This is a genomic window from Pseudomonas sp. S60 (genome assembly GCF_016647865.1).
GTDB classification, from domain to species: Bacteria; Pseudomonadota; Gammaproteobacteria; order Pseudomonadales; family Pseudomonadaceae; genus Aquipseudomonas; species Aquipseudomonas parafulva.
The window spans coordinates 1-57,414 of sequence record NZ_JACVVH010000020.1 but is presented as its reverse complement, the minus strand read 5'-3'; the positions used below and the strand labels follow the sequence as shown (position 1 = coordinate 57,414).

At 63.2% G+C, this 57,414-nt stretch carries 49 protein-coding genes, 3 tRNA genes and 2 pseudogenes (1 of these 54 only partly in view); 23 read left to right on the top strand and 31 right to left on the bottom strand.

The annotated features are described in order from the left end of the window. Positions 1–854, bottom strand: the 5' portion of a protein-coding gene (locus IAE33_RS12240) for an AI-2E family transporter (protein ID WP_201163689.1). Its footprint begins 217 nt before the window's first position; the window shows 854 of its 1,071 coding nt (coding positions 1–854); the start codon lies at positions 852–854; its stop codon lies beyond the left edge, outside the window. 19 nt (positions 855–873) lie between these two features. After that, positions 874–1,113: a sulfurtransferase TusA family protein gene (locus IAE33_RS12235; protein ID WP_028634637.1), complete on the bottom strand. Its 240-nt coding sequence runs from the start codon at positions 1,111–1,113 to the stop codon at positions 874–876. Positions 1,114–1,233: 120 nt separating this feature from the next. On the opposite strand from IAE33_RS12235, the gene IAE33_RS12230 reads away from it, so the two are divergent. Next, positions 1,234–2,670: a M48 family metalloprotease gene (locus tag IAE33_RS12230; RefSeq protein ID WP_028634636.1), complete on the top strand. Its 1,437-nt coding sequence runs from the start codon at positions 1,234–1,236 to the stop codon at positions 2,668–2,670. 138 nt (positions 2,671–2,808) lie between these two features. On the opposite strand, the gene nadA is transcribed toward IAE33_RS12230, so the two are convergent. Together nadA and IAE33_RS12220 are read right to left on the bottom strand one after the other, a co-directional pair. Then, a complete protein-coding gene (gene nadA, locus IAE33_RS12225) occupies positions 2,809–3,867 on the bottom strand; it encodes a quinolinate synthase NadA (RefSeq protein ID WP_028634635.1) in 1,059 nt (352 codons plus the stop codon). A 238-nt stretch (positions 3,868–4,105) separates the two neighbouring features. Continuing rightward, complete coding sequence (locus IAE33_RS12220) at positions 4,106–5,614, bottom strand: YdgA family protein (protein WP_201163688.1); 1,509 nt, start codon at positions 5,612–5,614, stop codon at positions 4,106–4,108. Between the two features lie 440 nt (positions 5,615–6,054). Here IAE33_RS12220 and IAE33_RS12215 point away from each other — a divergent pair, with 440 nt between their 5' ends. The 4 genes and pseudogenes from IAE33_RS12215 (at position 6,055) to IAE33_RS12205 (ending at position 10,617) form a co-directional block, all read left to right on the top strand. Then, complete coding sequence (locus IAE33_RS12215; protein WP_201163687.1) at positions 6,055–7,407, top strand: APC family permease; 1,353 nt, start codon at positions 6,055–6,057, stop codon at positions 7,405–7,407. Positions 7,408–7,472: 65 nt separating this feature from the next. After that, a pseudogene (locus IAE33_RS24940) lies at positions 7,473–8,681 on the top strand (PDC sensor domain-containing protein); the annotation flags it as partial. A gap of 102 nt (positions 8,682–8,783) precedes the next feature. Further along, positions 8,784–9,539, top strand: coding sequence for a methyl-accepting chemotaxis protein (locus tag IAE33_RS24935; RefSeq protein WP_442967370.1), 756 nt, complete (start codon positions 8,784–8,786; stop codon positions 9,537–9,539). 118 nt (positions 9,540–9,657) lie between these two features. Beyond that, entirely contained in the window at positions 9,658–10,617 is a 960-nt protein-coding gene (locus IAE33_RS12205) for a cation diffusion facilitator family transporter (protein WP_201163685.1), read from the top strand. Positions 10,618–10,625: 8 nt separating this feature from the next. On the opposite strand, the gene IAE33_RS12200 is transcribed toward IAE33_RS12205, so the two are convergent. The 4 genes from IAE33_RS12200 to pobA all read right to left on the bottom strand — a co-directional run bounded on the left by IAE33_RS12200 (position 10,626) and on the right by pobA (position 15,129). Further along, positions 10,626–11,411, bottom strand: coding sequence for an EAL domain-containing protein (locus IAE33_RS12200; RefSeq protein ID WP_201163684.1), 786 nt, complete (start codon positions 11,409–11,411; stop codon positions 10,626–10,628). A 201-nt stretch (positions 11,412–11,612) separates the two neighbouring features. Then, a complete protein-coding gene (locus tag IAE33_RS12195) occupies positions 11,613–12,386 on the bottom strand; it encodes a coniferyl-alcohol dehydrogenase (RefSeq protein ID WP_201163683.1) in 774 nt (257 codons plus the stop codon). A gap of 18 nt (positions 12,387–12,404) precedes the next feature. Next, positions 12,405–13,880: an aldehyde dehydrogenase family protein gene (locus tag IAE33_RS12190; RefSeq protein ID WP_028634628.1), complete on the bottom strand. Its 1,476-nt coding sequence runs from the start codon at positions 13,878–13,880 to the stop codon at positions 12,405–12,407. A gap of 64 nt (positions 13,881–13,944) precedes the next feature. Beyond that, positions 13,945–15,129: a 4-hydroxybenzoate 3-monooxygenase gene (gene pobA / locus IAE33_RS12185; RefSeq protein ID WP_201163682.1), complete on the bottom strand. Its 1,185-nt coding sequence runs from the start codon at positions 15,127–15,129 to the stop codon at positions 13,945–13,947. 133 nt (positions 15,130–15,262) lie between these two features. On the opposite strand from pobA, the gene IAE33_RS12180 reads away from it, so the two are divergent. From IAE33_RS12180 to IAE33_RS12165, 4 genes are all read left to right on the top strand, one after another. Further along, positions 15,263–16,144, top strand: a complete 882-nt coding sequence (locus IAE33_RS12180) for a helix-turn-helix domain-containing protein (protein ID WP_201163681.1) — start codon at positions 15,263–15,265, stop codon at positions 16,142–16,144. Positions 16,145–16,310: 166 nt separating this feature from the next. Continuing rightward, positions 16,311–17,006, top strand: a complete 696-nt coding sequence (locus tag IAE33_RS12175) for a 3-oxoacid CoA-transferase subunit A (protein WP_028634622.1) — start codon at positions 16,311–16,313, stop codon at positions 17,004–17,006. 8 nt (positions 17,007–17,014) lie between these two features. Then, entirely contained in the window at positions 17,015–17,656 is a 642-nt protein-coding gene (locus tag IAE33_RS12170) for a 3-oxoacid CoA-transferase subunit B (protein ID WP_201163680.1), read from the top strand. Between the two features lie 331 nt (positions 17,657–17,987). Next, positions 17,988–18,458 carry an RcnB family protein gene (locus tag IAE33_RS12165; protein ID WP_201163679.1) on the top strand — a complete coding sequence of 157 codons (471 nt, stop codon included), beginning with the start codon at positions 17,988–17,990 and terminating at the stop codon, positions 18,456–18,458. On the opposite strand, the gene nirD is transcribed toward IAE33_RS12165, so the two are convergent. Together nirD and nirB are read right to left on the bottom strand one after the other, a co-directional pair. Further along, on the bottom strand, positions 18,408–18,836 hold the full coding sequence (gene nirD, locus IAE33_RS12160; protein ID WP_201163678.1) for a nitrite reductase small subunit NirD: 429 nt from the start codon (positions 18,834–18,836) through the stop codon (positions 18,408–18,410). The genes IAE33_RS12165 and nirD overlap by 51 nt on opposite strands. Next, positions 18,836–21,388, bottom strand: coding sequence for a nitrite reductase large subunit NirB (gene nirB / locus IAE33_RS12155; RefSeq protein WP_201163677.1), 2,553 nt, complete (start codon positions 21,386–21,388; stop codon positions 18,836–18,838). The genes nirD and nirB overlap by 1 nt, the downstream gene beginning before the upstream one ends. A 579-nt stretch (positions 21,389–21,967) precedes the next feature. Here nirB and IAE33_RS12150 point away from each other — a divergent pair. The 5 genes from IAE33_RS12150 to IAE33_RS12130 all read left to right on the top strand — a co-directional run bounded on the left by IAE33_RS12150 (position 21,968) and on the right by IAE33_RS12130 (position 31,136). Next, positions 21,968–26,047, top strand: coding sequence for a bifunctional nitrate reductase/sulfite reductase flavoprotein subunit alpha (locus IAE33_RS12150; RefSeq protein ID WP_201163726.1), 4,080 nt, complete (start codon positions 21,968–21,970; stop codon positions 26,045–26,047). A gap of 61 nt (positions 26,048–26,108) precedes the next feature. Next, entirely contained in the window at positions 26,109–27,314 is a 1,206-nt protein-coding gene (locus IAE33_RS12145) for a CmpA/NrtA family ABC transporter substrate-binding protein (protein ID WP_201163676.1), read from the top strand. 12 nt (positions 27,315–27,326) lie between these two features. After that, positions 27,327–27,902 (top strand): ANTAR domain-containing response regulator, encoded by a 576-nt coding sequence (locus IAE33_RS12140; protein ID WP_201163675.1) that lies wholly within the window; start codon positions 27,327–27,329, stop codon positions 27,900–27,902. A 345-nt stretch (positions 27,903–28,247) separates the two neighbouring features. Further along, the gene (locus IAE33_RS12135) at positions 28,248–29,459 is read left to right on the top strand and encodes a nitrate/nitrite transporter (protein WP_201163674.1); all 1,212 of its coding nucleotides are present in this window, start codon (positions 28,248–28,250) and stop codon (positions 29,457–29,459) included. Positions 29,460–29,468: 9 nt separating this feature from the next. Beyond that, positions 29,469–31,136, top strand: a complete 1,668-nt coding sequence (locus tag IAE33_RS12130) for a bifunctional protein-serine/threonine kinase/phosphatase (protein WP_201163673.1) — start codon at positions 29,469–29,471, stop codon at positions 31,134–31,136. 151 nt (positions 31,137–31,287) lie between these two features. On the opposite strand, the gene IAE33_RS12125 is transcribed toward IAE33_RS12130, so the two are convergent. From IAE33_RS12125 to IAE33_RS12040, 18 genes are all read right to left on the bottom strand, one after another. After that, positions 31,288–31,363, bottom strand: a tRNA-Lys gene (locus IAE33_RS12125). A 60-nt stretch (positions 31,364–31,423) separates the two neighbouring features. Continuing rightward, positions 31,424–32,098 carry a 7-cyano-7-deazaguanine synthase QueC gene (queC, locus tag IAE33_RS12120; RefSeq protein ID WP_201163672.1) on the bottom strand — a complete coding sequence of 225 codons (675 nt, stop codon included), beginning with the start codon at positions 32,096–32,098 and terminating at the stop codon, positions 31,424–31,426. A gap of 17 nt (positions 32,099–32,115) precedes the next feature. Further along, complete coding sequence (queE, locus tag IAE33_RS12115) at positions 32,116–32,763, bottom strand: 7-carboxy-7-deazaguanine synthase QueE (protein ID WP_028634607.1); 648 nt, start codon at positions 32,761–32,763, stop codon at positions 32,116–32,118. Positions 32,764–32,936: 173 nt separating this feature from the next. Further along, positions 32,937–33,743: a tol-pal system protein YbgF gene (gene ybgF / locus IAE33_RS12110; RefSeq protein WP_201163671.1), complete on the bottom strand. Its 807-nt coding sequence runs from the start codon at positions 33,741–33,743 to the stop codon at positions 32,937–32,939. Positions 33,744–33,749: 6 nt separating this feature from the next. Further along, positions 33,750–34,253 (bottom strand): peptidoglycan-associated lipoprotein Pal, encoded by a 504-nt coding sequence (gene pal, locus IAE33_RS12105; protein WP_023536326.1) that lies wholly within the window; start codon positions 34,251–34,253, stop codon positions 33,750–33,752. A gap of 54 nt (positions 34,254–34,307) precedes the next feature. After that, on the bottom strand, positions 34,308–35,579 hold the full coding sequence (tolB, locus tag IAE33_RS12100; RefSeq protein WP_033728126.1) for a Tol-Pal system beta propeller repeat protein TolB: 1,272 nt from the start codon (positions 35,577–35,579) through the stop codon (positions 34,308–34,310). Positions 35,580–35,605: 26 nt separating this feature from the next. Then, positions 35,606–36,706 (bottom strand): cell envelope integrity protein TolA, encoded by a 1,101-nt coding sequence (gene tolA, locus IAE33_RS12095; RefSeq protein WP_201163670.1) that lies wholly within the window; start codon positions 36,704–36,706, stop codon positions 35,606–35,608. Continuing rightward, on the bottom strand, positions 36,706–37,158 hold the full coding sequence (tolR, locus tag IAE33_RS12090; protein ID WP_003254760.1) for a protein TolR: 453 nt from the start codon (positions 37,156–37,158) through the stop codon (positions 36,706–36,708). Before tolR ends, tolA begins: the two co-directional genes overlap by 1 nt. A 14-nt stretch (positions 37,159–37,172) precedes the next feature. Then, positions 37,173–37,868 carry a protein TolQ gene (gene tolQ, locus IAE33_RS12085; RefSeq protein WP_027914217.1) on the bottom strand — a complete coding sequence of 232 codons (696 nt, stop codon included), beginning with the start codon at positions 37,866–37,868 and terminating at the stop codon, positions 37,173–37,175. Positions 37,869–37,870: 2 nt separating this feature from the next. Then, positions 37,871–38,323: a tol-pal system-associated acyl-CoA thioesterase gene (gene ybgC, locus IAE33_RS12080; protein ID WP_028634603.1), complete on the bottom strand. Its 453-nt coding sequence runs from the start codon at positions 38,321–38,323 to the stop codon at positions 37,871–37,873. A gap of 125 nt (positions 38,324–38,448) precedes the next feature. Next, the gene (gene ruvB / locus IAE33_RS12075) at positions 38,449–39,495 is read right to left on the bottom strand and encodes a Holliday junction branch migration DNA helicase RuvB (RefSeq protein WP_201163669.1); all 1,047 of its coding nucleotides are present in this window, start codon (positions 39,493–39,495) and stop codon (positions 38,449–38,451) included. After that, positions 39,492–40,109 carry a Holliday junction branch migration protein RuvA gene (ruvA, locus tag IAE33_RS12070; RefSeq protein ID WP_028634601.1) on the bottom strand — a complete coding sequence of 206 codons (618 nt, stop codon included), beginning with the start codon at positions 40,107–40,109 and terminating at the stop codon, positions 39,492–39,494. Before ruvA ends, ruvB begins: the two co-directional genes overlap by 4 nt. Positions 40,110–40,218: 109 nt before the next feature. Further along, entirely contained in the window at positions 40,219–40,743 is a 525-nt protein-coding gene (gene ruvC, locus IAE33_RS12065; RefSeq protein ID WP_028634600.1) for a crossover junction endodeoxyribonuclease RuvC, read from the bottom strand. Positions 40,744–40,896: 153 nt separating this feature from the next. Then, positions 40,897–41,643: a YebC/PmpR family DNA-binding transcriptional regulator gene (locus IAE33_RS12060; protein ID WP_028634599.1), complete on the bottom strand. Its 747-nt coding sequence runs from the start codon at positions 41,641–41,643 to the stop codon at positions 40,897–40,899. A gap of 108 nt (positions 41,644–41,751) precedes the next feature. Then, positions 41,752–43,527 (bottom strand): aspartate--tRNA ligase, encoded by a 1,776-nt coding sequence (gene aspS, locus IAE33_RS12055; protein WP_201163668.1) that lies wholly within the window; start codon positions 43,525–43,527, stop codon positions 41,752–41,754. Positions 43,528–43,620: 93 nt separating this feature from the next. Beyond that, positions 43,621–43,842 (bottom strand): FmdB family zinc ribbon protein, encoded by a 222-nt coding sequence (locus IAE33_RS12050; protein ID WP_003254776.1) that lies wholly within the window; start codon positions 43,840–43,842, stop codon positions 43,621–43,623. 92 nt (positions 43,843–43,934) lie between these two features. Beyond that, on the bottom strand, positions 43,935–44,264 hold the full coding sequence (locus IAE33_RS12045; protein ID WP_201163667.1) for a ribbon-helix-helix domain-containing protein: 330 nt from the start codon (positions 44,262–44,264) through the stop codon (positions 43,935–43,937). A 139-nt stretch (positions 44,265–44,403) separates the two neighbouring features. Beyond that, entirely contained in the window at positions 44,404–44,877 is a 474-nt protein-coding gene (locus tag IAE33_RS12040; protein ID WP_060482094.1) for a Dps family protein, read from the bottom strand. Between the two features lie 277 nt (positions 44,878–45,154). Between IAE33_RS12040 and IAE33_RS24800 the strand changes: the two genes are divergently transcribed. Continuing rightward, a complete protein-coding gene (locus tag IAE33_RS24800; protein WP_201163666.1) occupies positions 45,155–45,748 on the top strand; it encodes a cold-shock protein in 594 nt (197 codons plus the stop codon). 52 nt (positions 45,749–45,800) lie between these two features. On the opposite strand, the gene IAE33_RS12030 is transcribed toward IAE33_RS24800, so the two are convergent. Together IAE33_RS12030 and IAE33_RS12025 are read right to left on the bottom strand one after the other, a co-directional pair. After that, positions 45,801–46,007, bottom strand: coding sequence for a SlyX family protein (locus IAE33_RS12030; RefSeq protein WP_201163665.1), 207 nt, complete (start codon positions 46,005–46,007; stop codon positions 45,801–45,803). Continuing rightward, complete coding sequence (locus IAE33_RS12025; protein ID WP_201163664.1) at positions 45,997–46,428, bottom strand: HIT domain-containing protein; 432 nt, start codon at positions 46,426–46,428, stop codon at positions 45,997–45,999. The genes IAE33_RS12030 and IAE33_RS12025 overlap by 11 nt, the downstream gene beginning before the upstream one ends. A gap of 597 nt (positions 46,429–47,025) precedes the next feature. Between IAE33_RS12025 and IAE33_RS12020 the strand changes: the two genes are divergently transcribed. The 3 genes from IAE33_RS12020 to IAE33_RS12010 all read left to right on the top strand — a co-directional run bounded on the left by IAE33_RS12020 (position 47,026) and on the right by IAE33_RS12010 (position 51,140). Next, complete coding sequence (locus IAE33_RS12020) at positions 47,026–48,297, top strand: OprD family porin (RefSeq protein ID WP_028634592.1); 1,272 nt, start codon at positions 47,026–47,028, stop codon at positions 48,295–48,297. A 153-nt stretch (positions 48,298–48,450) separates the two neighbouring features. Then, positions 48,451–50,166, top strand: coding sequence for a proline--tRNA ligase (locus IAE33_RS12015; protein ID WP_201163663.1), 1,716 nt, complete (start codon positions 48,451–48,453; stop codon positions 50,164–50,166). Positions 50,167–50,186: 20 nt separating this feature from the next. After that, positions 50,187–51,140: a hypothetical protein gene (locus IAE33_RS12010; protein ID WP_201163662.1), complete on the top strand. Its 954-nt coding sequence runs from the start codon at positions 50,187–50,189 to the stop codon at positions 51,138–51,140. A gap of 64 nt (positions 51,141–51,204) precedes the next feature. On the opposite strand, the gene dinB is transcribed toward IAE33_RS12010, so the two are convergent. Further along, on the bottom strand, positions 51,205–52,263 hold the full coding sequence (gene dinB / locus IAE33_RS12005) for a DNA polymerase IV (protein ID WP_201163725.1): 1,059 nt from the start codon (positions 52,261–52,263) through the stop codon (positions 51,205–51,207). A 220-nt stretch (positions 52,264–52,483) separates the two neighbouring features. Between dinB and IAE33_RS12000 the strand changes: the two genes are divergently transcribed. The 5 genes and pseudogenes from IAE33_RS12000 to IAE33_RS11980 all read left to right on the top strand — a co-directional run. After that, positions 52,484–52,560, top strand: a tRNA-Met gene (locus IAE33_RS12000). A gap of 133 nt (positions 52,561–52,693) precedes the next feature. Beyond that, a tRNA-Met gene (locus IAE33_RS11995) sits at positions 52,694–52,770 on the top strand. A 256-nt stretch (positions 52,771–53,026) separates the two neighbouring features. Beyond that, positions 53,027–55,669: a bifunctional lysylphosphatidylglycerol flippase/synthetase MprF gene (gene mprF, locus IAE33_RS11990; RefSeq protein WP_028634588.1), complete on the top strand. Its 2,643-nt coding sequence runs from the start codon at positions 53,027–53,029 to the stop codon at positions 55,667–55,669. Continuing rightward, positions 55,669–56,961, top strand: a complete 1,293-nt coding sequence (locus tag IAE33_RS11985; RefSeq protein WP_201163661.1) for a virulence factor family protein — start codon at positions 55,669–55,671, stop codon at positions 56,959–56,961. Before mprF ends, IAE33_RS11985 begins: the two co-directional genes overlap by 1 nt. 205 nt (positions 56,962–57,166) lie before the next feature. Continuing rightward, positions 57,167–57,337: pseudogene (locus IAE33_RS11980) on the top strand (putrescine ABC transporter permease PotI); the annotation flags it as partial. Positions 57,338–57,414: the final 77 nt, after the last annotated feature.

Here is a 57,414-nt window from a genome sequence, read left to right as displayed (position 1 = left end):
TATACGGTCATCAGGTAAATGAACTGGTCGCCCCAGCCCCACTGGAACAGCGCGATCAGCGTCACCGGCACGGTCACCACCACCGCCCCCACGTAGGGCACCACCACCGACAGCCCCACCAACAGCGCCAGCAGCGCCGCATAGTTCAGGCCCAGGCTGATGAAGGCGATGTAGGTGGCAATGCCGCAGATCAGAATCTCGATGCCCTTGCCTCGGATGTAGTTGGCAATCTGCCGGTTCATCTCGCTGCCCACCCGGTTCAACAGGGTGCGCTGGCGCGGCAGGTAGCCACTGACCCAGCGGCCAATCAGTTCGCGATCCTTGAGGAAGAAGAACACCAGAATGGGCACCAGCACCAGGTAAATCATGGCGTTGACCAGCAGCGGCAGGCTGGACAGCGAGAAGGTGAGCGCCCACTGGCCAAACTTGCCGATTTCGCCACGCACCGACTCGATGGCGTGCAGCACCTGCTCGTCCGATACCAAGTGCGGGTAGCGCTCTGGTAAAAGCAGCAACAACGACTGCCATTTGCCCAGCATGCCGGGCAGTTCGTTGAACAGGGTAATCAGCTGGTGCCACAGCAGGGGCACCAGCACCAGCATGACCACCGCCAACGCCCCCATGAACAGGGCGAACACCAGCATCACCGCCAGCCGGGTGGGCACACGCAGGCGCTCCAGGGCATTGACCAGGCCTTGCATCAGAAACGCCAGCACCATACCCGCCAGCACCGGCGCCAGCATGCCACCCAGGGTGAGCACTGCCGTGAAGGCCAGAAACAGCAACACCGCCAGCACCACCGCCTCTTCGTCCGAGAAGTAGCGCTGTACCCAGTCGCGAAACACTTTGAACATTGACGATCCTTGGGAAGACTCAGGCCTTGCGCAGCCAGTAGGTATAAGTACCGGCCTCGGCCGTTTCGTGCAGCAGGGTATGACCGGCCAACCGGGCGAAAGTGCGGAAGTCGCGCTGGGAGCCTGCATCGGTGGCGATCACCTTGAGTACCGCGCCCCCAGGCAGGCGGTTGAGTTCCATCTTGGCCTTGAGCAGCGGCAACGGGCAGTTCAACCCGCTGGCGTCCAGCTCGGCATCACAGGTCAGGGGGGTACTCATGCAGGGTTCTCCTAGGGCAACGCCGGGCTGCTGGCTGATCGGCCGGTAAGGATAGCGCCACTGGTCGCCAACGTGTGAGCCCGCTACAGTAGCTATCTTTGACCAACGCGAGCCTCGTGCATGAATTTACTGCGCCCTACCCTGCTGACGCTGGCGTGCCTGCTGGCCCTTCCTGGCCACGCGGACGACCTGCCCTCGCTGGGTGATGCCAGTTCGGCGATCGTCTCGCCGCAGCAGGAGCACCAGCTGGGCCGCGCCTGGCTCAGCCTGCTGCGCGGGCAGGTGAACCAGTTGAACGACCCGCAGCTCAAGGACTACGTGGAGACCAGCGTGTACCGCCTGGCTGAAACCAGCCAACTGCAGGACCGGCGCCTGGAATTCATCCTCATCGACAGCCGCGAGCTGAACGCCTTCGCAGCCCCAGGTGGCATTGTCGGTGTCAACGGTGGGCTGTTCCTCAATGCGCAAACCGAAGGCGAGTATGCCTCGGTGCTGGCGCACGAGCTGGCGCACTTGTCGCAACGCCACTTTGCCCGGGGCGTGGAAGCCCAACAACGCATGCAGCTGCCGATGATGGCTGCGCTGCTGGCCGGTATCGTGCTGGCGGCCGGCGGTGCCGGGGATGCGGGTATCGGCATGATCGCCGGCACCCAGGCGGCAGCCATTCAGGAACAGCGCCGGTTTTCGCGGCAGAACGAGCAGGAGGCCGACCGCATCGGTATCCAGAACCTGGAGAAGGCCGGTTACGACCCGCGCAACATGCCGACCATGTTCGAACGCCTGGCGCGGCAGTATCGCTACGATGCCAAGCCGCCGGAGTTCTTGCTCACTCACCCGGTGACCGAATCGCGTATCGCCGACACCCGCAACCGTGCCGAACAGGCGCCCAAAGGCGGAGTGGAAGACAGCCTGCGTTACCAGTTGATCCGCGCCAGGGTAGCGCTGACCTACGAGGGCACGCCGGGCCTGGCAGCCAAGCGCTTCCGCGCCCAGCTCGATGATGACCCGAAACTGGATGCCGCCCGCTATGGCCTTGCCCTGGCGCAAATCAAGGGCGGCCAGCTGAACGAAGCGCGGGAGCTGCTGAAGCCTTTGCTGGCCAAGGCCCCCAACGACATCACCTACAACCTGGCGCAGATCGACCTGGACATCACCAACAACCGCCTGAGCGATGCGCAACAGCGGGCCGAGCGCATGCAGGGCTTGTACCCGGGCAACTACCCACTCAAGCAGGTGCGGGCCGACTTGCTGGTGAAGCAGAACAAACCTGTCGAAGCCGAGAAGGTGCTCGACGACCTGATCAAAAGCCGCCCGGACGACCCGGACATCTGGTACGACATGGCCGAGGTGCGCGGCTTGTCGGGCAACACCATCGGCTTGCACCGCGCGCGCGCCGAGTACTTCACGCTGGTGGGGGATTTCGACCAGGCGATCCAGCAGCTTGATTACGCCAAGCGCCGCGCGGGCGGGAATTTCCCGCTGGCATCGCAGATCGACCAGCGTCAGCGGGAGATCATGGAGCAGCAGCGCATGGTAAGGGAGATGATGGGCCGCTAAGGCCCCTTCGCGGGTAAACCCGCTCCCACAGGGCTTGCGCCTGCATGGCCCCCACAGGTATCGCACTGCACACCCTCTGGGGACCCATACCGCCTGTGGGAGCGGGTTTACCCGCGAAGAAGACGACGCGCTCTGGCGTCAGGCATTGCCGGAGAGTTTCAGGCGCGCTGCCTGGGTGAAGTCCAGCATGCGGTTCAGAGGTTTGATCGCCTTGGGCACCAGGGCCGGGTCAACGAAGATTTCCCCGGTCTTGTTGCGCAGGCAATCAAGCACGCGCTCCAAGGTGTTCATGGCCATCCACGGGCAGTGGGCACAGCTGCGGCACGCAGCGCCGTTGCCGGCGGTGGGCGCCTCCACGAACACTTTGTCCGGGCACAACTGCTGCATCTTGTAGAAGATGCCACGGTCGGTGGCCACGATGAAGGTCTTGTTGGGCAGGGTTTGAGCCGCCTTGATCAACTGGCTGGTGGAGCCCACTGCATCGGCCAGTTCGATGACCGACTCCGGTGACTCGGGGTGTACCAGAATCGCCGCGTCCGGGTACAGCGCTTTCATGTCTGCCAGCTGACGCGACTTGAACTCTTCGTGCACGATGCAGGCGCCATCCCACAGCAACATGTCGGCGCCGGTCTGCTTCTGGATGTAGCGGCCCAAATGCTGGTCCGGGCCCCAGATGATGGTTTCGCCGTTGTCCATCAGGCTTTCGACGATTTCCAGGGCGCAGCTGGACGTCACCACCCAGTCGGCGCGGGCCTTCACGGCGGCCGACGTGTTGGCGTACACCACCACGGTACGTTCGGGGTGCTTATCGCAGAAGGCCGAGAATTCCTCCACCGGGCAGCCCAGGTCGAGCGAGCAGGTCGCCTCGAGGGTGGGCATCAGCACGCGCTTTTCCGGGGTGAGGATCTTGGCCGTTTCGCCCATGAAGCGCACACCGGCCACGATCACGGTCTGGGCAGGGTGGTTCTTGCCAAAACGGGCCATTTCAAGCGAATCGGACACGCAGCCGCCGGTTTCTTCGGCCAGCGCCTGAATAACCGGGTCACAGTAGTAATGGGCCACCAGCACAGCGTTCTGCGCCTTCAACTCGGCAGCAATGGCCGCACGGTAATCGGCCTCCTGCTCGGCAGTGAGCGGGTGAGGCTGCTTGGCGTCGAGGTGGGCCTGAACCAACAGGCGTTCGGAAATCTGGGTCATGATCGCTGGACCTGCAGGCGCCTGCGCGCGTCAAATCGAGTGTATCACCCGGCCCTGGCAGATCGGCTAGGGGTGCCGGACGGCGCGCAGGCCGCCACGGCCCTCTGCGGGCGCGGATTATTATGGACGCCGAAGGCTACAGCCAAATCCGAGATTTCCAAAGCGGTTTTTGCGGGGTGGGCAGGCAGTGTTCGCAGCCAGCGTGGCCGGCTGCGAACACTAGAGTACAGACCGATAATCAGCGGTCTGGCGTGAGCAGGCCCAGCTGGGTGGTGACCAGCATGGCGAACTCTTCGACGGTCATTTTCTTGCCGTTGAAATCGACCTTGCCATCGGCATAGTGCAAGGCGCTGACCACGTCATTGCCCTGCACGGTAGCCAGGCCGCTCTGCAGCGCCATCATGCCGGCCATCTCACCCGCCTGGCCCGACTGCATGGCAATGGCCTGCGCGTCGGTCTGCCCGTCCAGCAGTGCTTGCAGGGTGGCAAGGTCGCCCAGCATTGGCTTGGACAGGGACAGCTTGCCCTTGACCTGGGTGATGATCTGCCTGGCCAGCTGGTCCGATGGCTGGTCGAATGTGGCAGGGGCGGCAAAGTCCATCGCCAGGTTGAAGTGGCTCTCGCCATTGGCTGTCTTGAAGGTCAGGTCTTCGATGGCCACTTTGGGCTTGGCCGCCAGCAGCTGGGTCAAGTCAGCCTGAAACTTGGCTTTCTCGGCTGCATCCATGTTGATTTGCGGCGCCGGCTGGCCTGCAGCGGAAGCTGCCTCGAACTCCGGCAGATGCGCTTTGTACCAGAGAGACAGAGCCTGCAGCGCGGGCGCGTTGATCGAGTTCAGGCTAACGACCAGTTGCCCCTTGCCGACCGCACGGCCATCCCAGGTGATGTCGTCGACCTTATACTCGACACGAGCGCCTACATTGTCGCCCTTTTCAAGGGTTTGCAGGGCGTTCTGCTCCAGCCCTTTCATTACCAGCACCTGCTGCCTTGGCCCCAGCGTGACCTTGGCTTCGGCCAGGTACAGGTCGGCATTGCCCGTGTAGATATTGTCGTGCGCGGTGGCCGCGAGCTTGCCGCCGAGTTTCAGGCCCTGCAGCTCGAAGGTGGCAGGCGGTTGGTCGGCACGCACCAGCTTCATAACGAAGCGATCGGCATGGCCATTGAACCTGGAATCCTCACCCTTCTGATTGCCGCTTACCTGCAGCTCCATGCCCGAGAAGTCCAGGCTGTTGCCTTCGGCTTCGTCGACCTTGACCGGCGCCAGCTGTACCTGGCTGTCCACACCACCTGCGTACCCCAGGCTGGTGCGCACGCTCAGTGGCACCCGCTCGCCGGCCGCCGCATACCAAGCGGCAGTGGTGTCGTCCTTGTCCAGGGTGCTGTTGCTCACCGCCAACACCGGCATCAGTTTGAGCGTCCTGACCCTAGACCACGGGAACGGGCCATGCTCGATCTGGTCGGTGACCCCTAGCTCAAAGCTCGCCATCTCCCCCTCACCCACGTTGATGTCACGGGCCTTGACACGGTAACGGGCGGTGCTGCTGAACCAGTGCTGCTCCAGCGAAACACGCTCGACGGTCATGGTGCCACCCGTGGTCACCAGCGCCTTCTGCAACTGCGCGTTGGTGAGCGCCTGGGCGACGTCAAGCTCGGCCGGCAGCCGCTTGCCGGAGTACCAGGCGCCACCGATGGCTACGACGGCAATGGCGACTGCCAAGCCGGAGAGAATGCCTACTGATTTCTTCATGAATAGAACCGATTGATGTCCATAAGGGTTGTGCAGGCGGCATCAAGGCCGCGTCGAATGCGAAGAGTAGCATTGCGCGGCATCGTTGTTGGCCCCGAACCAACGGAAAACGCCGGAGAAGCCAGCCTCACCACTACCCTTGGTTGTCCGTTAATTTTTACGGACACCCATATTGGGTACGACCTGCTAAAAACCCCATAAAATTGAGGGCTCTTCGTAATCTATCCCGATATAAATTCCAATTACGACACATCCTGTCACGTTTAACTTGACACCCAGTCACCCTTCGTTTTTTATTTTCACCACTCAGCGCGCCGCAATCGCGCCCCTCGCCGCTCCAACATAAAAGGTGAACAACATGGAGCCCATCCGCTCGCCCTTGCCGCATGCGCAATCGACCGTGCCCGCCGCCCAGGCCCTGCTGCAGGAGCCTCGCCAGCATGCAGCCTGAACACAGCGCCCCTGGCCACGGCCAGCTCCGCAAGACCCTGCGCCTCTGGCACGTGATCATCATCGGCCTGGCCTACCTCACCCCCATGACGGTGTTCGACACCTTTGGCATTGTGTCTGGCATCACCGCCGGCCATGTGCCCAGTGCGTACATCCTGGCCCTGGCCGGCATCCTGTTTACCGCCGTGAGCTACGGCACCCTGGTAAAGCGCTTCCCGCAGTCCGGGTCGGCCTACACCTACACCCAGCGCGCCATCAACCCCCACGTGGGCTTTCTGGTGGGCTGGTCGTCATTGCTGGATTACCTGCTGCTGCCGATGGTCAATGCCCTGCTGGCCAAGCTCTACCTCTCGGCCATGTTCCCCGAGGTACCGCAATGGTTGTGGGTGGTCGGCTTTGTCACCCTCATCAGCCTGATCAACATGCGCAGCGTCAACCTGGTGGCACACTTCAACCTGCTGTTCGTGGGTGTGCAGGTGGCGATCATCGCCGTGTTCATCTACCTGTGCGTGCGCGGCCTTGGCCAGGGTGAAGGCCTGGGCACGGCCTGGAGCCTGCTGCCGTTCGCCGACCAGCAAACCCAACTGAGCGCCCTGGCCGCTGGCGCGACCATCCTGTGCTTTTCGTTTCTGGGTTTCGACGCCGTCACCTGCCTGTCCGAAGAAACCCGCGACCCCGCCAAGACCATCCCCCGGGCAATCTTCCTCACTGCGCTGATCGGCGGCCTGGTGTTCATTACCGTGTCGTACTTCATTCAGGCCTACTTCCCGACCATGGCGCGCTTCCACGACCAGGAAGCTGCCCTGCCGGAAATTGCCCTGTATGTGGGGGGCAAGCTGTTCCAGTCGGTCTTTATCGCGTGCACGGTCATCAACACCATCGCTTCGGGCCTGGCCTCGCAAACCAGCGTGTCACGCCTGCTTTACGTGATGGGCCGCGACAAGGTAATCCCGCCCAGCGTATTTGCACGCCTGCACTCGCGCTACAAAACCCCGGTGCTGAACATCGCGGTGGTGGGGCTGATTTCGCTGTCGGCGATCTTCTTCGACCTGGTCACCGCCACGTCCATCATCAACTTCGGGGCGCTGGTTGCGTTCAGCTTCGTCAACCTGTCGGTGATCAACCATTGCTACCTGCGCGAGGGCAACCGTCGCGGCCTGGCCAACCAGCTCAAGTACCTGGTGCTGCCCACCACGGGCTTTTGCATCATCGTCTCGCTGTGGCTCGACCTGAACGTGCATTCGCTGATGTTCGGCGGGCTGTGGGCAACACTGGGGCTGCTGTATCTGGCCTGGCTGACCAAAGCGTTTCGCGCAGCGCCCCCCAACTACGTGGCCGAATGACCCTTGCCGCACTACAACGCCCGCGCCTGATCGCGGGCGTTGCCCCATGACTCACGAGGTTTCCCATGCTGTTGCGCCGCCTGTCCATCCAGTGGAAGATCACCCTGCTTGCCGGGCTGTGCCTGCTGGCCATCGTTGCCGTGCTGGTGGCCACATCCCTGGCCCAGGCGCGGCGCAGCGCGGCGTTGGTCAACCAGACCAGCACCGAACTGCTCGAGAACAGCGCACGGGAAAACCTGCAGGCCCATGCCGACACCCAGGCACTGCGCATTCAGCGCTACTTCATGGACACCTACCAGTACGCCAATGGCTTTGCCCGCCTGGTGAGCGCCCTGAAGAGCCGCGGGGGCAGCGACTTGCGCGCCGAACTCACCCAGCAGGCGCGCACTGCGCTGGCGGGCAACCCGCAGGTGATAGGCCTGTACCTGGTATTCCAGCCAGAGGCCCTGGACCAACAGGACACCCAACACCGCGGCGATGCTGCATCTGGCAGCAATGAGGCAGGGCGCTTCTCGCTGTACTGGTCGCAACCGCAGCCCGGCATGCTGGAGCGGGAAGCCATGCCCGAGTCGATGCTGGGCGACACCAGCATCGGCACCAATGGCGTGGCAAAAAACCGCTGGCTGACCTGCCCGCAGCAGGCAGCCAAGGCCTGCATGCTTGAGCCGTACCTCGATGAGGTCAACGGCAGGCAGGTGCTGATGACCAGCATCGCCCTGCCATTGCTTGAAGGGGGCAAGGTGATCGGCGTCGTAGGCCTGGACATCGGCCTGGCAACCTTGCAGCAACTGAGCCTGAGCGGGCGCAGCGAGTTGTTCGACGGCCAGGGCCAGGTGAGCATTGCCAGCGCCGCCGGCTTGCTGGCCGGCAACAGCCGCGACGAGCACACGCTTGGCCAGCCGATTGCCCAAGCGGCAGCCGAGGGCGTGATGCGTGTGACGCAGCCCTTTGCGCCCATCCCGGGCAGCGCGCCGTGGCAAGTCACGCTGGAGGTGCCGCAAGCGGTGTTGCAGGCGCCGGCCGTAGCCCTGAACCAGCGCCTGGGGGCCCACAGCCAGCAGGCCAACCTCACCAGCCTGACGATCGGGCTGGTTGCTGCACTGATCGGCCTGCTGCTGGTGTGGCTGACCGCGCGCGGTGTTACCCGCCCCATCCTGGCCGTAGCCGCCAGGCTGGAGGACATTGCCAGTGGCGAAGGCGACCTGACGCGGCGCCTGGACTATGCCCGTGAGGACGAACTGGGCCTGCTCACTGGCGCGTTCAACCGCTTCCTCGACAAGCTGCAACCGGTCATAGCCCAGGTCAAAGGCTCCCTGCACCAGGCCCGCGCCACAGCAGACCAGTCGGCAGCCATTGCCACCCAGACCAGCAATGGCATGCAGCAACAGCACCGGGAAATCGAGCAGGTCGCCACGGCAGCCAATGAAATGAGCGCCACCGCAATGGACGTGGCCCACAACGCCTCGCAGGCGGCCGAGGCGGCGCGGGCTGCAGACCAGGCGAGCCGTGATGGGTTGCAGTTGATCGACAGCACCCGCCAGGGCATCGACCGCCTGGCCGACGGCATGAACGCCGCCATGTCCGAAGCGCATGAACTGGAAAACCGCAGTGCGCAGATCGGCTCGGTGCTGGAGGTTATTCGCACGATCGCCGAGCAGACCAACCTGCTGGCCCTCAACGCTGCCATCGAAGCGGCCCGCGCGGGCGAGGCCGGCCGTGGTTTTGCGGTGGTAGCCGATGAAGTGCGCGGGCTGGCCCAGCGCACTCAGGTGTCGGTCGATGAAATTCGCCAGGTGATCGAAGGCTTGCAGCAAGGTACCCATGACGTGGTGGGAGCCATGCAGGGCGGCCAGCAGCAGGCACAGGAAAGCGCTGCGCGCATGGAGCAAGCGTTACCGGCCCTGCAGCGTATTGGTGAGGCGGTGGCGGTGATCAGCGACATGAACCTGCAGATCGCCTCGGCGGCAGAAGAGCAGAGCGCGGTGGCCGAAGAGGTGAACCGCAACGTGGCCAGCATCCGCGACGTGACCGAGTCGCTGGCCGGCCAAGCCGATGAGTCAGCCCGCATCAGCCAGTCGCTGAACCAGCTTGCCAACCAGCAACAGGCGCTGATGGAACAGTTCCGCGTCTAGCCTGTGGGCCAATGCGCCTGCTTCGCGGGTGAACCCGCTCCCACAGGCATGGCGGCGCCCTCGCAAAGGGGGCCTTGCAAGCAACGCAGCACCGACGTTTTTACTGAGCACACTGATTATGCAAAACCCAAGTAGATCCACTTTCTTCGACATCACCAGCGAACAGGGCCTGTTACGGACCTCCATCGCTGTGACCCTGTTCATCGCCACCATCGGCATCGCCTTCGGCCTGGCGTCCGGGTCGTTCTCCATCATGTTCGATGGTGTGTATTCGCTGGTCGACGCCAGCATGAGCGGGCTGTCACTGATGGTGGTCAGGCTGATCACCTCGCATGCCACCAGCCTGCAGATGTCACGCAAGCTGCGCGAGCGCTTCACCATGGGCTTCTGGCACCTGGAGCCCATGGTGTTGGCGCTCAACGGCATCCTGCTCAGCGGCGTGGCCATCTACGCGCTGATCAATGCCATCAGCAGCCTGCTGCAAGGCGGCCGCCACCTGGAGTTTGGCATTGCCATGGTGTATGCGGTGCTCACGGTGATCGCCTGCGTGACCATTGCCGTGGTGGAAGCCCGCGCCAACCGCCAGTTGCGCTCGGACTTCGTGGCCATGGATGTGAAAGGCTGGGTGATGTCGGCCAGTATCACGGCCGCCTTGCTCATCGCATTCTGCTTCGGCTATGCGGTGCAGGGTACGTCGCTGGAGTGGGTATCGCCTTACATCGACCCGGCAGTTCTGGCGCTGGTGTGCCTGGTGATCGTACCCCTGCCCATGTCGGTCATCCGCCAGGCATTTTCAGAGATCTTCCTGGTCACGCCCGGGGACCTCAAGCTGCATGTGGACGCAGTTGCCCAAGCCTTCGTTACCCGTCACGGGCTGCAGTCGTACCGTGCCTACGTTGCCAAGGTGGGCCGCTCGCGGGAAATCGAGCTGTACTTCATCGTGCCCGCTGGCATGGCGGCGAAAACCATCGAGGAATGGGACGCCTGGCGCAACGAAGTGGGCGAGGCGCTAGGCGGCGAAGGCCCGAACCGCTGGCTGACGGTGGTGTTTACCGGCGACCCGGAGTGGGCTGAGTAAGCCGCTGTTCAGCTGCGCAGGCGTTCAATCAGCGGCAAGCTGTCGATGGCAGGCCGGGCAAAGTAGTAACCCTGCATCAGTTCGATGCCAAGCGAGGCCAGCGCCTCACATTCAGCCTGGGTTTCGACGCCCTCCGCTATCAAGGTAATACCCAGCCGCTGTGCCACTAACACGATGCCGGCGACGATGGCCTGGCGAACCGGGTCGCGGCACAGGTTGCGGGTGAGGGCCATGTCCAGTTTCAACAGGTCGGGCTGGAACTCTGCCAGCAGGTTCAGCCCCGAGTAGCCCGAGCCAAAGTCGTCGATGGCGGTGGTGAAGCCTTGCCGGCCGTATTCGCGAAAAATCGACTTCAGGTGCTCGGTATCTTCCACCCGCTCACCCTCGGTCACCTCGAAGATCAGCCGGTCGGCCGGGAAGTCGAACTGCCGTGAGGCCTCCAGCGTTGCCCTGATACAGGTACTGGGGCGGTAAACCGCATTGGGCAAAAAGTTGATGCTGAGCTTGCACGCCTCCACACGGTTGAGCCCCAGTTCGGCGGCCTTCTCGATGGCTTTGACACGGCAGGCCTGGTCGAAACGGTAGAGGTTGTCAGGTGTGACCTTGGCCAGGATTTCTGCCGCGCCCTCCCCTGCCAACCCCCTTACCAGTGCCTCGTAGGCGTAAGGCTTGCCAGTGGGCTGGTGGACGATGGGCTGGAACGCCATGGTGATGCCAAAACCCAGGTCGGCCAGTTCTCGGCATTGTTTACAACCGATCGCTTCGAAGGGCTGGGGGAATATGAGCTCGGGCATGTGGCCTCCTACAGCGTCTTGAGCGGTACGTATGCAGATGTGAGTCTGGTATGCGTTTGGACCGCGGCAATTGGCAGACGTGCAGGGGTGTGATCAGAAAGTAGCAGATGGCCATATCTGGACATTGGCAGGGGGCTGCATGGCAGCCCCTCGCGAACCTTGCTCGCGCCTACCAAGTTGGGGAGACGCCGCTTACTGCACTCAGAGGCCGTTGCTGCTGGCCAGAATATGCGAATGCATCCCCCCGTCTACCGCCACATTGGTGCCGCGCATCCAGCGCGAACCGTCGCTGAGCAGAAAGGCCACCACCGGGGCAATGTCGCTGGCACGGCCAGGCCGGTCCATGGTCTTCATGTCTTCTTCGGCGCGGGCGCCCAGGGTTTCGATGAAGTCCTTGAGAATCGGCGTGTCCACCGGGCCCGGGCTTACCGCATTCATGCGGATACCACGTTCGCGCCAGGTCCAGCGGTGTTGCAGGGTCCAGGCGATCAGTGCTTCCTTGGAGAAGAAGTAGCTACGCGCTCCCACGATGTCATGGCGGGTGCAGAAGGCCGCGGTACCGGAAAAGCTCAGGTGCTCGCTGTCGCGGATGGCTGCGACCGACTGTGGCCAGCCAACACCGGCCAGCGATGCCAGGTTGACGATGGCGGCATTGTCGGCCAGTTGCGGTACCAGGCCGAGGGTCAGGTACTTCAGGCCTACCAGGTTGACCTTGAGCACCAACTCGGCATTGAGCGTGGGTGGCAACCCCGCGATGTTGGCCAGGCCATCGATCCCGTCCGGCAGTTGGCCGAGCAGGCTGTCGATGGAGGCCTGTGACGACAGGTCGGCCTGGATGAACTGGTCGACCTCGACCTTGGGCCGGTTGATGTCCACGCCAATGACGTAGGCGCCCTGGGCGCGTGCCAGTTGCGCAGTTTGTTCGCCGATGCCGGAGGCGACACCGGTAATGACCAGCTTTTTACCGTTGAGCATGAGCATTCTCCGTCAGCATCAGAAGGGGTAGCGGCGCGGGCTGCCTTGCACGCTGACCCAGTGATCGGTGGTGAATTCCTCGATGGCCCAGTCGCCGTTGAAGCGCCCGAGGCCTGAGTTTTTTTCACCGCCGAACGGCGCATGAGCCTCATCATTGACCGGGATGTCGTTGACGTGGGTCATACCCGCCTTGACCTGGCGGGCGAAACGCACGGCACGCTCAAGGTTACCGCTGAACACAGCGCTGGACAGGCCGAACTCGCTGTCGTTGGCCAACGCCAGGGCGTGGGCTTCGTCACGGGCACGCTGAATGCCCACCAGCGGGCCAAAGATCTCTTCGCGGGCGATTTCCATGTCCTTGGTAACGTCGGCAAATACGTGGGGCGGCAGTAACTGGCCCTGTACGTCACCTTCCACCACCACGCGGGCACCCTCCTCCTTGGCACGCGCCACCTTCTCCAGCAGGCCTTGCAACTGCTTGGCGTTGATGATGGGCCCGACCACCGTATCGGCGTCATGCGGGTTGCCCACTTTCAGCGCCTTGACGCGCTCGGCATAACGCTCGACGAAGGCATCGTGCAGGGCGTCTTCGACGATGATGCGGTTGATCGCCATGCAAATCTGCCCCTGGTGCAGAAACTTGCCCATCACTGCTGCATTCACCGCCTGCTCCAGGTCGGCATCGGCCAGCACCACGAACGGGCTGTTGCCACCCAGCTCAAGGGCCACGTGCTTGAGGTGCTGGCCACCGGAGGCCAGGCGGCCGATGTTCAGGCCCACCGGGGTGGAGCCCGTGAACGAGATGAACTTGGGCACCTCATGTTCGACGAAGGCGTTGCCGATCTTGGACCCGGCGCCTACCACCACACTGAGCAGCCCGGCGGGCAGGCCGGCAGCCTCGTAGAGGCTGGCCAGCAGCAACCCACCGGTCACCGGCGTATCGCTGGCCGGCTTTATCACCACTGCGTTGCCCAGCGCCAGGGCGGGTGCCACGGAGCGTTGCGACAAGTGCAGCGGGAAGTTCCACGGGCTGATCACGCCCACCACGCCCAGCGCCTCGCGGTACACGCGGTTTTCCTTGCCCGGCACGTTGGACGGCAGCAGGCGCCCGTGCACGCGCGCCGGGAACGACGCCGACTCCAGGGTGATACCACGGGCTGCGCCCCACTCGATCTGCGCCTTGATGCGGGTACTGCCAGACTCGCGAATGATCCAGTCGATGATCGCTTCGCGGTGCTCATCGAACAGTTGCACCGCTCGGTGCATCACGGCAGCTCGTTCGGCCGGGCCGGTAGCGGCCCATTTCACCTGCGCTTCAGCGGCCTTGCGGTAGGCCTCGTCAAGGTCATCGCGATCCGCCTGGACGATCTGTGCCAGTTGGCTGCCATCGAACGGGTTGGTCACGTGCAGCACACTGCCATCGCGGCCGTCGCGCCATTGGCCGGCAATGAACTGCTGGGAAAAGACAGGGAATTGCGTGGCAAGGTGAGTCATGAGTTACCTCTTATAAGAATTGCGCTCATCGTCTGATAAGTCGTCGATCGCACCGCCAGGGGTGTCACTCCACCGGCTCGTAAGGCAAGCCAACGTAGTTCTCGGCGATGGACTTGCGCCCAGCCTCAGACCCTACGTAGTAGTCCAGTTCAGTTTGTTGCATGCGCTGGCTGAAGGCGTCGGTGCCGGGGAACTGGTGCAGCATCGACGTCATCCACCAGGAGAAACGCTCAGCCTTCCAGACCCGGCGCAGGCAGATCTGCGAGTAGCGTTCAAGCAGGTCCTGGCGCCCTTCGCGGTAGTACTTGAGCAAGATGTGGTACAGCGTGCTGACGTCGCTGGCAGCCAGGTTCAGCCCTTTGGCACCGGTTGGCGGCACGATGTGCGCGGCATCGCCCACCAGGAACAGGTGCCCGTACTGCATGGGTTCGACCACGAAGCTGCGCAGCGGCGCGATGCTCTTTTCGATGGACGGGCCCGTGATCAGCTTGTCGGCGACCGGCTTGGGCAAGCGGCTTTTCAGCTCGTCCCAGAAGCGCTGGTCGGACCAGTCCTCGACTTTTTCTTCGCTGGCAACCTGCACGTAGTAGCGGGTGCGGGTTGGCGAACGCATGCTGCACAAGGCAAAGCCGCGCTCGTGGCTGGCGTAGATCAGTTCGTCATTCACCGGAGGCGTATCGGCCAGTACGCCCAGCCAGCCGAACGGGTACACCCGCTCGAACTCTTTGAGCACACCGTCAGGGATCGATTTGCGCGAAACGCCGTGGTAACCGTCACAGCCAGCGATCAGGTCACACTCAATGCGGACCGGCTGGCCATCCTGAACAAAGGTGACATAAGGTTTCTGGCCCTTGAGTTCGTGCAACTGCACGTCGGCCGCATCGTAGTAGGTGGGAGCACCGCTGGCACTGCGGGCTTCCATCAGGTCGCGGGTGACCTCGGTCTGGCCGTAGATCATGACGGTCTTGCCGCCCGTCAGCTCGCGCAGGTTGATGTGTTCGACGCGGTTGTCGAACGCCAGTTCGAAGCCGTCGTGCACCAACCCTACGCGGTCCATGCGTTCGCCGACACCGGCTTCACGCAGCAGGTCGACCATACCCTGCTCCAGCACGCCGGCACGGATGCGGCCAAGCACGTAGTCGGGGCTTTGGCGCTCGATGATGATGTTGTCGATACCAGCCTTGTGCAGCAACTGGCCCAGCAGCAGCCCGGACGGACCGGCACCAATAATGGCAATTTGAGTCTTCATTGTTTTTATCCTCATGAGCCGACAGGCTCTGGGTTACGATTTGTCGTTCTGTATTTTTCGCAGATAAAGCTCCCAGAAGAAGGCAATTTCTGCTTTATTTGTTGGACTTTTCGAGGATTGCCGAGGATTGCGTATGTTGGCTGCCAAGGGTGTTCCCGTATTCAAGCTGTATGGCGAGACGTCCTGGCCAACCCCGGACCTGATCCACTGCGAATCCATCCCCGAGCGCAGCCGCCTGCACGACTGGGAAATCAAGACCCACCGCCATGGCGACCTTGCCCAGTTGCTGTATGTGCAGGCCGGGCAGGCCCACGTGCTGGTCGAAGGCGTTGAACAGCAGATCAGCGGCGGCGCCTTGCAGGTGGTACCGGTGATGAGCATTCATGGTTTTCGCTTTTCCGAAGATATACAGGGCTATGTGATCAGCCTGGCCAAACCGGTGTTGGAGCGCTTCACGCCGTTGCTCGAAGGCAAACCCATGGCTCAGGCCGAGTGCTACTGGGCAGGTGACGACCGCCGCTACCTCGATGACCTGTTTGGCCAACTGACTGAGGAATACCGCCAGCAGCGCCCGGAGCGCGACCTGATGCTGCAGTCCGTGATCTGCGCGCTGCTGGTGTGGCTGTCGCGTCGTTCACGCGAACGCGTGCAGCACATCGCCAAACCCAGGGAGCGCGGCCAGCAGCACCTGGACCACCTGACGCAGTTGATCGAGCAGCACTTTCGCGAGCACCAGCAGATCGAGCACTACGCTCGGCAGATCGGCGTCAGCGTCGCTCACCTCAACGCCCTGTGCCGGCAACTGACCGGGCAATCGGCGTTGCAGCAGGTGAACCAGCGGGTGGTACTGGAGGCCAAGCGCAACCTGGTGTACACCTCCATGACCATCGGCCAGGTCGCCGACAGCCTGGGCTTTGCCGAGCAGGCGTATTTCTCGCGCTTCTTCAAGCGGGCCACCGGGCTGACGCCCAAGGAGTTTCGCCTGCACCCTCGCTTGACCACTGAGCCCCAATGAGCTGTTGAACAACGGTTCGTTAATCGCCCACAAGTAGCCCACGCCTCTCGGCGACGTTTCCGGGTTAAGTCAAACTGTTCAGAACTTGTAAGCCACTTCAGGCGCTATCCGCACTTCACTGCCCCTCGTGCCGAAACTTTCATCTGAACTCACCGGGAGTACCGCTTTGATCGACAAAACGCATTCGTCCATCGCCAGTGCCTTGGCAGGCATTACCGACGGATCAACCCTCCTGATCGGTGGTTTCGGCAACGCAGGTATGCCCTCCGCACTCATCGACGGGCTGATCGCCCTGCGGCCTCGTGAGCTGACCATCATCAGCAACAACGCGGGTAACGGTGACACCGGCCTGGCCGCGCTGCTCAAGGCGGGCTGCGTGCGCAAGATCATCTGCTCGTTCCCGCGCCAGTCAGATTCCTACGTGTTCGACGCACTGTACCGCGCCGGCGAGATCGAACTGGAAGTGGTGCCCCAAGGTAACCTGGCTGAACGCATTCGTGCCGCGGGGTCAGGCATTGGCGCCTTCTTTTCACCGACGGGCTACGGCACCCTGCTTGCCGAGGGCAAGGAAACCCGTGAAATCGATGGCCGCCAGTACGTTCTGGAAATGCCGCTGCATGCTGACTTCGCCTTGATCAAGGCGCACAGAGGGGACCGCTGGGGCAACCTGACCTACCGCAAGGCCGCTCGCAACTTCGGGCCAATCATGGCCATGGCCGCCAAGACCGCGATCGTTCAGGTTGACCAGATCGTCGAGCTGGGCGAGCTGGACCCGGAACATATCATCACCCCGGGTATTTTCGTCCAGCGCGTGGTTGCCGTCCCTGACGCCACCACCGCTCCAATCGCTCACGCATCTTGAGGCCTGCCATGACCATCAACCAAAAGCTCTCCCGTGCCGAAATGGCCCAACGCGTGGCCGCGGATATCCAGGAAGGCGCCTATGTGAACCTGGGCATCGGCGCGCCTACTCTGGTAGCAAACTACCTAGGCGACAAAGAAGTGTTTCTGCACAGCGAAAATGGCCTGCTGGGGATGGGACCAAGCCCGGCACCTGGCGAGGAAGATGACGACCTGATAAACGCTGGCAAACAGCACGTGACCCTGCTCACCGGTGGCGCCTACTTCCACCATGCCGACTCGTTCTCGATGATGCGTGGCGGCCATCTGGATATCGCCGTGCTAGGGGCGTTTCAGGTCTCGGTCAAGGGCGACCTGGCCAACTGGCACACAGGCGCCGAAGGCTCGATCCCGGCCGTGGGCGGCGCGATGGACCTGGCCACCGGCGCCCGCCAGGTGTTCGTGATGATGGACCACCTGACCAAGACTGGCGAAAGCAAGCTGGTGCCCGCGTGCACTTACCCGCTGACGGGTATTGGCTGCGTGAGCCGCATTTACACGGACCTGGCTGTACTGGACGTAACGCCTGAAGGGCTGAAAGTCGTGGAAATCTGCGCAGACCTCTCGTTCGAGGCATTACAGGCCCTGAGTGGTGTGCCACTGATCGAATGAGCGTTCTTGCCTGCAGAGCCGTTGCCCCTTGATCGTGGCATTGCTTTTAGGCTGACAAGGCTTTTGAAGAGAGGCTGGCCATCGTCGATCGCCAGCCCGGTCCCGCGACCCTACGGCATGGCCCGGGTACCATGCTCACCCCCCATCACTGCCTTTGCGTACCGGCGCCTTCGGTGCACTCTGCGCTCAGGCTTTACCCGATCTTTACCTCCTGCTGGCGATACCTTACGCAAGCCCATGGTCATAATCTGCAAGCCCCTCAATGCTAGGCTCGCCGCAAGGCAAAGAGCCGGAACGAGGCGGCGCCCTTGAACCATGAAAGGAACACCTGATGAAAAAAAACCTGACTGCATTGTGCGCCCTGCTGGTGCTGGGCATGCCGCTGGCCAGCTTGGCGCAACCGGGCGGCGGGCCGGACAACGTTCCAGGCGGTAACCAAGGGGGTCCGCAACAAGGCCACGGACCGCAGCAGGGTCAACAGCCGGGGCACCCGTCGCAAGGCCAGCCACCACGCTCGCCGCAACAGCCAGGCCATGCCGCTCGCAATGACCATGGCGGCCACCCGGCCTACCGCGACGCCAACTTCCGTCCGCAGGCCGGCATGCCGGTGCCCCACCAGCAGTGGCAGCGCGGGCGCGTGGTAGAGCCGCAGTACCGCGACGACCGCTACTGGGTCACCGACTGGCGCGCGCGCCAGCTGTCCGCGCCACCACCCGACCACCGCTGGTTGCGCATCAACGGCGACTACGTGCTAGTGGCGATTGCCACTGGGGTGATCACCAGCATCCTGACCGGGTACTGACGCAGCGTGGGCAACGTCGATCTCCACATCATCCCCGCGCAGACGTGCGGGCCACACCCGCAACCGCTCCGTCGGCGCCTCCACGCACAGGCCGTCGTGCAGCCCGAAATGCTGTTTGTACAAGGGCGCAGCCACCACCAGTTTGCCCGCCATGCTCCCGATCAGCCCACGGCCGATCACGTTGGCACCTGAGCGTGGGTCGCGGTTGTCGAGGGCAAACACCTGGCCCTCGCCCTGCTCGCCCGGCAAGTAGAACAAGGCGATCTGATGGCCGCCCAGCAGCGCGACCACGCCCGAATGAGCGACCAGATCGCAACGCCCACAAACTCTGCTCCAGCCACTACCCGATTCAAACCGCAGTGCATTCATGCCAGGCATCAGACCACCTCCGTCGCATCGATCAGGGTCATTTCTTCCGCCCGGGCAGGCCGGCGTTGGCCGCGCTCCTGGACGAACTGCACGTCCGGGTCGGCGCCACTGGCGTTGACGAAGGTGCGGAAGCGTTTGAGTTTTTCCGGGTCTTTCAAGGCGTTGGCCCATTCGCATTCGTAGCGGTCGACCACCAGCTGCATCTGCGCTTCGAGCTCGGCGGCCAGGCCCAGGCTGTCGTCGATCACCACCGCCTTGAGATAGTCCAGGCCGCCTTCAAGGCTTTCGCGCCACACCGAGGTGCGTTGCAGCTTGTCGGCGGTGCGGATGTAGAGCATCAGAAAGCGGTCGATGTAGCGGATCAGGGTGTCGTCATCGAGGTCGGTGGCAAACAGCTCGGCATGGCGCGGGCGCATGCCGCCGTTGCCGCTGATGTAGAGGTTCCAGCCGTTCTCGGTAGCGATCACGCCCACATCCTTGCTCTGTGCTTCGGCGCACTCGCGGGTGCAGCCCGACACGGCGAACTTGAGCTTGTGCGGGGCGCGCAACCCCTTGTAGCGCTCTTCAATGCGCAGGGCCATCTGCACGCTGTCCTGCACGCCGTAGCGGCACCAGGTCTTGCCGACGCAGCTTTTTACCGTGCGGGTCGACTTGCCGTAGGCATGGCCGGTTTCAAAGCCGGCTGCGATCAGCTCGGTCCAGATGTCTGGCAGTTCGTGCAGCTGGGCACCGAACAGGTCGATGCGCTGGCCGCCTGTGATCTTGGTGTAGAGGTCGTATTTCTTCGCCACCGCGCCGATGGCGATCAGCCCATCGGGGGTGATTTCGCCGCCAGGTATGCGTGGCACCACAGAGTAGGTGCCGTTCTTCTGCATGTTGGCCATGAACGTGTCGTTGGTGTCCTGCAGCGGCACCAGCCACGGCTCCATGATCGGCCGGTTCCAGCACGAGGCGAGGATCGAGCCGACCACGGGCTTGCAGATGTCGCAGCCCAGGTGGCCTTTGCCGTGCCGGGCCAGGAGTGCGTCAAAGGTCTCGATGCGCTCGACGCGCACCAGCGAGTACAGCTCCTGGCGGGTGTAGGCGAAGTGCTCGCACAGGCGTTTGTCGACGGCGACGCCGCGGGCGGTGAGTTCGTGCTCGAAGACTTGCTTGAGCAAGCTGGCGCAGCCGCCGCAACCGGTGCCTGCCTTGGTCTGGCACTTGAGGCTGGCAAGGTCGGTACAACCACCGTCGATGGCACTGCAGACTGCACCTTTGCTGACGTTGTGGCATGAGCAAAGCGTGGCGGTGGCCTGCAGTGCGTCGACGCCCAGCGCCGGCGCCGCCCCACCCAACGGCAGGATCAGCGAAGCCGGGTCGGCGGGCAGCGCGATGCCGTTTTGAATGTATTGCAGCAAGGTGTCGTAGTAGCTGTTGTCGCCTACCAGCACGGCACCAATGGCCTGCTTGCCGTCGGCTGAAACCACCAGGCGGCGGTAGCTGGCAGTGGCTTCGTCGATGAAGCGGTAACTGCGCGCTCCGGCACTGGCGCCATGGGCATCGCCGATGGAGCCGACGTCGACGCCGAGCAGCTTGAGCTTGGTCGACATGTCGGCACCGGCGAACGGCTCGCTGCCCTGTTCGCAGAGCTGCGCCGCCACACTGCGGGCCATCTGATAACCCGGCGCCACCAGGCCGAACACGCTGCCGTTCCAGGCCGCGCATTCGCCGATGGCTGAAATGTGTGGGTCGCTGCTGCGGCAGGCGCCGTCGATGGCGATGCCGCCGCGGGCGCCCAGGTCGAGGCCGCAGGCCTTGCCCAGCGCGTCTTGCGGGCGGATGCCGGCGGAGAACACCACCAGATCGGTTTCCAGGTAGTCGCCGCCGGCGAAGTTCATGCGGAAACGGTGGTCCTCACCGGGGGTGATCGACTGGGTGCTGCGCGACAGGTGCACCTGCACGCCCAGCGCCTCGATACGCGCCTTGAGCGCCACGCCACCCGCTTCGTCCAACTGCACCGGCATCAGCCGCGGTGCGAATTCCACCACATGGGCTTCAAGGCCCAGGCTGCGCAGCGCGTTGGCCGCCTCCAGCCCGAGCAGGCCGCCGCCGACCACCACCCCGCGGCGGGCGTTGCCGGCAGCGGCGCGAAGGGTGTCGAGGTCGGCCAGGGTCCGGTAGACCAGTCGCGAATCGCCAGCCGCGCCTTCGATCGGCGGCACGAAGGGATAGGAGCCGGTGGCCATGATCAAGTGCACGTAAGGCACGCAACCGTTGGCGGTGATCACCACCTGGCGTGCGCGGTCGATCTCCAGCACCGGCACGCCAAGGTGCAGCGTCACGCCTTCACCCTGATACAGCGCGGCATCGCCCAGAGCCAGGGACTCGGCGTCGCGGCCGCCGAAATATTCGGACAGGTGCACGCGGTCATAGGCGCGCAGCGGCTCTTCGCTGAACACGTGAATGCGGAAGCGGCTCAAGGCCCCGCCTTCCACCAACTGCTCGACGCAGTGGTGGCCGACCATGCCGTTGCCGATTACCACGAGGTTTTGCAGATCACTCGCCAATTCGCTGTTCATGGGGCACCTCTCAAAGCCGATCCGGTTGTCGCGAAGCAAAAAAAAAACGCCTGGAACCCATAGGTTCCAGGCGCCATTGCCTGTTCTCGCTGCCGGCCCGTGGGCCTGGCTCAGTCGTTTTTCCTTGGGCCGGTTGCGGCCGCTCGATCGCCGTTGATCGACAAGGGGCCCGCTGACACTGTGCAGCGGTTGCCAATCACTATGCAGCGGTTGTGCCACAAACCCGCCAAGCCGCCCGCAGGCCCTGATGTGGGCGTTTAGAACGTGGTGGGGGTAAAAGAATGCTTCTCCATGTTCCAAAACGGTGCGAATCCACCCCGGCCGCCCCAGCAGGAAGCGGCCATCCCGCCCCATACACGCCTGGTCGGGAGCGCGCTGCTACGCAAAATCACAGCGGCGCAGCATTCACACACGCCCTGGCCTGGGGTTGGCCCAGCCATTGCTACACCCAGACAAAGGCCGTCAACGACGATGGCCGTACTCCCAGGCAAGATCTCACGACAAAGGCGCCGTGCAGCTCCCGTTGAAAAACGCAGGAGCCGCATGGCGCCTTCGTCGTTCAAGCAAGAGAGCACCGCGATGACCAACTCCCTGCTCGAGCCCAGCAAAACCGTACGCAGCGTCTGCCCCTATTGCGGGGTGGGCTGCGGCATCGTCATGCAGGTGGAACATGGCCTGATCGTGAAGGTTTCAGGCGACAAGCAGCACCCGAGCAATACCGGTCGCCTTTGCACCAAAGGCAGCACCTGCGCTGTGCCTGTGGCCGATGCCGGGCGCATGCAGCACGCCTTCATGCGCGAGCAGCGCCAGCGCGACCCGGTGCGCGTTGGCATCGACCAGGCCATCGAGGCCACCGCCAGCCGGTTGCGCGCCATCATCGACGAGCACGGCGCGGACGCCTTCGCCCTGTACGTGAGCGGGCAGATGTCGCTGGAGGCGCAATACCTGGCCAACAAGCTGACCAAAGGTTTCATCCGCAGCCAGCACATCGAATCCAACTCGCGCCTGTGCATGGCCAGCGCCGGCAGCGGCTACAAGCTTTCGCTCGGCGCCGACGGCCCGCCCGGCGCCTACGACGATTTCGAACACAGCGACGTGTTCCTGGTGATCGGCGCGAACATGGCTGACTGCCACCCGATCCTCTTCCTGCGCCTGCTCGACCGGCTCAAGGCCGGGGCCAAGCTGATCGTTGTCGACCCCCGGCGCACCGGCACTGCGGACAAAGCCGACCTTTACCTGCAGATCGCCCCCGGCAGCGACCTGGCCCTGCTCAACGGCCTGTTGCATCTGCTGGTCGAAGACGGCCTGACCGATCCTGCCTTCATCGCTGACTTCACCGAAGGCTGGGAGGTGATGGAAGACTTTCTGCACACCTACACCCCAGCCTATGTGGCGCAGGTGACCGGGCTGGCCGAGGCTGACATCCGCCAGGCAGCACGCTGGATCGGCGAGGCGAGCAACTGGATGAGCTGCTGGACCATGGGCCTGAACCAGAGCGTGCAAGGCACCTGGCACACCAATGCCCTGTGCAACCTGCACCTGGCTACAGGCGCCATCTGCCGTACCGGTAGCGGCCCGTTCTCGCTGACCGGCCAACCCAACGCCATGGGCGGCCGCGAGATGGGCTACATGGGGCCGGGCCTGCCAGGCCAGCGCTCGGCGCTGGTGGCCGAGGACCGCGCCTTCATCGAGCAGCTGTGGGGCGTCGACGCTGGCAGCCTGCGCACCGAAACGGGTAACGGTACCGTGGATATGTTCCGCGCCATGGCCGCCGGCCAGATCAAGGCTTGCTGGATCATCTGCACCAACCCGGTGGCCAGCGTGCCCAACCGCCAGCAGGTAATCGACGGGTTGCGCCAGGCCGAGCTGGTGATCACCCAGGAAGCCTTCCTCGACACCGAAACAAACCGCTACGCCGACATCCTCTTGCCCGGCGCGCTGTGGGCCGAGGCCGAAGGCGTCATGATCAACTCCGAGCGCACCCTGACGCTCACCCAGCAGGCCGTACAGCCGCCCGGCGAGGCCCTGCCGGACTGGCAGATCATCGCGCGGATCGCTTGCGCCATGGGCTATACGGAGGCGTTCAGCTACAGCAATGCGGCCCAGGTCTTCGAAGAGATCAAGCGCACCGCCAACCCAATGACCGGCTACGACCTGCGCGGTGCCAGCCATGCGCGCCTGCGCGAGCAGCCACTGCAATGGCCCTGCGCCACGGCCGAAACCGCCGTGCGCAACCCGATCCGCTACCGCCAGGCCGCTAGCGCCCAGCTGCGCTTTCCCACCGCCAGTGGCAAGGCGCAGTTCTTCGCCCGGCCGCACCTGCCGCCCGCCGAGCTGCCCGACGACGAGTTTCCGCTGGTGCTCAACACCGGCCGCGTACAGCACCAATGGCACACCCTTACCAAGACCGGCAAGGTGCCGGCGCTAAACCGCCTGAACCCTGGGCCTTTCATCGAAATCCACCCCAGTGATGCCGAGCGTTTGGGGGTAGCCGCGGGCAAGCCGGTGCAGGTGCGCTCGCGCCGTGGCGTGGCGTTGCTGCCGGCGGTGCTCAGCGACCGCGTGCGGCCGGGTAATTGCTTCGCGCCCTTCCACTGGAACGACGTGTTCGGTGAGCGGTTGGCCGTCAATGCCGTGACCAGCGACGCGGTCGATCGGCTCTCGCTGCAACCGGCCTTCAAGTACTGCGCCGTGGCGCTGCAACCGGTGCCCGACGCCGAGCCGCCCACAGCGCTGCCTTCAATGGATACAACCCAGGCCTACGACCCCATGCAGACCGATCACCTCGCACGCCTGCTGAACCTGCCGGCCGTCGCGCCCTTGACCCTGAACGCCGACGCGCAAGCCTACCTGCATGGCTACCTGCTGGGCCTGCGCAGCGCCGAGGCCCCGCATGGCGGCGTACCGACGATTCCCGAGCAGGCGCCCTTGGCCCCCGAGCAGCGACTGCTGCTCAATGGTTTGCTGGCTGGTATGTTTTCCCGGACCGGGGGCGCCGCGCCCGCTGTGCAGGTGCAGGCTTGTGCGCCCGCTGCCGAATGGCTGGTGCTCTGGGCGTCGCAAACGGGCAACAGCGAAGCCCTCGCCGCGCTGTGCGCACAGCGCCTGGGCAACGCCGGCCAGCGCGCTCGTGTACAGGCCATGGACAGCGTCGAGCTCAAGCACCTGCGCAGCGCCGCGGGCGTGTTGCTGGTGGCCAGCACGTTTGGCGACGGCGACCCGCCGGACAACGCCGTCGCCTTCTGGGAATCGCTGGCCGACGCCGCGCCCGAAAGCCTGCGCGACAGCCGTTTCGGCGTGCTGGCGCTGGGCGATTCCAGCTATCAGCAGTTCTGCGGTTTTGGCCGCAAGCTCGACGAGCGCCTGGCCGCGCTGGGCGGCGAGCGCATCCAGCCGCGCCTGGACTGTGAGCCGGACTATCAGGCGCCTGCCGAAGGCTGGCTGGTCGAACTGTGCGGCAAGCTGGGTGCGGGTCGCCTCAAAGGTGCCGTGGCCGCTGCGCCGCCCTCCCCGGTCCCTGAGGCCGCCGACGCCGCTCGCAACCCCTATACCCGCGCACGCCCGCTGCACACGCGCCTGCTATTCAACCGCGTGCTCAACGGCGAGGGCGCCGAGAAGGAAACCCGGCACCTGGCGTTCGACCTGGCCGGTCAGCACTTCCCCTACCGCGCAGGCGATGCTCTGGGCGTCTGGCCGATCAATGCGCCCGCCCTGGTGGAAGAGGTGCTGAACCTGATTGGCGTGGACGGCGACACCCCGGTGCATCTCGACGAACAGCCGCTCATACCGCTGCGTGTCGCCCTGGGCGAGCGCCTGGAAATCGCCCGCATCAGCCCCGACCTGCTGCACCGGGTCGCGGCCCAGCCCGGCAACGAGCGGCTAGGCGCCCTGCTCGAAGAGAAGCAGCACACCGCCTTGCAGGCTTGGCTGTGGGGCCGGCAGTTACCCACCCTGCTGCGCGAATTCCCCCTCGCGCTCGACGCGCAGCAATGGGTACGCCTGCTCAAACCGCTGCAACCGCGGCTGTATTCGATCAGCTCGAGCCCAGCCCTGACGCCTGACGAAGTGCACCTGACCATCGCCACCGTGCGCTACCGGCATGAAGGCCAGGCGCGCGGCGGCGTGTGCTCGACCTTCCTCGCCGACCGCGCCGGCGAGCACGGTGTGCGTATCTACCTGCAACCTTCCGCGCACTTCCATGTGCCGGAGAACCCTGATACGCCGCTGATCATGATCGGTCCTGGCACCGGTATTGCACCGTTTCGAGCGTTCCTGCAGGAGCGCGAGGCGCAGGGCAGCAAACGCAACTGGTTGTTTTTTGGCGAGCAGCGGGCCCGCACCGACTTCTACTACCGCGAAGAACTACGCGACTGGCAGCGCAACGGCGTGTTGCAAAAGCTCGACACGGCGTTCTCCCGTGACCAGGACGAGAAGGTCTACGTGCAGCAGCGCATGCTCGAAGCGGGTGCCGAGGTGTGGCAGTGGTTGGAGCAAGGTGCCCATGTGTGCGTATGCGGCGACGCCGCGCGCATGGCCAAGGACGTAGACGCGGCGCTCAAGGCGATCGTGCAGCGCCACGGCAAGATGAGCGCCGCTGCAGCCACGCTCTACGTCAGCGACATGAGCAAAGCGCGGCGGTATTTGCGTGACGTGTACTGAACACCGGTAGCAGCACGCCGGCTGGCGCTTTTACCACACCTTACGGATCGGGAATCACAACGTGAGCGACACCAGCAACGACCTCATTCCACGTCAGCCCCTGGCCTGGGTCGCCGGCAGTGACGCCCCGGAAAAGCGCGTGCTGAACGTCGGCTTCATGCCGCTCAGCGATGCCGCCTCGGTGGTGGTCGCCGCCACCCAGGGCTTCGCCCAGCCCTACGGGCTCACCCTGGAGCTGCACCGGCAAACCTCCTGGGCGGGGGTCGCCGACAAGCTGGCAAGCGGCGAGCTGGATGCTGCACACGCCTTGTACGGCATGGTTTACGCCCTGGAGCTGGGCCTCGGCGGCGCGCCGGCTACCGACATGGCGGTGCTGATGGGGCTCAATCACAATGGCCAGAGCATCAACCTGTCGCAAGCGTTGGTGGACACCGGCATCACCCGCCCGGCCGCACTCGGCCAACGCGCCGCCGAGGCCGCTGGCAAGCTCACCTTCGCCCACACCTTCCCCACCGGCAGCCACGCCCTGTGGCTGTACTATTGGCTAGCCAGCCAGGGCATCCACCCATTGCACGACGTCAACAGCGTGGTGGTGCCGCCGCCGCAGATGCTCGCGCACTTGCAGGCCGCGCGCATCGACGGCTTCTGCGCAGGTGAGCCCTGGAGCGCCCACGCCGTGGCGCTGGGCCAGGGCTGCACGGTCGCCACCAGCCAGTCGATCTGGCCTGACCACCCGGAGAAGGTGCTGGCCTGCACACGGGCCTTCGTCGAGCAGTGCCCCAATACCGCCCGCGCCCTGCTGATGGCGGTGCTGGATGCCAGCCGCTTTATCGAGGCCAGCGCGCAGAACCGTCGCAGCACCGCGCAGCTGATGAGTGGCCGCGAGTACCTCGACCTGCCCCTGCGCAGCATTGAGCCGCGCTTCATGGGTTTGTACGACGATGGCCTGGGCCACCAGTGGCAAGACCAGCACCCGCTGCGCTTCCACAACCATGGCGCGGTGAACGTGCCCTACCTCTCCGACGGCATGTGGTTCATGACCCAGTTCCGCCGCTGGGGCCTGCTGCGCGACGACCCGGATTACCGCGCCGTGGCTGGCCGAGTGCAACGGCTCGACCTCTACCGCGCTGCCGCGGGCGCGCTGGGCATCGCTGTGCCGGCCAGCCCCCTGCGCCGTTCGCAACTGCTCGACGGTAGCGTGTGGGACGGCAGCGACCCGGCCGCCTACGCGCGCAGCTTCGCCTTGCACGCCCGCCACGATCGCTGACCGGAGGTCTGGATGCTGCGCATTCTGCTGATCAACGACACCTCGCGCACCGGCGGTCGCCTGCGCACCGCGCTGAGCGAAGCGGGTTTCGACGTCATCGACGAGTCGGGCCTGACCATCGACCTGCCCGCCCGGGTCGAAGCCGTACGCCCGGACGTGGTGTTGATCGACACCGAATCCCCCAGCCGCGACGTGATGGAGCAAGTGGTGATCGTGACCCGCGACCAGCCGCGTCCCATCGTCATGTTCACCGACGAGCACGACCCCGGCGTGATGCGCCAGGCGATCAAGGCCGGCGTCAGCGCCTATATCGTCGAAGGCATCCACGCCCAACGCCTGCAACCGATCCTGGACGTGGCCATGGCGCGCTTCGAAAGCGACCAGGTGCTGCGCGCGCAGCTCCACGCCCGCGACCAGCAACTGGCTGAACGCAAACGCATCGAACTGGCCAAGGGCATGCTGATGAAGATGAAAAGCTGCGACGAGGAAGAGGCCTACACGCTGATGAGGCGCCAGGCGATGAGTCGCCAGCAGAAGCTGATTCAAGTGGCGGAGCAGATCATTGCGATGAACGAGCTGCTGACGTGACGCACACACAACTGATCATGCACCAGAATGCGGCAGCCCCTGCCATGCTGCACCGTTATCCATGCGCAAGGCCTGATTCAGTACGCTTGCACCACTGACTGCAAGGGCGCTGTAGAGCTGCCCGGCTGGTCCATCCGCCACCTGGCACACAACCTGCTTTCACCTCCCTACAGGTAACCAACGGCGGTTGCCCCACCCCGACAAAGACGTCGCATGCCCGTTCGCGAAAGCGGATTTGGCATGGCGACGTCTTTGCGTTTCTGGCCTCGCATGACGAGGTGGTGGAGCAGCCGTAAGGCTCGCCCACCTGCAAGCCCACAACCCAATTGCAGATGAGGTGCTGGAATGAACAAGAGCTTCTGGAAAGCCGGACATACCCCCACGTTATTCGCCGCGTTCCTCTACTTCGACCTGAGCTTCATGGTCTGGTACCTGCTTGGCCCTATGGCGGTGCAGATCGCCACCGACCTGCAACTGACAACCCAGCAGCGCGGCTTCATGGTGGCCACGCCGATTCTGGCCGGGGCGATCCTGCGCTTCATCATGGGCATGCTGGCCGACCAGCTGTCGCCGAAAACCGCCGGGATCATCGGCCAGGTGACCGTCATCGTCTCGCTGCTCATGGCTTGGCAGCTCGGCATCCACAGCTACGAACAAGCTCTGCTGCTCGGCGTGTGCCTGGGCATGGCCGGCGCCTCGTTCGCCGTGGCGCTACCACTGGCCTCGCAGTGGTACCCTGCCGAGCACCAGGGCAAGGCCATGGGCATTGCCGGCGCCGGCAACTCCGGCACCGTGCTGGCCGCCCTGGCCGCGCCGGTGCTGGCCGCCGCCTTCGGCTGGACCCAGGTATTCGGCCTGGCGCTGATCCCGCTGGTGCTGACCCTGATTGTGTTCGCCGTGCTGGCGAAAAACGCCCCCAACCGCAGCAAACCCAAATCCATGGCCGACTACCTCAAGGCCCTGGCCGACCGCGACAGTTGGTGGTTCATGTTCTTCTACTGCGTCACCTTCGGCGGCTTCATCGGCCTGGCCAGCGCCCTGCCCGGCTACTTCCACGACCAATACGGCCTGAGCCCGGTGACCGCCGGCTACTACACCGCCGCCTGCGTGTTCGGCGGCAGCCTGATGCGCCCCTTGGGCGGCGCGCTGGCGGACCGCTTCGGCGGCATCCGCACGCTACTCGGCATGTACGCTGTGGCCGCCGTGTGCATTGCGGCGGTGGGCATGCACCTGTCCAGTTCCATCGCCGCCCTGGCGCTGTTCGTCAGCGCCATGCTCGGCCTGGGCGCCGGCAACGGCGCGGTGTTCCAGCTGGTGCCGCAGCGCTTCAACCGCGAAATCGGCGTGATGACCGGCCTTATCGGCATGGCCGGCGGCATCGGCGGCTTCCTCCTGGCGGCAGGCCTTGGTGCCATCAAGCAAAGTACCGGCGACTACCAACTGGGCTTGTGGCTGTTCGCCAGCCTTGGCGTCGTAGCCTGGTTCGGGCTTTACACCGTCAAGCGCCGCTGGAGGACTACCTGGGGCTCGGCGGCCTTCACCGCTGCGCGGGTCTGAGCCACCGCCATGCCCCTGCACCTGCGCTATGCACACAGCAGTGCCAGCGGACCACGCGCCGAAAACCAGGACGCCACGCGTCTGGTCTGCCCCGCCGCATCGCTTGCGGCCAGCAAGGGCTACCTGTTCGCCCTGGCCGACGGCGTCAGCCAGTGTGCTGATGGCGGCCTGGCCGCACGCGCCACAGTGCAGGCCCTGGCCCACGACTACTACGCCACCCCGCAAACGTGGGGCGTGGCCCAGGCGCTGGACCGCCTGCTGATCGCGCAGAACCGCTGGCTGCACGCCAACGGCGGTGGCCAGCCCTTGCTCACCACCCTCAGCGCGCTGGTGCTACGCGGCCGCCGCTTTACCCTGGCGCACGTCGGCGATTGCCGGGTGTATCGCTGGCATGAGGGGCAATTGCAGCGCCTGAGTGAAGACCACGTGTGGAGCCAACCGGGCATGCAGCATGTGCTCAAGCGTGCCATGGGCCTGGAGCAGCACCTGGTGGTGGACTACCGCGAGGGTGAGCTGCACGCAGGCGAACATTTTCTGCTGGTCAGCGACGGCGTCTGGGCGACACTGGGCGATGCGTCCATCGCTGGCGTGCTGCGCGACGAGCCTGATTTGCAAAAGGCTACTCAGGCCTTGGTCACCGCCGCCCACCTGGCTGGCAGCCAGGACAACGCCAGCGCCGTACTCGTGTGTGTAGACGACCTTGGCGAAGCGAGCCTGGGCGACGCCCTCGAACACGTGCAGCAATGGCCGCTCCCCCCTGTTTTGAAAGCACGCCAACGCTTCGAAGGTTGGCAGGTCGACACGCTGCTGGGCCATACCCGGCAATCGCTGCTGTACCGCGTCCATGATGACCACCAGCAACCCTGGCTGCTGAAAACCCTGCCCGCCCACTGCGACGGCGACGAGGAAGCCGGCCAGCGCCTGCTGCAGGAAGAATGGTTTCTGCGCCGCGTAGCCGGGCGCTACTTCCCCGAAGTGCACCCCGCCAGCGAGCGCCAGCACCTCTATTACCTGATGCGCGAACACCCCGGCCTCACCCTCGCCGAACATCACCGCCAGCACGGCACGCTGAGCCTTACCCAAGGTCTGGACATCGCCATGCACTTGCTACGGGCGCTGGGCATGCTGCACCGGCGCAACATCCTGCACCGCGACATCAAGCCCGAGAACCTGCTGCTCGACGAAAACGGCGAATTGCGGGTTCTGGATTTCGGCTTGGCGTACTGCCCGGGGCTGTCGTCCCACACCCCCGGCGAGCTGCCCGGCACCCCCAACTACATTGCCCCGGAGGCCTACGCAGGCGCCGCGCCAAGCGTGGCGCAAGACCTCTACAGCGCAGGCGTGACCCTCTATTTCCTGCTGACCAGCCGTTACCCCCACGGCGAAATCGAAGCCTTCCAACGCCCACGCTTCGGCACACCCGTCCCCGCCAGCCGCTACCGCCCCGACCTGCCCGAATGGCTGGTGAACAACCTCGACAAAGCCTTGGCCAGCGACCCGGCCGAGCGCTTCGAAACTGCCGAGCACTGGCAACTGGCGCTGCAACATGGTGAACAACAGCCCAGCCCGCGCCCACGCCCACTGCTCGAACACGAACCCCTCAAGGTGTGGCGTACCTTGGCCCTTGGCTCATTGCTGCTAAACGGGCTGCTGGTGATCTGGCTGCTGCACGCATGATCCCAACACACCCAGGACCGCACCCGACGGTCCGCTGCCCCGATGAGGTATCCCATGAACGCAAAAGTCTGGTAGACGCACAGCGGGAGCTGAGCACATAAACGAAAAAGCCCGCCACCGTTTCCGGTAGCGGGCTTCAACGTACTGCGTATGGTGGGTCGTGTAGGATTCGAACCTACGACCAATTGGTTAAAAGCCAACTGCTCTACCAACTGAGCTAACGACCCGTTGGATGGCGCGTATAATACTGATTTCTAACGGGAAATCAACACTTCAGCGCAATTTTTTCAAAAATACCGGGTGGGGTCGGCCTGCCCTGCAGCCCTGAAGCCTTCGGCACGCAGGCGGCAGCTGTCGCATTTGCCGCACGCGCGGCCATCATCGTCCGCCTGGTAGCAGGAAACCGTCAGGCTGTAGTCCACACCGCGGGCCATACCCGCCTGTACGATCTGCGCCTTGCTCATGTTCTGCAACGGCGCCTGAATGCGGAAACCCTGCCCTTCTACACCCGCTTTGGTGGCCAGGTTGGCCATACGCTCGAAGGCTTCGACGAACTCGGGGCGGCAGTCGGGGTAGCCGGAGTAGTCCACCGCATTGACGCCAATGAAGATATCGCGGGCCTGCAGTACTTCAGCCCAGCCCAACGCCAGCGACAGGAACACGGTGTTGCGTGCCGGCACGTAGGTGACCGGGATACCTTCACCCGGGGCTTCTGGCACATCAATGCTGGTGTCGGTCAAGGCCGAACCGCCGATGCCGTCCAGGTTCAGGCCAATCACCTTGTGCTCCACCACACCCAGGTCACGTGCCACCCGGCCTGCAGCATTCAGCTCAGCGCGGTGGCGCTGGCCGTAATCGAAGCTCATGGTGTAGCAACTGTAGCCTTCGGTTTTGGCCATGGCTACGACGGTGGCCGAGTCGAGGCCACCGGACAACAGGATTACTGCGCGTTTGTCTGTCATGTCTGTCACTCTTTCAATCAACGTCCGGGCTCGTCGTTCCACAACAGCTTGTGCAGTTGCAACTGGAACCGTACGGGCAGGTTATCGGCGACGATCCAGTCCGCCAGGTCGCTGGCACTGACCTGGTGGTGGCTGGGCGAAAACAGCACTTCGCCCGCGCGCTCGGCCAGGTTGTACTGGATCAGTTTGGACACCGCCCAGTCGTAGTCCTCACGGGAACAGATGACGAACTTGACCTGGTCGTTTCGGGTCAGTTGCTCGATGTTCTCGTAGCGGTTGCGGTGCGACTCCTCCGAACCCGGGGTCTTGAGGTCGACCACGCGGCTGACGCGCAGGTCGGTGCCGGCGATATCGAGGGCGCCGCTGGTTTCCAGCGACACCTCGTACCCGGCATCGCACAAACGCTGCAACAACGGCAAGGCATTGGGCTGAGCCAGCGGCTCGCCGCCGGTAACGCAGACATAACGCGGTTTGAAGCCCGCCACCTGCTCAAGGATCGAATCGAGGCTGCGCACGGTGCCACCACTGAAGGCATAGGCACTGTCGCAGTATTGACAGCGCAGGGGGCAACCGGTGAGCCGCACGAATACCGTGGGTAGCCCAGCCGTTCGCGTTTCACCCTGCAACGAGTAAAAGACTTCGGTGATGCGTAATGTGTCTTGCATGATCGCCACGGGCGTGACAGCTAAACAGGCTGCCCGCCTCCGTCAGGCACTGTCGCGGACTCGACATGGCGTTATCCGCAACAGCGTGTTTACGAAAAAAGGGCGCTGATTCTAACGAAAAAACCCGCGACAGGCGCGGGTTTCTTTCGAACGGTACCACCAAGCGGCACAGCCTAAAGCTTTTGCAGGTCTCGCTGAGCCAGCTGAGCGGCGGAGGTGCCGGGGTACTGGGTAACGACCTGCTGCAAAATACCTTTGACCTTGTCGGTGTGCCCCAAGCGACGCTCAACATCGGCAAGCTTATAGAGCGAGTCCGGCACCTTGCTGTGCTTGGGGTACTTCTGGCTGACCTGGGCGAAGGCCTGGCTTGCACCTTGCAGGTCACCTTTGGCCAGGTTCACCTCGCCCAGCCAATACTGGGCATTGCCCGCATACTGGCTGTTGGGGTACTTGCGCAGGAAGGCGTTGAACGCCTGGCTAGCCTTGTCGAGGTCTTTCTGTTTGATCAGGTCGAAGGCGGCATCGTAGTAGAGCTTTTCCTTCGCCGGGTCACCGGGCTCGCTGTTGGCGGCCGGTTGTTGGGCTGCAGCACCCGCTGCTGCCCCGGTGGCGGCGCCAGAGGCACCACTACCAGCAGAATTGTCAGGGGTCGCGGCAGGCGCGGCGCCACTGTTGATGCGACGGTCCAGGTCCTGGTAACGCTCCAGGTTTTCCTGCTTCATGCGCGACACATCGTTTTGCAGCTCTTCGATGATGCCTTGCTGGCGGGAAAGCTGATCCTGCATCTGTTGCAGCTGCATGAACAGCTGGCCCTGTGCAGAGGCAGGGGCCGAAGCCCCTGACCCGGCATAGGCGCCGCTCGTGCCATAACCCGCAGGCGGATAGCTGCCTGAGTTGTCATCTACTACAGGGACTGCAGCCCACGCCGAAAGGGGCAGGCTGAGTGCGAGGACGGTTACTGCACGGCGGCACATACGCATAAGAACTTACTTACGCAGTTCTACGCGACGGTTTTGAGCCCAGGACTGCTCGTCGTTGCCAGTGGCAACTGGACGCTCTTCACCGTAGGAAACCACTTCCAGTTGAGCAGGGGAAACGCCCTGCAGAACCAGGTAGCGCTGAACGGCCTTGGCACGACGCTCGCCCAGAGCCATGTTGTACTCACGGGTACCGCGCTCGTCGGTGTTACCTTCCAGAACGACACGGTTGCCGTTGGCTTTCAGGTCCTTGGCGTGAACGTCCAGAGCGCGCATGGCTTCTGGCTTCAGGTCCGAGCTGTCGTATTCGAAGTAGAAGGTGGTGATTGCGCGCAGAGCGGCTTCTTCGCTCAGGGAACCGTCCACTGCGCCGGTGTTTGCACCGTAGCCAGCGTTCGGGTCAACGGCGCCAGCGCCTTCACCAGCATTGTCACCGCCCTTCGAGGAGCAACCTACAGCCACGGCCATGGCCAGAGCCAGCGCAGCGAATTTACCAAACTTCAGCATTTCCATCGTGAAACTCCTAATGAAACCCCAGTGTGTTAAGCAAAACGTATTACGCCGCAATCAGTTCAGGTAAGGGGACCAGGACGGTTCTCTGACTTCGCCTTGAGCGGTAGGAAGTGGGAGCCTCACGCGGCCATTAAGCGACACGAGCATCAAGACTCCCCGGCCCTGCTGGCGGGTGGCGTAGATTAGCATGGTGCCGTTGGGCGCAACAGTGGGAGACTCATCAAGACTGGTCTCCGAGAGAATCTTTACACTTCCGCGTTGCAAGTCCTGAGCCGCAACTTTGAAGTTGGTGAAGCCCTGCTGACGGTGAATCATGACCAAGGTCTTTTCGTCAGCCGACAGTTTCGGGTTGGCATTGTAGTTACCCACGAAAGTAACGCGCTCTGCACTGCCACCACTGACCGACTGTTTGTAGATCTGTGGCTTGCCGCCGCGGTCCGAGGTGAAGTACAGGGTGTTGCCATCCTTGCCCCAGAACGGTTCGGTATTGATGCCCGGGCCGGCGGTTACGCGGCTGATCTGGCGCGACGCCACGTTCATCACATAGATGTCCGGGTTACCGTCCTTGGACAGCACGAATGCCAGGCGCGAGCCGTCAGGCGACCAGGCAGGTGCGCCGTTGAGGCCTTCGAAGTTGGTGATCTGCTCGCGACGGCCCGTGTCGATGTGCTGGATGAAGATGCGCGGGCGACGCTGCTCGAACGACACATAGGCGATGCGCTTGCCATCCGGCGCGAAGCGCGGCGACAGGATCGGCTCACGCGACTGCAGCAGGGTGACCGCACGTGCACCGTCGTAGTCCGAACGTTGCAGGGTGTAGCGGGTGTTGTTGGTGGAGAAGCGCTCGGCGGTTACGTACAGCATGCGGGTAGAGAACGCACCCTTGATGCCGGTGAGCTTCTCGAACGACTGGTCGGCAATGTAGTGCGACATGTCGCGCAACTGGTCGGCAGTGCCGGCCACGCTGCCGGTCAGCACCTGCTGCTCGGTGGCCACGTTGAACAGGGCGTACTGCACCTGCAGGCGGCCACCGGACGGCACGATGCTGCCGACCATCACGTACTGGGCACCCAGCGCTTTCCAGTCCCGGAAGATGACTTCGCTGGCCTGGGACGGCTGGCTGATCATGTTCTGACGCGGAATGGGCGAGTAGTAACCCGAGTTGCGCAGGTCGTTACCGATGATGTCTGCCATGTCTTCAGGCAGCACGCTGCCGCCCTGGACGGCAAAGGGTACCACCGCGATGGGTGTGGCCCGGTCGCTACCACTGGTGACCAGGATGTTCTTTTCCTCTGCTACGGCCATGCCTGCCACGCAGCACAGCATGACCAGCAGTCCTCTCAGACGTTTAATCACAACGCTAGATCCTCAGGTGTAAATGTCATCTTGAACGAGCGATACCTGTTGAAATCACTCGGCTTCATACCCTGCATTTCAGTCAGACGACCGATGTTCTTCATTGCGGCCACTGCCGAACTGTCAAACGGGCCGTCGCCACTGGAGCGCAGCACGCTCACATTGGTGATGGTGCCATCCGGCAGCATGCTGACCTGCAGGACTACCGTCATGCCTTTACGTGCCGAAGGGGGCCGCGCCCAACCTTCTGCTGCACGCATGCGGATCAGGTCGTCGAAATCGCCAGACACCTGGTCACCCTGCTCGTCCGCCAGTGCCTGCTGACGCTCAGTGGTGTCGGACAACAGCTCGGCCAGTGCCTGCGCCTTCTTGTCCTCAGCCGCCTTGCGTGCCGCTTCCTGGGCCTTTTTCTTCTGGGCATCTGCCGCGGCCTTTTTCTTGGCCTCTTCAGCTGCCTTTTTCTTCGCGTCCTCGGCTGCCGCCTTTTTCTTGGCGTCCTCGGCCGCTTTTTTCTTCGCCTCTTCGGCTGCCTTTTTCTTGGCATCCTCTGCGGCTTGTTTCTTCGCCTCTTCAGCCGCCTGCTTCTTGGCCTCGTCCTCGGCTTTTTTCTTCGCTTCGTCTTCGGCTTTTTTCTTGGCAATGTCGGCTTGCTGTTTTTCCGCCGCTTTTTTGGCCTCTTCGGCCTTCTTCGCTTCGGCCGCTTTCTTGGCTTCGGCCGTTTTTGCAGCTTCCTCGGCTTTTTTGGCCTCGGCCGCCTCGCGGGCTTCCTCGGCCTTTTGAGCAGCGTCGGCTTTCTTTTGTTCCGCCGCTTTCACAGCTTCCTGCTCGACCTTCTTCTGCTCCAGCTGCTCGACCTCGGTCTGGCGCGAAGCGGTTTTTTTCGCTTCCCCGGCAATTTTCTGGTTGGTCTGGGTGGTCGCCTGGCTCTTGGACTTGAGCTGATACAGCGTAGCCTGAACGATCGGCTTGGACGGCGGCAGCTCAGGGGTCATGGCGAAGCTGACGAACAGCAAGGCAAACACCAGCACATGCAGGCCGATGGCCCAGACACTGGGCCAGAAGTAGCTTTCCGAGGCGGATGGCTCTCGCTGTTGCATCAGGGCGCCTCGGTAATCAGGCCAACGTTACCGACACCGGCTTTCTGCAGCCCGCCCATGGCACCCATGACCGCGCCATAGTCCACGGCCTTGTCGCCACGGATGAAGACCTGGGTCTGTTTGCCCTGGTCGCGGCCGGCGGCAATGATCTTGGTCACAGCGTCGGTCATGGCCGGCAAGGTCATGGCCTTGTCCATCTGCTTGTCGGTGTCGACTTCACTGCCGAGGTTCCAGTAGTAGGTTTTGTCGGCCTTGATGGAAATGGTAAGGATCTGGACGTTGTTGTCCTGCGGCAAGGCTTCGCTGGAAACCTTGGGCAGGTCTACCTTGACGCCCTGGTTGAGCATGGGCGCCGTCACCATGAAGATGACCAGCAGTACCAGCATCACGTCGATGTAGGGCACCACGTTCATCTCGGCGACGGGCTTGCGTTTGTGGCGAACTCGGGCCATGGGCTTCTACCTGATTACTCTTCGCTGGTGTGCACTTTACGGTGCAGGATCGCCTGGAACTCGTCGGCGAAGGTGTAGTAGCGGCTGATCAGCGTTTCACTGCGCGCCGCGAAGCGGTTGTAGGCAATGACCGCCGGGATTGCCGCGAACAGGCCGATAGCTGTAGCGATCAGTGCCTCGGCGATGCCGGGGGCAACGGTGGCCAGGGTGGCCTGTTGGGCGCTGGCCAGGCCGCGGAAGGAGTTCATGATCCCCCATACGGTACCGAACAGGCCGATGTACGGGCTGGTGGAACCCACGGTCGCCAGGAACGGCAGGCTCTGCTCGAGCTTTTCTTCCTCGCGGGAAATGGCAACGCGCATGGCACGGCCTACGCCTTCCATGACCGCGTCAGGGTCAACCCCCGGTTGCTGGCGCAGGCGCGAGAATTCCTTGAAACCGGCACGGAAGACCTGCTCCACACCCGAATCCGGGTCTGGGTTGCTGCCGGCCTGGCGGTACAGCTTGGACAGGTCGATACCCGACCAGAAGCGCTCTTCGAAGGCATCCAGCGCACGACGACCGGCGCGCAGCATGGTGCTGCGCTGAAAAATCATGATCCACGAGGTGACCGAGGCGGCCACCAGGGTCAGCATCACCAACTGCACCACTACGCTGGCATTGCTGACCAGACTCCACATGGAGGTATGGTCGACGACGTTAGCTTCCACGCTTATTCTCCTGCATTCGATTGATTACCCGAGCAGTCGGCCACAAAGGCGTCGCGCAGCTCCGGGGGGATGGCTCGGGGTTTGAAAGTGTCGGCGCGCACAGCGGCCACCAGGAACTGCCCTTCGCAGAGCAGCGTTTCATCCTTTTCCCGCCAGACCTGCTGCACGAAGCGCAGGCTGGCGCGATTGAGTTCAAGTACTTGCGCGGTAACCCGCAGTTCATCGTCCAGCCGCGCCGGCGCGTGGTAACGCGCTTCGCTGGAGTGGACCACAAACAGCAGGTTGCCCTGCGCCAGCTGCGACTGGGAAAAACCCAGGTGCCGCAAGCGTTCGGTGCGCGCGCGCTCCATGAATTTCAGGTAATTGACGTAATACACCACGCCGCCAGCATCGGTATCTTCGTAATAGACGCGACAACGGTGTGCAAAGGGTTCCAGGCCATTTAGCGCGCGCATACTCTAGTGCTTACTCCTCGCCTTGCCAATCCGCTGTGGCAACTGTTTTTTCATCGTTCATGTCGTATTGCCAGCGCCCATGCAGCCTGCCAGCGGTAGGACCACGAAAAGCCGTTTTCGATCTGTCATTCATCGCCCGTTTGGGAAAAAACGGCGCCCTCCCCCAGCTGCCCCGGCACGTCGAGGCCGAAATGCAGGTAGGCATGACGGGTGACCACACGCCCGCGTGGTGTGCGCATGATGTAGCCCTGCTGGATCAGGTAGGGTTCGAGCACGTCCTCGATGGTGTGGCGTTCTTCGCTGATGGCGGCCGCCAGGTTGTCGACCCCCACCGGGCCACCGTCGAACTTCTCGATCATGGTCAACAACAGGCGACGGTCGGAATGATCGAAGCCGCGCTCGTCCACATCCAGCAGGTTCAGCGCCATGTCGGCCACCGCCTTGGTGATCTGGCCCTTGCCCCGCACTTCGGCATAGTCGCGCACCCGACGCAGCAAGCGGTTGGCAATACGCGGGGTGCCGCGCGCACGGCGGGCGATCTCATAGGCGCCGAGGTCTTCGATGACCAGGCCCAGAATGCTTGCCGAGCGGCTGACGATGGTCGCCAGGTCCTTGTCGCTGTAGAACTCCAGGCGCTGGACGATACCGAAGCGGTCGCGCAACGGGTTGGTGAGCATGCCCGCACGGGTCGTGGCGCCGACCAGGGTGAACGGTGGCAGGTCGAGCTTGATGGACCGCGCGGCAGGCCCCTCCCCGATCATGATATCGAGCTGAAAGTCTTCCATGGCCGGGTACAGCACTTCTTCGACGACGGGTGACAGCCGGTGGATTTCGTCGATGAACAGAACGTCATGGGGCTCCAGGTTGGTAAGCATCGCGGCCAGGTCCCCAGGCCGCTCGAGGATAGGCCCAGAGGTGCTCTTGACCGACACACCCATCTCATGGGCGATGATGTTGGCCAGGGTGGTCTTGCCCAGACCCGGGGGGCCGAAGATCAGCGTGTGGTCAAGCGATTCGCTGCGCCCCCGTGCGGCTTGGATGAACAGTGCCATCTGCTCGCGCACTACCGGCTGGCCGATGTACTCCTCCAGGCGTAACGGCCGGATCGCGCGGTCTTGCACTTCTTCGCGGTCGCGGCCACTGGCGGCGATCAGGCGGTCGGCTTCGATCACTTGGTAATCATCCCCTTGAGGCTGCGACGGATCAGCTCTTCACTGCTCAGGCTGGCCTTGTCCTTGATGGCCCCAATGGCCTTGCTCGCCTCTTGCGGCTTGTAGCCCAGCGAAACGAGGGCGCTGACGGCGTCGGCTTCAGCGGTTGATTCACTGGCCACCGGCAACGGCCCGTCCGATACCAGGGTGAACATGGCCGGGGACGTTTCCCAAGCCTTGAAGCGGTCCTTGAGCTCGACCAGCAGGCGCTCGGCGGTTTTTTTGCCGACGCCCGGTACGCGCACCAGTGCCGAGGTGTCCTGGGCCTGTACGCAGCGCACCAGCTCGTCGACTTCCAGGCCCGACATCAGCGCCAGTGCCAGCTTGGGCCCTACGCCGTTGAGGCGGATGAGTTCACGGAACAACTCGCGCTCGCGCTTTTCGGCGAACCCGTAAAGCAGGTGGGCGTCCTCGCGCACCACCAGGTGGGTGTGCACGGTCACCGGCTCGCCAACCTTTGGCAGGCGATACAGGGTGGTCATGGGCACTTCCAGCTCGTAGCCCACGCCATTGACGTCGATAATCAGGTGCGGGGGCTGCTTTTCCGCCAGAGTGCCGCGCAATCTTCCAATCACGTTCCGATCCTTATTCTCGGGGAGCCGGTCGCAGACCGCTCAACCCTATCAGCAAATGCGGCGGGTGAACGCGCCACCCGCACATAATGTGTATCAGCGCATGAAGCGCCTACAGACGCAAGCGCCCGCCGCGCCGGCGCGCCGTGGCCAGGCCGTGGGGCACCAGGCTGGAACGGGTGTGGGCGTGGCACAAGGCGATGGCCAGGGCATCGGAGGCGTCGATCTGCGGTTTTTGCGTGAGCTTGAGCAGGTGCATGACCATCATCATCACCTGCTCTTTGTTGGCGCCGCCGGTGCCGGCCACGGCCTGCTTGACCTGGGTGGCACTGTACTCGGCGATCTCAAGGCCCGCCTCGGCGGCCGCCACGATCGCAGCCCCCCGGGCTTGGCCCAGCTTGAGCGCCGAGTCGGCATTGCGGGCCATGAACACCCGCTCGATGCCCATGGTCACCGGGCCGTGCTGGGCGATGACTTCACTGACCCCGCGAAACACGATCTGCAACCGCTCATGCAGCTCGCCGCTGCCGGTGCGGATGCAGCCTGACGCCACATACTCGCAGCCGCGGGCGGTCTGGCGCACCACGCCGTAACCGGTGATGCGCGAGCCGGGGTCGATACCTAGAATCAGAGTCATAGCGCCTGTCGAAAAAATGATGCATTGCTGCAAACGGTACGGCCCTTTCGCGGCGGTACGGCGCAGCGAGTCTATCGGAGCGCCGTACCGCCGCGAAAGGGCCGGTGCTAGCAAAGAAAAGCCTGGATGCCTGGTTGGAGCTACCAGAACACCCTAGCCGAGGTTTTCCATGATCTCGTCGGAGATCTGCGCATTGGAATAGACGTTCTGCACGTCGTCCAGGTCTTCGAGCATGTCGATCAGCTTGAGTACCTTTTCAGCGCCATCCTGGTCCAGCTCGGCGCTGGTGGTCGGCTGCATGACGATTTCCGCATCCGCCGCCTTGAAACCGGCCTCTTCCAGCGCATTGCGCACGGCATAGAAGCTGTTGAACGACGTAAACACCTCGAACGAGCCATCATCGTTGGCTACCACGTCGTCGGCATCGGCCTCCATTGCAGCTTCCATCAGGGCATCTTCGTCTACCCCCGGGGCGAAACTGATCTGGCCCTTGCGCTCGAACAGATACGCCACCGAACCGTCGGTGCCCAGGTTGCCCCCGCACTTGGTGAAGGCATGGCGCACAGCCGCAGCCGTGCGGTTGCGGTTGTCGGTCATGGCTTCGACCATGATCGCCACGCCGCCTGGGCCGTAACCTTCGTAGCTGAGCTCCTCGACGTTGTCGCTTTCGTTGGTACCGGCACCACGTGCCACGGCGCGATCAATAATGTCGCGGCTCATGTTGGCACCCAGGGCCTTGTCCAGCGCCAGGCGCAGGCGCGGGTTGGAGGCCGCGTCCGGGCCGCCCTGCTTGGCAGCGACGGTCAGCTCACGGATCCACTTGGTGAAGACCTTGCCTCTCTTGGCATCCTGGCGCTCTTTGCGGTGCTTGATGTTCGCCCACTTGGAATGGCCTGCCATAACGACTCCCGATCCTTGAAACAGAAACAGGTTCCGCCCCGAAGGGCGGAACATGGAAAGACTGCGCCGAAGCGCATGGGCGCATCCGCCGGATACGCCCGGGGCCGATTACTCGACCTTGGTCTGCTCGCGCAGACGGATGTGCAGCTCGCGCAGGGCCTTGGCATCGACCAGGCCTGGGGCCTGGGTCATGACGCACGCGGCACTCTGGGTTTTCGGGAAGGCGATCACTTCACGAATCGACTGGGCACCAGTCATCAACATGACCAGGCGGTCCAGACCGAAGGCCAGGCCGCCGTGGGGCGGTGCACCGAACTTCAGGGCATCGAGCAGGAAGCCGAACTTCTCTTCCTGTTCCGCCGCTTCGATACCCAGCAGGCGGAACACAGCCTGCTGCATTTCCTTGCGGTGGATACGGATGGAACCGCCACCCAGCTCAGTGCCGTTGAGCACCATGTCGTAGGCGCGGGACAGGGCCGTGGCGGGGTTGGCCTCGAGCTCCTGCGGGGAGCACTTCGGCGCGGTGAACGGGTGGTGCAACGCCGTGAAGCTGCCGTCTTCGTTCTCTTCGAACATCGGGAAGTCGACGACCCACATCGGTGCCCACTCGCAGGTGAACAGCTCGAAGTCGTGACCCAGGCGGATACGCAGCGCGCCCAGGGCCTCGCTGACGATCTTGAACTTGTCTGCACCGAAGAACACGATGTCGCCGTCTACAGCGCCGACGCGGTCGAGGATAGTGTTGAGGTTGGCCTCGGGGATGTTCTTGACGATCGGCGACTGCAGGCCCTCGACCCCTTTGGCGCGCTCGTTGACCTTGATGTAGGCAAGGCCGCGGGCACCATAGATGCCGACGAACTTGGTGTACTCGTCGATCTTGCTGCGCGGCATGCTGGCGCCGCCTGGCAGGCGCAGGGCGGTGACGCGGCATTTCGGATCGTTGGCCGGGCCGGCGAACACCTTGAAGTCGACGTCCTTGAGCTGGTCGGCAACATCGACCAGTTCCAGCGGGATACGCAGGTCTGGCTTGTCGGAGCCGTAGCGGCGCATGGCTTCTTCGAAGGTCATGTGCGGGAAATCGCCGAACTCCAGGTCCAGCACTTCCTTGAACAGCTTGCGGATCATGCTCTCGGTCAGGCCCATGATCTCGGACTCGTCCAGGAAGCTGGTCTCGATGTCGATCTGGGTGAATTCCGGCTGGCGATCTGCGCGCAGGTCTTCGTCACGGAAGCACTTGGCGATCTGGTAGTAGCGGTCGAAGCCGGCCACCATCAGCAGTTGCTTGAACAGTTGCGGCGACTGTGGCAGGGCAAAGAAGCTGCCGGCGTGGGTACGGCTTGGCACCAGGTAGTCACGCGCGCCTTCTGGGGTGGCACGGGTGAGGATCGGGGTTTCCACATCCAGGAAGCCGTTTTCGTCGAGGAAGCGGCGGATGCTGCTGGTGATGCGCGAGCGCAGGCGCAGCTTGTCGGCCATTTCCGGGCGACGCAGGTCGATGAAGCGATAGCGCAGGCGGGTTTCTTCGCCCACGTCGGAGTATTCGTTCAACGGGAACGGCGGGGTTTCGGCTTCGTTCAGCACATTGAGCTGATAACCGAGGATTTCGATGGCGCCGGACGCCATGTTGGCATTGACCGCACCGTCAGGGCGCTTGCGCACCTTGCCGGTGACCTGCACGACGTACTCGCTGCGCACGCGGTCAGCAGCGGCGAAGGTGTCGGCGCGGTCCGGGTCGAACACGACCTGGGCCATGCCCTCGCGGTCACGGATGTCGAGGAAGATCACCCCGCCGTGGTCCCGGCGACGATGGACCCAGCCGCAAAGGGTGACTTCCTGGCCGTCCAGGCTCTCGTTCAGTTGGCCGCAATAATGGCTGCGCATCATGATGGTGGTTTCGCTTCTCGTGATTCGTGTATTCGGTGGAGGCCTTGGCCGCCCGGAGGGCTAATACTGCAAGACCCGGTCACAGCATTCAACTCAGTCGGCCTTGTCGCCGCCTGCCAGGTTCTTCTTGGCGCCAGTCTTGAAGTCGGTTTCGTACCAGCCGTTACCGCTGAGGCGGAAACCGGGTACCGACAGCAACTTCTTCAGCGCCGGGGCCTGACATGCCGGGCAGTCGGTAAGCGGCGCGGCGCTGATTTTCTGCAGCACCTCCATGCGGTGCTCGCAGGACGCACATTGATAGTCATAAAGGGGCATGGGTGTCTCTCGTCAACCACAACGCTGGCTGCCGGGGCAGCAAAAAGCGGGATTATATATGGTTAACCGACACTGCGCAGCCCGCCGGGCGATCAGTGCGCAGCTGGCGGGTCCTGCAGCCATGCCACACAGATCACGCGGATGAGGCCACTGAAGTTGCGCACCCCACCCTGGCGCAGGTGTATTTCGCGGTCCACGTAGGACAGTACCGCGCTGACCGAGCAGTGGTTCACCGCAGCGATGCGCTCCAGGATGCTCCAGTACACCGCCTCCAGGCGCAGGCAGGTTGAAAACCCGTTCAACCGTACCGAGCGGGACACGGGCTGTGTCTGCAGCATGTCGAAGTCGGCCTTGAAGGGGTCGATGCACTGCTTGCCAGGCCAACGCCCCTGGCCTGTCGTACGTTTGCTCGCGCGGGTCATCTGCCACACCTCCTCGTATCAGGTACCAGGGGGTGTATGAAGCGCCGTTCGGTCGGCACTGAGCAGCGGCAAAGCCTTCCCGCACAAACCACAAAGGCCCGGCCGGTTACCCGGGCCGGGCCTTCGCATACAGTGCCTGCTACTTGCCGTCGAGCAGCACTCGCAACATCCAGGCGGTTTTTTCGTGAACCTGCATGCGCTGGGTCAGCAGGTCGGCGGTGGGTTCGTCACTGACCTTGTCCACCACCGGGAAGATGCTGCGCGCCGTGCGCACCACGGTTTCCTGCCCCTGTACCAACTGGCGGATCATTTCATCGGCATGGGGCACCCCTTCCTCCTCCTCGATCGAGGAGTGGCGGGCATAAAATGCATACGAACCGGGTGCCGGAAAGCCCAGTGCACGGATACGCTCGGCGATGGAGTCGACTGCCAGCGCCAGCTCGTTGTATTGCTCTTCGAACATCAGGTGCAAGGTACGGAATGATGGCCCGGTGACGTTCCAGTGAAAATTATGGGTTTTCAGATACAGCACGTACGTGTCCGACAACAGGCGGGACAGCCCATCGACGATGGACTTGCGATCTGCTTCATTGATGCCGATATCGATTGCCATGACGTTCCCCTTCTGAAAGCTTGAGACCCAAACGGGTGCCGACCACTGTAGCAATACCTGGGGCGTTGCGCCTGTGACAAGGCGTTGCAGGCCACCCGCGAACGCCCTGCGGTTTGAGTACCCTGCGGCTTTACTGTTAAATAGGCAGCGTGCCACCCGTGCGGACTGCAATTGCCGGGTGCATAGGCTGTGGGTCATGTGTTCGCGCTCTACATCTCATGCGCACCGTGCCGCCAGCTCTCCCCGTGATCAGCTTTATCAACTGTGAGCCAATCCCATGTTCAAGATCGTCCATCTGGTGACGGGCGTGGCAGCGCTGCTGCTATCGTTCATGCCCAGCCTGAAAACCGAAGCCATACCCTTCCTGCAACAACCCGACGCGGTGTACCTGGCCCTGCTCGGCCTGCTCAACCTGGTACTGGCACCGGTGGTACCGCTGTACTACCGCGGCGCCAGGCAACAACTGCAATACCTGGCCTGCGCTTTGCTGGTGGTAGCGGTGGTGCTGCAAACCCTGACCCTGCTGGCGCGCCCGGAAATGGGCAACCTGGCGGCGTTGGTCTGTGCATCGCTGGCTGTACTGCTGCACCTGGTGGCGGGTTTCGCCCAAAGCCCGCGCAAGGCGCGTGCAACCCAGCACAGCGCACCCGATGCGGGCAACCGGGATACCGGCACCGTGAAGTGGTTCAACACCTCCAAAGGCTTCGGCTTTATCTCCCGGGATTCCGGCGACGATATTTTCGTGCACTTTCGCGCCATTCGCGGTGAGGGCCACCGCATTCTGGTGGAGGGCCAGCGCGTCGAGTTTTCCGTGATGCACCGCGACAAAGGCCTGCAGGCCGAGGACGTGGTGGCGGTGAACCGCCGCTGAACGCCGCACCACCAGCGGGCCGGTTACCGGCCCGACAGGTACCCCGCCGCCCTTAGTAATGAGGCGGCGGCGCCTCCTCACCCTCACTGCCGTACTGCCCTACCATTTCCTCGTAACGCTTGAGCAGCTCGGCCATCTGCAGCTGCAGCCGCTCGATCACCCGCCCCTGCTCCACCACCACGTCATTGAGCGCCTGGATGGTGTCATCCTGAAACGCCTGACGGGTTTCCAGCTCGACCATCCGCTGCTCAAGCGACATCGGCGGCCTCCTTGAAGCCTTCCAGCTGCAAAGCCCGCACGCGCTGGCGAACCACTTGCACCTGCTCGTCGCTGTAGCTCACCGCCGGGCACTTGCCCCAAACCGGTGCCGGCCAGGCCGCATCGCCCTGCATGCGCACGATCACATGCATGTGCAACTGGCTGACCACGTTACCCAGGGTGGCGACATTCATCTTGTCTGCGCCATAGCTGGCTTTGAGCGCGACGGCCAACTGGGTGGTTTCTTGCCACAGCTGGTGTTGCTCTGCGGCGTCCAGGTCGAAAAGCTCACTGACGCCCGGGCGTTTTGGCACCAGGATGAACCACGGATAGTTGGCATCCTTGCTCAGCAGCAGCTGGCACAGCGCGAAGTCACCCAGCACCACCGTATCGAGTTGCAAACGCGAATCAAGAACAAACAAAGTGAACCTCCTCCAAGCGGATACAGCGGTTACAACGCAAAAAAAAGCCGTCATCAGAATACGCTGCACGACCCCGGTAACACAGCGCTACTTTTCGCACCAAAATGACGCCTCCTGCACACGGTCTGACACAAACGAAGGCCACAATTGACTCTGGATTAACAAATCGCGGTAACACATTGACTTTGATAGCAAGCTAGCGGGTTTGCCACGTGGGTTTACACAGGCACACCATCAGACAGCCCACACCCCGTGTTTTCAGGACCTCGGCGGTGGTCGCCCGCGGCAAATGTGAAAATTTCATCAACAGGGGCAAATATGAGCACGCTTGTTGCATTGCTCTGACGCCAAGTCGGCATGACTACTGCAATACCCGGGTTACCAAGGCTATGTGTGAAAAGCTGCGGATTACGACCTGAAAATGCCCGACAGCGACGTGGAAAAAAAGTTCCGTAAAGAGTGCTTATTGCCATATCGCCAACGTCAGTCAGCGTGCTATATCTTTTCGCCGACATAACAAGAAAGAGCTGCACCCGATAACTAGAACACCTGGATGCAGCGGTACTCTTCCTAAAAAAACCAAAGGAGCAAATCACGATGCGCGTGATGAAGTGGAGCATGATCGCCCTGGCCGTTTCGGCGGGGTCCTCGCAGATGGCACTGGCCTCTTCGCAGGATGAGTCCAAAGGTTTTGTTGAAGACAGCAAGCTGAGCGTCAAAACTCGCATGCTGTATTTCAGCCGTGATTTCCGCAACAACCAGGGCGGCCAAAGCCGCCGCGAAGAAACCGGCCTCGGTTTCGTCGGCACCTACGAGTCGGGCTTCACCCAGGGCACCGTAGGTGTAGGCCTGGACGCCATCGGCATGCTGGGCCTGAAACTGGACAGCGGCAAAGGCCGCGCCGGCACCGGCCTGTTCCCGACGGGCTCCGACGGCCGCTCGCAGGATGACTACTCCAAGGGCGGCGGCGCGGTGAAATTCCGCATTTCCGACACCGTGCTGAAAGTCGGCGACCAGTTCACTGCGCTGCCCGTCTTCGCAACCGATGACAGCCGCCTGCTGCCTGAAATCGCCCAAGGTGCATTGCTCACCAGCAACGACATCAAAGGCCTGACCCTGCACGCCGGCCGCTTCACCAGCCTGACCGGCCAGGAGCAGACCAACCGTGACAGCCTGCGCCTGAAGGAAGCCGATGTATTCGGTGGTACCTACGCCTTCACCGACAGCCTGTCCACCAGCCTGTACTACTCCAAGGTCGAAGACTACTGGCGCAAATACTACGCCAACGTCAACTGGGCGCTGCCGCTGTCCGACAAGCAAGGCCTGGTGTTCGACTTCAACTTCTACGACACCAAGAGCGACGGCCAAGGCCTGCAGCGCGCCGAAAAAGACGGCGTGACCAAGCTCGACAACCGTGCCTTCAGCCTGTCCGGCGCGTACAACATCGGCGCGCACACCTTCACCCTGGCCTACCAGAAAGTGACCGGTGACGGCGACTATGGCTACGGCGTAGACGGCGGTGGCACCGTGTTCCTGGCCAACTCCGTGGCGCGTTCCGACTTCAACGCCGAAGGCGAGAAGTCCTGGCAGGCCCGCTACGACCTGAACTTTGCCGAGTACGGCATCCCAGGCCTGAGCTTCATGACTCGCTACGTGCGCGGTACCGGTGCAGACACCGGCACCACCAGCAATGGCAAGGAATGGGAACGCGACATCGACATCAAGTACGTGCTGCAGGAAGGCCCGGCCAAGGACCTCAGCTTCCGCGTACGTCAGGCCACCTACCGCTCTTCCGATGGCGTCTACTACGGCTCCCCATCGCTGGACGAACTGCGCCTGATCGTGGAGTACCCGCTGAGCATCCTGTAAGCCTGGCTTGCAGTGCCCCGCACTTGAAAAGCCCGGCGATCACGCCGGGCTTTTTCTTTGGCTGACAACAGCGGCGCCCTGGGGCATCCTGTACGCCTTCGTTTCACCCCCGTACAATGCGGGGCTATTTCAACGTATTAGACACGGCTAACCATGCGCACCAGTCAATATTTGCTCGCCACCCAGAAAGAAACCCCTGCCGACGCAGTGGTCATCAGCCATCAGCTCATGCTGCGTGCCGGCATGATCCGCAAACTGGCCTCCGGCCTGTACACCTGGCTGCCGATGGGCCTGCGGGTCATGCGCAAGGTCGAGAACGTGGTGCGCGAGGAAATGAACGCAGCCGGCGCACTGGAAGTGCTGATGCCCAGCATCCAGCCCGCCGAACTGTGGCAGGAATCCGGCCGCTGGGAGCAGTACGGCCCCGAGCTGCTGCGGGTCAAGGACCGTCACCAGCGTGAGTTCTGCGTGGGCCCTACCCACGAAGAGGTCATCACCGACCTGGCCCGCAATGAGCTGTCCAGCTATAAACAGCTGCCGCTGAACATGTACCAGATCCAGACCAAGTTCCGTGACGAGATCCGCCCGCGCTTCGGCCTGATGCGCGGCCGCGAGTTCATCATGAAGGACGCCTACTCGTTCCATGCCGACCAGGGCTCCCTGCAGGAGACCTACGACCGCATGCACCAGGCGTACACCAATGTGTTCACCCGCCTGGGCCTGGATTTCCGCCCTGTGCAGGCCGACACCGGCTCCATCGGCGGCAGCTACTCGCACGAATTCCACGTGCTGGCCGAGTCGGGTGAAGACGATGTGATCTTCAGCGACAGCTCCGACTACGCCGCCAACATCGAGAAGGCCGAGGCCATGCCGCGGGAAACCGTGCGCCCCGCCCCTACCGAAGAGCTGCGCCTGGTCGATACGCCCGATGCCAAGACCATTGCCCAGCTGGTTGAAAACTTCGGCCTGCCGATCGAGAAAACCGTCAAGACCTTGATCGTACGTGGCTCCGAAGAGGGCAAGCTGGTCGCCCTGGTCGTGCGTGGTGACCACGAGCTCAACGAAATCAAGGCCGCCAAGCTGGAGCAGGTGGCTGACCCGCTGGTCATGGCACCCGATGCCGACCTGCGTGACGCCATTGGCGCCGGCGCCGGCTCGCTCGGCCCGATGAACCTGCCGCTGGAGTGCGTGATCGACCGCTCGGTGGCCCTGATGAGCGACTTCGGCATCGGCGCCAACATCGACGACAAGCACTACTTCGGCGTGAACTGGGAACGCGACCTGCCAGTACCTCAGGTGGCCGACCTGCGTAACGTGGTCGAAGGCGACCCAAGCCCGGACGGCCAAGGCACGCTGGTGATCAAGCGCGGTATCGAAGTGGGCCATATCTTCCAGCTGGGCACCAAGTACAGCGAGGCGCTCAAGTGCCAGGTACTGGGTGAAAACGGCAAGCCAGTGGTGCTGTCCATGGGCTGCTACGGCATTGGTGTATCCCGTGTGGTGGCCGCTGCCATCGAGCAGAACCACGACGACAAGGGCATTATCTGGAACGATGCGCTGGCGCCCTTCCAGATCGCCCTGGTACCGCTGCGTTATGAGACCGAGGTTGTTCGCGAGGCGACCGACAAGCTGTATGCCGAGCTGACCGCTGCCGGTTACGAAGTGCTGCTGGACGACCGGGACAAGAAGACCAGCCCCGGCATCAAGTTCGCCGACATGGAACTGATCGGTATTCCGCACCGCATCGTGGTCAGTGACCGCGGCCTGGCTGATGGCAACCTGGAATACAAGCACCGGACAGAGCAGGATGCCCAGGCGTTGCCGCTCAACGAGGTGCTGACCTTCCTGCAGACCCGCGTTCGCCGCTGATAACCAATGCCCGAGTGATCATGTCAAAGCGAAGTACCTTCAACCTGACGGGCGCCGCACTCTGCGGCGCCCTGCTCGTCAGCGGCTGCGCCAACCAGATGCCCCAGCGTAGCGACCATGAGGAGCGCGTGGAGCGCAAGCTGCTCGAGCACACCTTGCAAATCGATGTTGGCGAGCCAGAGGTCATGGAGCTGCCGCAGCGACGTGTGCGCGTGCACGAGCAGAAGCGTTTTGAAGTCACCGAATACGAAGTGACCCGTCACTACGACCGCTATACGCCCTACCAGCCATGGCGGGAAATCTACGAAATCCCGCTTGGCGCTGTTGCGGTGGTGGCAGGCGTTGGGGCAAACGTGGTCAACGTCTTCGCCTTGGGCAACCTGCCGCAAAGTGTCACCCATGACTGGCTGAGCTACGGCGTGGACGGCCTCAACCCGTTCATGAACGTGGCGTCCAATGGCCGCGCCCAGCAGAACCTTGCGGGTATCAGCGAAGTGCAGAAAGCCAAGCGCGAAGAGGCCACGAGCATGCCGTGGAGCGAGCGCCTGGTCGAGGTGAAAGCGGGCAAGATGACCCACGAACTCACCACCGACCGCAATGGCATGTTGCGCTTGAACCTGCTGGACACTCCGTTCTCCGAACAGAACCTCAACCACGTTGGCACACTGCATCTACAGGTAGTGGATGAAGACAACGCGGTACGCGGTGATGCCAGCCTGTTGGTCAGCGCCACGCTGCGCAACAAGTTGCGCGAAGCCCACGAGCTGATTTTCGACGACCTCGAAGACGACGATGTCGGGCAATGGGTGCATCGGGTCAAACGCCTGTCAGAGCTGGGCCTGGAAGAGGAAGCCAGCGAAATGGAGCAAAGCCTGATCGAGCTCACGCGCAACGACCCGGAGCTGCAACAGGAGTTTCTCAAGTCGTTGACCAAGGCAACCGGCCGGCTGGTGGCCGACCCAGGCGCGCACTGACCCATTGATCCACTGGCAAAATGCGCCTTCTTTATAGAAAGCGGGCGCACCGTCGCCAGGTGCGCTATTGCGGCGGGAACAACTCCATCTGTTCATGCGCCCCGCGCAGGTCACGCAACCTCACCCCTACCCCCAGCAAACGCACCGGTTTGCCACCCCTGGCGAACGCCTGCCCCAGTAACTGCCGATAACTGTCCAGGTCCCTGCCCGCCCCGGCCTGCTCCAGCGTGGTCTGGGTGAAGTCGTGAAACTTGACCTTGACGAAGGGTTTGTCCGGTCGGTAGCTGGCGTCCATTCGTTCGATGCGTGTATTCAGGCTTTCCAGCAGCTCCGGCAAGCGCGCCAGGCAACTGGCCAGGTCCGGCAGGTCGGTGTCGTAGGTGTTTTCCACGCTGACCGATTGGCGACGGCTGTCGTTATGAACAACCCGCTCGTCAATGCCTCGGGCCAACCCCCACAAGCGCTCGCCGAAACTGCCGAATTCGCGCACCAGCGCCAGGCGCGACCAGTCTCGCAGTTGCAGGCAGGTTTCAATGCCAAGGCGCGTCAGCTTCTCTGCGGTCACCTTGCCCACCCCATGCAGCCTGGCAACCGGCAATGCGGCGACAAACGCCTCGACCTCGTCGGGCGTTATCACGAACAACCCATTGGGCTTACGCCAGTCACTGGCGATCTTGGCCAGAAACTTGTTGGGCGCCACACCTGCAGAAACCGTGATATGCAGTGTGCGGGCAACACGCCGGCGAATGTCTTCAGCGATGCGCGTGGCGCTGCCGGCGTACCACTGGCTGTCACTGACGTCCAGATAGGCTTCATCAAGGGACAACGGCTCGATCAGGTCGGTGTACTCGCGGAAAATACTGTGGATTTCACGGGAAGCTTCGCGGTAGGCCTCGAAACGCGGCTTGACGATCAACAGGTCCGGGCACAGCTTGAGGGCATGGCGGGACGACATGGCCGAGCGCACACCATAGGCACGCGCCTCATAATTGCAGGTGGCGATGACCCCACGCCGCTCGGCGGAGCCACCCACTGCCATCGGCCGACCGGCCAGGCGTGGGTCGTCGCGCATCTCGATTGCTGCGTAGAAGCAGTCGCAGTCGACGTGGATGATCTTGCGCAAAGACATGGATGACCGTGAGCACTGTAAATTCATACAGATAGTAGCGCATGAGGCCTGGAGTGAAACAGCCTGTGCCCAGGGTTGCCCGATTACCGGCCTGAAAACCCCGCCACGCCTGGGGCGCTCCCCTTTCACGGCTGCTAAGAGTTTGAACGGGAAAGGTTTTTTTAGAATAAAGCTTGACACTGCCAGGGAAATCCGTAGAATTCGATCTCACAGGCGCGGGATGGAGCAGCCTGGTAGCTCGTCGGGCTCATAACCCGAAGGTCGTCGGTTCAAATCCGGCTCCCGCAACCAGATTCGAGAGAAGGCCACTGTTAACGCAGTGGCCTTTTTCTTTGGCCCTGAGAAAGTGCGGCTAAAAAAATCAAAAGAATCAACAAGTAGCGCTTGACACCATCCATGGAAACTGTAGAATTCGCCCCACTGACGCGGGATGGAGCAGCCTGGTAGCTCGTCGGGCTCATAACCCGAAGGTCGTCGGTTCAAATCCGGCTCCCGCAACCATATCGTCAGAACAAACCCCGCCTGTTTAGCGACAGGCGGGGTTTGTTGCTTTAGCCCCCCGTATACACCGCCCGCCTTGTTTTGCTGGGGCCTGCCCAACCACAGGCTTGGCCCGCCGCCCTTAGAATGAACTATCTTTAACGCTGCCTGGCTGTTAAGCGCCTTGGGCAGGAGTAATATTGGATACGTTTTCCCAAAGGGACTTTCACTTGGCCGCACCTCTTCTTCACCTCGCGCCTGATGCACGAGGTAACCCATGACTTCGCACAACCCCGAACCCGCAGGGCCACTGGCAACCGCACTGCCAACTGCAGCGCAGCGCCTGCCTTTGCTCGAACGCATCAGCCGTTACCGCCAGCCCATTGGCCTGGCGGTGACCCTGCTGTTGTTCACCATGGCGCTGATCGCCTGCCGCCACTTGCTGAGCGAGCTGGACATCTATGCCCTGCACGACGCCATGCTGAGTGTGCCGGTGCACGCGTTGCTGGGCGCCTTGCTGGCGACCGTGGTCGGCTTTGTGATCCTGCTGGGTTACGAGTGGTCGGCCAGCCGTTACGCCGGGGTGAAATTGCCGGCAAGCAGCCTGGTGCTGGGCGGCTTCAGCGCGTTCGCGATTGGTAATGCCATTGGCCTGTCGATGCTCTCGGGCGGTTCGGTGCGTTATCGCCTCTATGCCCGTCAGGGGCTCGGTGCGGGTGAAGTGGCGCGCATGACGGTATTCGCCAGCCTTTCACTGGGCTGCGCACTGCCACCGCTGGCAGCCCTGGCCACCTTGAGCAACCTGCCCGCGGCCTCCACTGCCCTGCGTTTATCGCCCACCCTGCTGGCAGGTGTCGCCATCGCGGTGCTAGTGGCCAGCGCACTGCTGGTGGCCGGCTTGTACCGCAGGCGCCTGGCGGAGCAACCGCTGGCAGACAACCTGCTGGTGCAACTGGGCCGCCGCACCCTGCGCCTGCCGGGTGCCCGCCTGGCAGGCCTGCAGTTGCTGATCACTGCGCTGGATGTCGCCGCTGCGGCTACTGTGCTGTACCTGCTGCTGCCAGAGGCACCACCCTTCGGCGCGTTCGTCCTGGTCTACCTGCTAGCCTTGGCAGCCGGCGTGCTCAGCCACGTACCGGGAGGTGTCGGGGTATTCGAAGCGATCCTGCTGGCCGCCTTTGCCAACCAGCTGGGTGCCGCTCCGCTGGCAGCGGCCTTGCTGCTTTATCGGCTGATCTATGTGGTGCTGCCGTTGCTGGTGGCGTGCGTACTGCTGCTGGCCAATGAAGCCAAGCGCCTGCTGTTCGCCCAGCAGGCAATGAAGGCTGCATCGGGGCTGGCTGCGCCGATCCTGGCGATCATGGTGTTCATCTCCGGCGTGGTGTTGCTGTTCTCCGGCGCTACACCCGAGATTGACTCGCGCCTTGAGCACATGGGTTTCCTGATCCCTCACCGGCTGATCGACGCATCGCACTTTGGCGCCAGCCTGATTGGCGTACTGTGCCTGCTGCTGGCCCAGGGCCTGCGCCGGCGCCTGTCGGCTGCCTGGCTGTTGACCACGGTACTGCTGCTGGTGGGCTCGTTGCTGTCGCTGCTCAAGGGCTTCGACTGGGAAGAAGCGTCCCTGCTGACATTCACCGCCGCCCTGCTCGCCTTGTTCCGCCGCTCGTTCTACCGCCCAAGCCGCCTGCTGGAACTGCCGTTCTCGCCGGTGTATCTGGTCGCCAGTGCCTGCGCGGTCGGTGCTTCGGTATGGCTGCTGCTGTTCGCTTACCAGGACGTGCCGTACAGCCACCAACTGTGGTGGCAGTTCACGTTGGACGCCGATGCCCCACGCGGTCTGCGTGCGGCCATGGGCAGTGCCTTGCTGCTGGCGGCGTTGGCGCTGACCTGGCTGCTGCGTACGGCGCCACCGGTCATTCATCAGCCTGATGAAGCGGAGCTGCAGCGCGCCAACCGCATACTGCTGGCGTCGGACCAACCCGACGGGGGCCTGGCCCTGACCGGCGACAAGGCCCTGCTGTTCCACCCCCGCGACAACGCGTTTCTGATGTACGCACGCCGTGGTCGCAGCTTGGTGGCGCTGTACGACCCTATTGGCCCCGCCCAGGAACGTGCCGAAATGATCTGGCAGTTCCGTGACCTGTGCGACCTGCACCATGCCCGGCCGGTGTTCTACCAGGTGCGCGCCGAGAACCTGCCGTTCTACATGGACATTGGCCTGACCGCGTTGAAGCTGGGCGAGGAAGCCCGGGTCGACCTACGCCGCTTTGATCTCGAAGCCAAAGGCAAGGAGATGAAGGACCTGCGCTACACCTGGAACCGTGGCGGTCGTGATGGCCTGACCCTGGAAATTCACGAGCACGGCCAAGCCCCGTTGGCCGAGCTGAAGGAAATTTCGGATGCCTGGCTGACCGGCAAGAACGTGCGAGAAAAAGGCTTCTCGCTGGGGCGTTTCAGCCCGGAGTACCTGCAGCACTTCCGCATCGCCCTGATTCGCTTCCAGGGCCGGCCGGTGGCGTTTGCCAACCTGCTGGAAACCCACAGCAACGAACTGGCGAGCCTGGACCTGATGCGCGCCCACCCAGAGGCGCCGAAGCTGACCATGGAATTCATGATGATCGGCCTGATCCTGCATTACAAAAGCCATGACTACGGTCGCTTCAGCCTCGGCATGGTGCCGCTTTCCGGCCTGCAGCCGCGCCGTGGCGCGCCCCTTACCCAGCGCCTGGGTTCGATGGTGTTCCGCCGTGGCGAGCAGCTTTACAACTTCCAGGGGCTGCGCCGTTTCAAGGACAAGTTCCAACCGGACTGGGAACCCCGTTACATGGCTGTGCCAGCCGGGCTCGACCCGCTGGTGGCACTGGCCGACACTGCTGCCCTGATTGCCGGCGGCTTGACTGGATTGGTGAAACGCTGATGACCCGACGCTTTTGGCTGTACCTGCTGGTTCCTTTGCTGCTGGCCGCCCTTGGCGCCGGGTTGGCGTTCTGGCTATGGACGCGCCCAGCACCTGAGGCCCGGCTTGAACAACTGACCATTGATGGCACCAGCATCACCCGTGTTACCCCCGGGGTGCGCGCCACCGCCCGGGTCGCCATCGGTGTGCCTGAAGACCAGGCCCTGACCCACAAGCAACTGCTGGACCTGGCCCAGGCCGCAGATGCGCAACTGGTGCAGGTGACCTTGCCCGCCGCCGATTGCAGCAAGCAGCAGCAAGCGATGGACCAGGCGCTGGCCCAGTTGCCGCAGCCACCCACGTTGGTGGCCGGTATCGGGCCAGGTGCCGCACAGGCCTGGCGCTGGCTGGCCAACCAAGGCAACGACAAGGCCCGGGCTATTTCCGTTGGTTTCACGCTGGAGCAACCCGGGTGCCAGGCCCCGCTGCCTAAATCCGCCCCCCACGGCCATTGGAACGTTGCCTGGAACGACAACCCCGATGATGCCAGCGCCGCCTTCGTTCGCGACCAGGCCAACGCCGAAACCAGCATCAGCGACTACGACATTCATTTGCCACAAGTGCTCAAGGCGCAGCTGACCCAGGCGCTGGTTGGCCAGGACGGCAACGCACTGGCCATACCGGTGGTTGAAGTACCTGCCGGGCAGACGACTGACACCGTGACCCTGTTCCTTTCCGGTGACGGCGGCTGGCGCGACCTTGACCGTGATGTGGCCGGGGAAATGGCCAAGCTCGGTTACCCGGTGGTGGGCATCGACACCCTCCGCTACTACTGGCAGCACAAGACGCCGGAACAGAGCGCAGCCGACCTGTCTGAGCTCATGCATCACTACCGCCAGAAGTGGGGCACCAAGCGCTTCGTGCTGACCGGTTATTCATTTGGTGCAGACGTACTGCCGGCCATCTATAACCGCCTGCCGCCCGAGGACCAGCAACGCATCGATGCCGTTGTGCTTTTGGCCTTCGCTCGCAGTGGCAGCTTTGAGATCGAAGTTGAAGGCTGGTTGGGCAAGGAAGGCCAGGAAGCGCCTACAGGCCCGGAAATGGCAAAACTGCCAGCGGCCAAGGTGGTGTGCGTGTACGGGGTGGAAGAAACCGACGAAAGCGGTTGTACCGACAAGACGGCCGTGGGCGAGCGTTTGAAGCTGCCGGGCGGCCACCACTTTGACGAGAACTACCCGGCACTGGCCAAGCGCCTGATCGACGAGATCGAGACGCGCCAAGGCAAGTCGAGTGTGGCGGAACAGAACTGACGGGGGCGAGCGCCGCCTGCGGCGCATCGCAATGCTCATAGAGCCGCAAGTATCCAGTTGACCTGGCAGGGACCTGTGGGAGCGGCTTCAGCCGCGAACACCGGCGAAGCCGGTGCCCTACTCCGCGCTGCCTGTTTCGCGGGTAAACCCACTCCCACAAGGATTGCGCATTTTTTCTGACTAGCAGTGTGGGCGCCTCTGTGGGAGCCTGATTCTGCTGTTTGTATCGTGGGTGACCTTCTTTGTCTGGCACTTCAGCCGCCGCGCCGAAGAACGCCGCCGCAAGGCGATTCAGCAGGCCATCGAAGAAAGCGCAGGCGCCAACGCCTCGCAGCCCCAGGTGCGACGCCCAGGAAAGTTGGGCGCTTCCGCCTGATCAGGCGCTTTCTCGGGTGAACCCCTATCCTGTGGGAGCGGGTTCACCCGCGAAGCAGGCAGCGCGGTGCATGGCAC

Excerpts from the sequence above, each read along its gene's own strand:
- IAE33_RS12135 (WP_201163674.1), top strand. The coding sequence starts at position 28,248 with ATGAACAAGAGCTTCTGGAAAGCCGGACATACCCCCACGTTATTCGCC.
- IAE33_RS12140 (WP_201163675.1), top strand. The coding sequence starts at position 27,327 with ATGCTGCGCATTCTGCTGATCAACGACACCTCGCGCACCGGCGGTCGC.
- IAE33_RS12030 (WP_201163665.1), bottom strand. The coding sequence starts at position 46,007 with ATGTCGCTTGAGCAGCGGATGGTCGAGCTGGAAACCCGTCAGGCGTTT.
- pobA (WP_201163682.1), bottom strand. The coding sequence starts at position 15,129 with ATGAAGACTCAAATTGCCATTATTGGTGCCGGTCCGTCCGGGCTGCTG.
- IAE33_RS12195 (WP_201163683.1), bottom strand. The coding sequence starts at position 12,386 with ATGCTCAACGGTAAAAAGCTGGTCATTACCGGTGTCGCCTCCGGCATC.
- IAE33_RS12165 (WP_201163679.1), top strand. The coding sequence starts at position 17,988 with ATGAAAAAAAACCTGACTGCATTGTGCGCCCTGCTGGTGCTGGGCATG.
- IAE33_RS12235 (WP_028634637.1), bottom strand. The coding sequence starts at position 1,113 with ATGAGTACCCCCCTGACCTGTGATGCCGAGCTGGACGCCAGCGGGTTG.
- IAE33_RS12130 (WP_201163673.1), top strand. The coding sequence starts at position 29,469 with ATGCCCCTGCACCTGCGCTATGCACACAGCAGTGCCAGCGGACCACGC.
- IAE33_RS12215 (WP_201163687.1), top strand. The coding sequence starts at position 6,055 with ATGCAGCCTGAACACAGCGCCCCTGGCCACGGCCAGCTCCGCAAGACC.
- pal (WP_023536326.1), bottom strand. The coding sequence starts at position 34,253 with ATGGAAATGCTGAAGTTTGGTAAATTCGCTGCGCTGGCTCTGGCCATG.
- nadA (WP_028634635.1), bottom strand. The coding sequence starts at position 3,867 with ATGACCCAGATTTCCGAACGCCTGTTGGTTCAGGCCCACCTCGACGCC.
- ybgC (WP_028634603.1), bottom strand. The coding sequence starts at position 38,323 with ATGCGCGCGCTAAATGGCCTGGAACCCTTTGCACACCGTTGTCGCGTC.
- IAE33_RS12050 (WP_003254776.1), bottom strand. The coding sequence starts at position 43,842 with ATGCCCCTTTATGACTATCAATGTGCGTCCTGCGAGCACCGCATGGAG.
- IAE33_RS12010 (WP_201163662.1), top strand. The coding sequence starts at position 50,187 with ATGTCAAAGCGAAGTACCTTCAACCTGACGGGCGCCGCACTCTGCGGC.
- ybgF (WP_201163671.1), bottom strand. The coding sequence starts at position 33,743 with ATGCGTATGTGCCGCCGTGCAGTAACCGTCCTCGCACTCAGCCTGCCC.
- nirD (WP_201163678.1), bottom strand. The coding sequence starts at position 18,836 with ATGCCTGGCATGAATGCACTGCGGTTTGAATCGGGTAGTGGCTGGAGC.
- IAE33_RS12040 (WP_060482094.1), bottom strand. The coding sequence starts at position 44,877 with ATGGCAATCGATATCGGCATCAATGAAGCAGATCGCAAGTCCATCGTC.
- aspS (WP_201163668.1), bottom strand. The coding sequence starts at position 43,527 with ATGATGCGCAGCCATTATTGCGGCCAACTGAACGAGAGCCTGGACGGC.
- IAE33_RS11985 (WP_201163661.1), top strand. The coding sequence starts at position 55,669 with ATGACCCGACGCTTTTGGCTGTACCTGCTGGTTCCTTTGCTGCTGGCC.
- IAE33_RS24800 (WP_201163666.1), top strand. The coding sequence starts at position 45,155 with ATGTTCAAGATCGTCCATCTGGTGACGGGCGTGGCAGCGCTGCTGCTA.
- tolA (WP_201163670.1), bottom strand. The coding sequence starts at position 36,706 with ATGCAACAGCGAGAGCCATCCGCCTCGGAAAGCTACTTCTGGCCCAGT.
- IAE33_RS12020 (WP_028634592.1), top strand. The coding sequence starts at position 47,026 with ATGCGCGTGATGAAGTGGAGCATGATCGCCCTGGCCGTTTCGGCGGGG.
- IAE33_RS12220 (WP_201163688.1), bottom strand. The coding sequence starts at position 5,614 with ATGAAGAAATCAGTAGGCATTCTCTCCGGCTTGGCAGTCGCCATTGCC.
- ruvC (WP_028634600.1), bottom strand. The coding sequence starts at position 40,743 with ATGACTCTGATTCTAGGTATCGACCCCGGCTCGCGCATCACCGGTTAC.
- IAE33_RS12205 (WP_201163685.1), top strand. The coding sequence starts at position 9,658 with ATGCAAAACCCAAGTAGATCCACTTTCTTCGACATCACCAGCGAACAG.
- queC (WP_201163672.1), bottom strand. The coding sequence starts at position 32,098 with ATGACAGACAAACGCGCAGTAATCCTGTTGTCCGGTGGCCTCGACTCG.
- IAE33_RS12150 (WP_201163726.1), top strand. The coding sequence starts at position 21,968 with ATGACCAACTCCCTGCTCGAGCCCAGCAAAACCGTACGCAGCGTCTGC.
- tolB (WP_033728126.1), bottom strand. The coding sequence starts at position 35,579 with ATGCTGTGCTGCGTGGCAGGCATGGCCGTAGCAGAGGAAAAGAACATC.
- IAE33_RS12060 (WP_028634599.1), bottom strand. The coding sequence starts at position 41,643 with ATGGCAGGCCATTCCAAGTGGGCGAACATCAAGCACCGCAAAGAGCGC.
- nirB (WP_201163677.1), bottom strand. The coding sequence starts at position 21,388 with ATGAACAGCGAATTGGCGAGTGATCTGCAAAACCTCGTGGTAATCGGC.
- queE (WP_028634607.1), bottom strand. The coding sequence starts at position 32,763 with ATGCAAGACACATTACGCATCACCGAAGTCTTTTACTCGTTGCAGGGT.
- IAE33_RS12230 (WP_028634636.1), top strand. The coding sequence starts at position 1,234 with ATGAATTTACTGCGCCCTACCCTGCTGACGCTGGCGTGCCTGCTGGCC.
- IAE33_RS12045 (WP_201163667.1), bottom strand. The coding sequence starts at position 44,264 with ATGACCCGCGCGAGCAAACGTACGACAGGCCAGGGGCGTTGGCCTGGC.
- IAE33_RS24935 (WP_442967370.1), top strand. The coding sequence starts at position 8,784 with ATGCAGCAACAGCACCGGGAAATCGAGCAGGTCGCCACGGCAGCCAAT.
- IAE33_RS12200 (WP_201163684.1), bottom strand. The coding sequence starts at position 11,411 with ATGCCCGAGCTCATATTCCCCCAGCCCTTCGAAGCGATCGGTTGTAAA.
- tolR (WP_003254760.1), bottom strand. The coding sequence starts at position 37,158 with ATGGCCCGAGTTCGCCACAAACGCAAGCCCGTCGCCGAGATGAACGTG.
- mprF (WP_028634588.1), top strand. The coding sequence starts at position 53,027 with ATGACTTCGCACAACCCCGAACCCGCAGGGCCACTGGCAACCGCACTG.
- IAE33_RS12015 (WP_201163663.1), top strand. The coding sequence starts at position 48,451 with ATGCGCACCAGTCAATATTTGCTCGCCACCCAGAAAGAAACCCCTGCC.
- IAE33_RS12190 (WP_028634628.1), bottom strand. The coding sequence starts at position 13,880 with ATGACTCACCTTGCCACGCAATTCCCTGTCTTTTCCCAGCAGTTCATT.
- IAE33_RS12180 (WP_201163681.1), top strand. The coding sequence starts at position 15,263 with ATGTTGGCTGCCAAGGGTGTTCCCGTATTCAAGCTGTATGGCGAGACG.
- IAE33_RS12170 (WP_201163680.1), top strand. The coding sequence starts at position 17,015 with ATGACCATCAACCAAAAGCTCTCCCGTGCCGAAATGGCCCAACGCGTG.